Source organism: Paenibacillus sp. J31R30, assembly GCF_059692115.1.
In genome coordinates this window covers 57672-115342 of record NZ_JCAUAV010000015.1, presented here as the reverse complement: position 1 = coordinate 115342, position 57671 = coordinate 57672, and the positions used below count along the sequence as shown (strand labels likewise).

The window sequence follows — 57671 nt, the reverse complement described above, 5'->3', positions numbered from 1 at the left end:
CCCAAAGACTGAAAGCATAACGCTTATTTCTCGATCAGATGTTTCAGATCCTGCGTTAACCCGCTCAATTGACGGATGCTGTCCACAATATCCTGTACGCGGTGCTGCTGAACTTCAGCGCTAGCCAATACTTCCTGAACGGAAGCTGCCGACTCTTCTGTGATCGCTGCAACGGACGTCATCTCTTCTGCGACACGCTGTGAGGAGACTTGCAGTTGTTGATTCATGCGTTGCAGATGCTCTGCTTGCGCCATGACTTCCACTGTATTCGTGTTGATAACCTCGAACAATTGGTTCACGCTATCTGTCGATTTCTTACCTGATTCTACGGCTGTAATCCCAACGGCAACCTTCTCAACAGCTGTCACGACTTTCGCCTGAATCGAGCCGAGGATTTCCGAAATATCAGTCGATGCGATGTGTGCATTTTGCGCCAGCTTCCGAATTTCATTCGCCACAACGGAGAAGCCCTTCCCGTGCTCGCCTGCACGAGCAGCCTCAATCGAAGCATTCAACGACAATAAATTCGTCTGATTCGCGATCTCGGCAATGGTGGAAACAATGTTCCCAATTTTCACGCTCTCTTCATTCACTTCATTCATAATGTCGGAGGTCTCAGTGACGATGACGGTTATATCATTGATTTTGAGCGACAAATCTTCCATCTGAGTCTTGCCCTCGTTCGTCATTCTCGCCGTATCCCGCGACCTGCTGCTCATCGTATTCGATGCCGCAGTGGTCTGTTCAACCGTCTCATTCACATTCTGAATGGCTGATGTAATATCGTTAATGCTGGACGCTTGTGACTCAATACCGATTGTAATTTCCTGAAAAGCAGCAACCACTTCCTCCGTAATTCTACCTGTCACAGCAGCATTCTCTTGCAAGTTTCCACTTGATGTACCAAGCACTTCTGTCGTCGTACGCACGCCTGAGAGTACTTCATCTGTTTTCGACCGAGACAGTTCGGATTCTTTTGCGCTTTTGGCAACATTCGTTAGCATTCTTGTACCGATTTGACCTTGACCGATGAGTGTCATGATCGTGAGCAAATAAAAAGCATTCACCCCGATCGGATCCACCGCTGGAGTTAGCGTTGTTATGTAAAAATTCATATTGATAAGACCCAGCACACCATTCAGCACAAGCGGCTTATAATCCATATATAAAGAAATGAGGGCTAGACTTAGGTACAGAATAAATAGACCAAATAACGAAGCACTATTCGACATGAAAAAATAGGAAATCGCGCTAAGCCCGACCGCAATAACATACTTCGTATACGGAATCGCAATCTTCTTCCACGTTAAAATCGTGCATAAAATGGCAATCGGTACGCCAACCGAAGAAAGGGTTATCATCATAGATACAGATGTATACGCAGCCGCGACCCCAAGTGCAAGACACGCCCATAAAAGCTTAACCATTAAGCCATTTCTTCTGTTTAATTCGAGCAGTTGCTCAGACATCGTTACTCCTCCTATTGCTTTCTACAAATTCAGACATTTTCCAACACTATTCCACAAAGAGGTCCCAAAATCCTCTATTTGAGCTGCCGAAATCTGGTTCATAATAGAAGTTGACTTCTACCCTATATAAAAACTACAATTTGTAGTGTCTTCATTATTTTCTCAATTAAGAAAGCTTATCTAGGAAGGATCATTCCACCATACAGGAAGGGACTGAAACGATGACAATGTTGCTTTATATCGGACTAGCCATGCTGATTGCAGCGATTATTGGCTATGTGCTGGCAGCAAGAATGAACAAAGATAATACCTCTCGGTTGAAAAAAGCCGAAAAGCAAGCCCTGAAAAAGAAGCATAAAACCTGGCTCCTTATTTCACACGCCCTACTCATTATCGCTATTGGCAGTGTAGGTACTTCACTCATTCAAAGCTCCGCCGGTAAGTATAGTCTAGACAAGCTTAATTTCCACGCACCTATTAAGGTCACAACAGATAAGGACTTTGGACGGGATCACAAGGATGGCACTTTAATGTACGAGATGAAAATACCTACCTCAGGCACACACAGCCCTCACGATCTGAAGTTTGGCTTCTATAAGGAGAGACCGGGTTATGAGAAGCTTGTCCACAATCTGGAGCACGGCGATATCATCATCCATTACCATCCCGACGCACCGAAAGAGCTGCTCGATCAAATCGAATATATGACTCATTTCGTGACCGCTGGTGCTGGCGTTCTCGCTGTACCTAACCCAGATGTACCTGCAGATCAAGAAGTTGTCGTGACCGCTTGGACGAAAACCATGGCGCTTGCTAAATACGATGAAGCCAGCGTGGGTACATTTATTTACGACTATATCAACAAAGGTCCTGAACAAATCCCTGCTAACGTGCGACTCGGCGGCGGAACGATGTAGTTATTTGCGGATCGCTTCACGATCTGAAACTAGCTCGGTAGGCACTAAACCCGTAATTCGGCGGAAGACACGGTAAAAATAAGAAGGGTCGTTATAGCCGATAAATTCGGCTATTTCGGTTACGGTCAGTGCGGAATGACGCAGCATATAGACGGCTGTTTTGATCCTCGTGACGTGCACGAAATCACTGATGGTCTGACCTGTGACCTGGCGAAAAAGAGACGCCGCATAATTCGGAGATCGGCTGATGCAGGCGCCTAGCTCATCCTTGGTTACATGCTCGCGGTAATGATTCTGGATATACCCCTTCATTTGCTCTACGAGAAGTGCGGTTGCCGAGGTCGTGGCAGCTTGATCCCACTCTCGCTGGAGATACACAAACAGCTCTTGCAGATGCGCTTCACATAGCGCCATGTAATAGGGCTGTTTGTCTTGCCATCCGCGATAGATCAGTCGCAGCCTATCCGCGATAATGTCAAATTTGCCTGTCTGACGAAAGGTATGGGACGATTGCTGGAACAGCGGGAAAATGTCAGCAGCTGCTTGTGCATCTATATGGAGCACAAATTTTTCATGAATTTTTGTAGGCACACTTCGACCATAATAGGGGATAGCTCTCGGAATGAGCAGCCATTGCCCCTTCTCAAGCATTTGTTTTTTCTCGTTGATCCAGTACACACAGCGGCCATAGATCACGAAAATAAGTGTCCAATCAGGGCGCTTATTGGATTGTTCCTCGTTCCATGTGCTGCTTTTATCATAGTGGAAGCCTGTTAGCTGCATGGGATCATCGCCACCTCATTACAATACTATATTACACTCATCATACTATAGTTCATAGAAACTTACATCAATAAGGCATATAATGAAGCCAACTAATCTCTTACATGCGAAAGGAAGTCCTTCACGATGCGTAAAACGAAAATCATTTGTACGATGGGTCCCGCGTGCGACTCCGTTCCTACTCTGAAAGAATTAATTCGCGCTGGTATGAGCGTTGCCAGATTAAATATGGCTCACGGTGATCTCGATGAGCATCGCGGTCGTATTCAGCGTGTGCGCCAAGCTGCGCAAGAAATGGGTGTTATTATCCCGATTCTCATGGATATCAAAGGGCCTGAAATCCGCATCGGTCAATTGAAAGATGCTTCTTATGACTTGCAAATAGGCGATCGCATCGTCTTGACGACCGAACAAATTATCGGCGACTCCAGCCGCGTATCCGTGAACTACCCAGGCTTGCCGCAAGATGTAAAGCCGGGCAATCTCGTGTTAATCGACGACGGCTCCATCGAGCTGCGCGTTGAAATGATCGACGGTACAGAGGTTACTTGTACGGTTTTGAACCCTGCTCAGTTGAAGCAGCGCAAAGGCGTTAACTTGCCTGGTGTTCGTACTTCCTTGCCGGGTGTGACTGAGCGCGATGTGATGCACATCAAATTCGGCGTTGAAGAGAACATTTCGATCGTCGCGATGTCCTTCGTTCGTAACGGCAATGATGTTCGCGAAGTTCGTGCTCTTCTGGAGCAGCACGGCGCTGGCTTGACACCGATTATCTCCAAAATCGAAAACGAAGAAGGCATGACGAACTTTGCTTCCATCTTGGAAGCTTCCGATGGCATCATGGTTGCACGTGGTGACCTTGGGGTTGAAATTCCGACAGAGGAAGTTCCGATCGCACAAAAAGATATGATTCGCGCTTGTAACTTAGCTGGCAAGCCCGTTATCACAGCTACGCAAATGCTGGATTCCATGCAGCGCAACCCGCGTCCTACACGCGCTGAAGTGAGCGACGTGGCGAATGCCGTACTTGACGGAAGTGACGTAGTCATGCTTTCCGGCGAGACAGCCGCAGGCAAGTATCCGATCGAGTCCGTGACGATGATGGCGACCATCGCTGAACGTGTTGAGCAAACGATGGATCACAGCTCCATCGTGAATGCACAGCTTCAATCCAACAACGAAATCACTGAGGTGTTGTGCCAAGCGGTAGTATCCTCCGCGAACAAGCTGCATGCAGCGGCGATTCTAACACCAACCGAGACGGGCTTCACGGCGCGGATGATCGCGAAATATCGCCCAGAAGCACCGATTATCGCGGTAACGAACAGCCTGCACGCGATCAGCCAATTGAGCATGGTGCAGGGCGTAATCCCTGTTCTTGGCGAGTTCTGCGAATCGACAGACGCGATGATTCGCTCTGCGATCAACCAAGCGGAGACGCTTGGTTATGTGAAAAAAGGCGACCTCACCGTCGTCTCCGCCGGTATTCCGGTTGGGAAGTCAGGTACGACCAACCTGTTGAAGGTTGAGCGCGTTTAGATGGAAAACCTCCATAATTCCGGCCGTTTTGGCTTGCGAAACGAAATAGTGGGAGAAACTCCCTTTAATTTCGAGTAATCGCTAGGAAATCGGTGAAATGCGGAGAAATAGATGGGCATATACTTGATAGCCTCCCTTCCACTCTTGTCCTGTGGAATGGGAGGCTTTTTGTCATGCTGGCACCAAGTTGAAATTCGTGAGAAAGCTAGCTAGAAAAAAGGGTACACTAGAGTAACACTTTACTATCGAGTAACGGAGGCTGCACGTGATTATTCGACTTGGATTCGTATCCACCGCAATGGCGATTTTCAACAACACACCTAGCTCGACGTTCACGTACAAGCTTTTCTCGGAGCGGCCGCGCGAGGAGGCCATGCAGCGTGCCATTGACATTGGCCGCAAAAACCTCCAAGCCACACAGCGCATTCTCTATTACAATGCGGCTCATGGCATTCGGTTGTTTCGGCTGTCATCCGCGCTGATTCCGCTGGCCACCCATCCGGATGTGCGGATCGATGTAGCCGCGGAATACGCGGATGAGCTGCGCAAGCTCGGTGACTTCGCGAAGGAGCACGACATCCGGCTTAGCATGCATCCGAATCAATTCACGCTGCTCAACGGAAGCGATAAGGTGGTCGATGCCGCCATCGACGATTTGAATTACCACGCTGCCATCTTAGATGGCATGGGATTGGACGAGACCGCCATCATTAACATCCACGTTGGCGGTGTGTACGGCGATAAGGCCGCTGCGACGCAGAAGCTGCTCGACAATGCACCGAAGGTGCCCGAGCATGCGATGCGGCGGCTTACATTCGAGAACGATGACAAAACGTACACGCTCGAGGAAACGCTCGCCGTGAGCCAGCAACTGCAGCGGCCGTGCATGCTGGATTTGCACCATGACTGGTGCAATCCCTCATCTGTATCCCCCATCGAGCTGCTTCCCCAGATCGTCCAGACATGGGGCGACCTTCCGATGAAGATCCACGTCTCCTCGCCCAAAAGCGAGAAGGAATTTCGCTCGCACGCTGACTACATCGAGCCAGAGATGCTGACAGCTTTTCTGAAAAGCTGCAAAGAGATCGACCTCCCTCGCATCGACGTCATGATTGAAGCGAAGGTGAAGGATTTGGCGCTGTTCCGTTTAGCCGAGCAGCTTGGCAAGATCCGCGGCGTTAAGCGGCTGGAGGGTGGGGTTTTGAGTTGGTGAATGCTAGTACTGTTAGTCAGGTTCGCACAACACTAGGCTCCATTCACCAGGTAAATGTTAGGCCTGCTGTTCAAAATGAAACGCGAAATGCAACCTTCGCTCCAAATCGTCCGTTAGGCGTACCCTCATATCCAACGCATAGTACACCTTTTCTTGCCCAAAATGGTTCAAGGACGGCAGCGGCTCCACGACCGGCTCCATCAACGTTTCGTCATAGTTCAATACAAGTTTGAATGCAGCACCCACAAGCTCGACCCGACCGGCTCCAGCAACCACAGGCTGCACTTGGCAAACGAAACGCTCGGTTAACGCAGCGCCGGCTCGTTCTGAGAACACATATTGATCCTCCAGCTCCAACCTAGGCAGTCCGTCGTTTTTTCGCCAAGTCCAGCTTCGCTCCAGCTTCAGCAGCCCCGGGATTTCATAGGCATCCTGCAGCTCTACGACGAACCGGTCATAGTCGGTAGTAATCTCGGCCTGTCGTACGATTGCCTTATAAGCTGCACCAGCCTGTTGGCTAACTCCATCCATAATAGGGACGGAGTGCCCCAGCGCACTGTTGCAAATAAAGGAATACCTCGTAGCGGGCGCGAAGTACGGCTTCGTATATAACCCAGCTCCGATATCAGCCAGGAACGTCTCTTGCCCAGCTAGGACGATGAAATGCCCGACATCGTTATGATTATGGGGCTCGTCGTTATAACCGCCTTTGGCGGCAAAGCTGAACTTCCCTTCCTCCTTCTCGACCCGCGACACTATCCATTGCGCATCCGCTAGATATATCGTCTCCTCCTTCCATCCTTCCCCCTGCGTCCTCGGCTCGTACCAAATCATATTGCGAAACGCAGGCGCCCATCGGCCGCAATGATCGTACACCGCCTTATCCTGAAACGTATATTCTGGGAGCAGCACTTCCGGAAACCGCCGCGCCATTTCATGGGTCAGCCCGATGTACACATCCCATTCCTCGGGCGAATCGGAAAAATTAACGATCTTGCGACCATGAAGGAAGCAGTTCTGCTGAAATAAGGCTACCTGCTTCACCTTAGGAACAGCGAGTAAATCTACCGCCCCGTCAGTTCTCCGGTAGAGAAGCTCTGCGAAATACGTATAGAAACCGAACCCATACCCCCAATACATATATCCTTCCAAGCAAGCCCCGTCTTCTCCATAGCCTTCCAGGAACAAATTGACCGTTGGCAGCGCTTTGTTCAATACGAGAGCCAATTCCTGCTTATCCTCTATTAAGTAGATGGCTGCCGCACCGATCGAACCGGCACACACCGCCGCCCAGTTATTGCGCACATGCTCCCAGAAGTAATCGTTCACTAGAAAAGGTGTAAACACGCGGCGGTACACTTCTCTATATACACGATCGCGTATGGTTTCCGGCCAACTATGCCCCGTCAGCATCATCACCTCAGCCAGTGCGAAAGCAGTCTCCGCAGCGAACAGATCAATCCCGATTCCTGGGTCCTGCACATATTGCTCATGCACGGAATATCGATCCGTACTGAGTCCAGGCGGGCTGTCAAAACTGACTGGTACGCACCAGGAAAATTCTCCGCAAATGGCCCACACCGTATCCAAAAGTCCGTCTCGGTAATCGGAGCGTTCAGGCATGAGCCAGCTCAACAAGCCAAATGTCGTTAGTCGTTGTCTCCTGGAGAAAAAGACGGGCTCATATGTTTTGCGGAAGCCATCCTCCCAAACTCGGCGGAATAGCGTCCAGGGCAATTCAATAATAGGCTGCTCGAGAAATCGTTCTCCATCCGCAGCCAATCGTTCAAGAATCGGCTGGAATACGGGCTCCGACATTATTCGACTGCGTACGGCTTCCCGATCTTCCCGAAAGAGCCAATTGCTGATTCCGGGGCTGCCGTCGGCTAGCTGCTCGTAAATGGAATTGTGAATCATAGTCTCCACTGCCTCCCTGTTAAGTAAACTACTTGAACTAACGGTATTCACCCTCAAGTATAGTGCAGTGGTTAGGACCCCTCTATCGGGGGACGTGACTAGATTCTTGTTTTTATGACTTACCTTTGTCAATAAAATAATAAAGAACCGTTCTGATCATCTCAGACGCGGTTCTTTGTCGTGGTATCGGTGGGGGAATTCGCCGAATGTTCGTTTCTCACATGCCGCAAGGCATTAATTTCGCCGCCGATAATAATAATGAGCGCAGAGATGTAGAACCAGGTCATCAACACGATGACCCCGCCGATACTGCCGTACGTCGCGCTATAGTTCGTGAAGCTGTTGACATAGAAGGAGAAGCCCAGCGACGTACCTTGCCAACCGGTAGCAGCAAATAATGCGCCTGGGAGTACACTTTTACACGTTAAGCAGGTATTGGGGGCGATGTAGTAGATCCCGATGAAAACGACGAAAATGATGATAAAGTTAATAATCCACCTCAGATGGTTCCACAACTCAATATGTGCTGTCGCGATATGAACATGCTCCGCCGTCCAATCCCCAATCCTATGGCCAAATACGCTGAGCAGCAGCGCCGATACGATCACTACTAGCATGCCTAACGTAAGCATAACGGCTAGGAAGCGAGAATGGATGAAGCTTTTACGCGCGGGCAGTCCGTACGCTTTATTCACGGAACGCACAATCGCATTCATTGCCGCACTAGCACTGACTAAGGCCAAGATTAATCCGAAGGAGAGCGTTCCGCCTCTTTTGACATTGAGCAGATTACTAAGCGTTTCCTCGAGCCAGCCCGCTACGGCACCTGGAATATACTCACGGATTAAACCAATCACATCGTCTGACGAGAACGGTAAGTACCCTAATAGACTCATCACAAACAGCAGCAGCGGAAATATAGAGAGCAGAAAGTAGTACGCGCACTCAGCGGCGAGACCCGTGGCATCGTGTTCGTTAAACTGTTTCCACAGCAATTTAGCGTAAGATTTAACCATACGTCTATGTTTCCTTTCACACGGCTATATTTGTGGTATAATCGATGGTTCAGTCATTCAAAAGTATGTAAGAAACATTGTTATGAAACAGGTGGTCGACACATGAATCCCATGCCTATGTATACAACGCCGTTAGGCTTTAAACCAACTACTGAGCGCCCCATACCACATGCCAAAATGGCGCTTCTTACAAATAGCAGAGAGCTCGTACCCGATACCGATCCAGATCGTTACTTTTTCCGTGATCTAGAGGATCACGGCATCTTGCTGAATGAAGCTCAAATCAAGGCCGTCAGACATTTCAAAGGCCCTCTGCTCACGCTGGCTGGCGCAGGTTCGGGGAAAACGACCGTACTTGTGTGCCGAGTCGCTTACTTGCTCCGTGTCCATCAGGTACAAGCTGCGAATCTGCTTCTTATTACGTTTTCGAAAAAAGCCGCCGAAGAAATGCGCGAACGTCTCACAACGATGCCTGGTCTTCATTCCAGTATGGCTAACGTGATGCAGGTGCGAACGTTTCATGCTTTTTGCCTGCGATTACTGCGCATGAACGGACTTCAGCAGGAGATTCTGAGTGATGGGCGCTTTCAGCAAATCGTTTTTAAGCGAATCATGCTTAGTATGGGCTTACAGGATACGTATCAGCCTGAAGTGCTCATTTCATTGCTTTCCTCCTATAAAATGCAGCTCATCGAGGTCGAAGATCTCCCAGAAGGCACGGAAGAGGAACAAGAAGTAAAGAAGATTTTCTTACAGTATGAACAGTGGAAAATGGAGCAGCTGAAGATTGATTTCGATGATATTTTGATCAAAGCGTACCAGCTCTTACTCCATAATCCCGATATTCTACGCTCGATGCAACGGAAATTTACGTACATCAGCGTCGATGAATTTCAGGATACAAATACGGTGCAGTATGAAATTATTAAAATGATTGCGGCTGCCCACCAGAATTTAATGGTTGTGGGTGACGATGACCAGACCATTTATTCGTTTAACGGGGCGAGAAATGAATTTATTTTGCAATTCCATGAACAGTACCCTACCGCAACAACCGTCACGCTGGATATCAACTATCGGTCAACGTCGAGTATTGTTGGTTTGGGGAATGCGATTATTAAGCATAATGTGCAGCGTAAATCCAAAACACTCCTAGCCACAAAAGAAAGTACCCAAACACCGCATTATGTGAAACCAGCAAACAGCGACGACGAGGCGGATTGGCTGATCAACGACCTTCGGCTCAAGGTTGCTGAAGGCGGCTGCCAGTATGGAGATTTTGCGATTTTGTATCGGACGGCGAGCAACAGTCGGGCCATTATCGAGCAACTCATCCTGCATAACCTCCCTTTCGTAGATTATGGCACTAGTGATTCCTTCTACGAGCAGTGGATGGTGAAGCCGATTATTGATCATTTGCGAATTGCGCATGAGCGGCGGAATTTCGAAGCCATCGAAGGTGTCCTCCCCTCATTATATATTGGACGAGACCAAGGCATGCGTATTATTCAAGATCAAGAAGCGATTCAGGCGAAAAAGTGGCCCTTAATCCACCTGCTTGGGCTTCCGCAGCTGAAGGATTTTCAGAAAGACAAGCTGAAAGCCCGCATTCGTCTGATCAAATCTCTGGTAGAGATGACGCCGCTGGCTGCGATTCAGGCAATTCGCAAGGACTTCTACGATACTTTCTTGGAGACGAACAAGCGCAGCAAGCTCACGCAGCATCGCGAGATGCTGAAAGAAACGCTGGACGAGCTGGAGTCCTCTGCCAAACGTTTCAATACGGTGGAGCAATTTCTTTATTTTATCCATGAAGTGGCGGAAAAACGCACGGAAATGGGTCGGCTGCCAAAAGAGCAATTCGCTGATAAAATCTCGCTCATGACGATTCATAAATCGAAGGGGCTGGAGTTCCCGATCGTGTACCTGCTCTGTGCGATTGAGGGCAATATGCCGCATAGCTCGGCACTGGATGCTAGCCATTTGGACGATGTTAAAATGGCGGGCGTTGATGCGCGGAATAAGTCCGGGGCCGCGCTGGAGGAAGAGCGGCGACTGGCTTACGTCGCCGTGACACGGGCAAAAGGCGAGCTGCTGATCAGCTCGCCGGCGTTTTATCGCGGGAAGAAGGCAGAGCCTTCCCGCTTCCTGCTGTCCGCGTTCCCTGGCGCGGACGCCGTTGTGACCAGCCGCAGCAAGCCGGCTGGCGGGTTTGGCTCGGCCGCTGGCGTAGCTGCGGCCGGAGGGCGTTCAGCCACCGGCGGAGCCGTGGCTGGAGCTGGAGCTGCGACCGCGACCGAGCGGGTCGCGGCATGGTTGTGCAGCGCGACCGGCTGCAAGGCCTGGTCGCGGATCTCTTCGCCGCAGGAGGCACGACTCGCGGCGAAGGCGTGCCCGCTCTGCGGCGCGGGCATGGTCAAGGGCAGCCGCGAGATCGCGCTGGCGCGGCGGTAACGAACGGAACCACGGGGCGCTATACTGAAGATTTCGCCCCATAAAATCAAACAAGAGGAACGTGAGTACACTATTAGGTTGTTTTTAGCCATTTTTCGGCTTAAAACAGTTAAATAGCGTATCTACGTTCCTCTTCTTGCTAATTTCAACGGTTTCCGCTGAAATAGCGCCCCTACGTTCCTTTTTCGTTCACTTCAAGGTGATCAGCCTCTTATACTAACTCCCGCAATGCACTTAATGCCGCATCATAATTCGGATGTTCCTTCATTTCCGTCAAATACTCCACATAACGAACCGTGTCATTCGCATCTACAATGAAAATCGCACGTTGGTCCAACTGAATTTCTTTAATCAGCACGCCGTAAGCTTGGCCGAATGAGCGATTTTTGTAGTCAGACAAGGTGACCACTTTATCAATGCCCGCAGCGCCGCAGAAACGGCTTTGAGCAAACGGTAGATCCACGGAGATCGTTAAGATCACAACATCATCGCCGAGTTTATCGGCTTCCACATTGAAGCGGCGCGTCTGAGCGTCGCAAGTTCCCGTATCCACGGAAGGGACAACGGAGATAAGCTTTATTTTGCCAGCATAATCAGCCAAGCTTACTTCCGTCATCAGATCCTTATTTACTCTAAAATCGGGCGCTTGATCCCCTACTTTGATTTCCGGCCCCAGCAAAGTGATTGGGTTTCCTCCAAGTGTAGCTACTCCTGAGCGTTCTTGTACGTTTGTTTGTGTCATTTGATAATCCTCCTATTTAGGTTATAACTTGCTGATAACGCAACGGCTGTTCCTGCGAACAGCGTTATGCCGTTACTAGCACACTTTCTAGGGAAATAGAATGATAGCATAACGCTATTGCTAAAGTCTTAACGCGGGTTTATTTTTCACCCCACCTTAAACCCCTGCAATAACAGCCTTCAACTTCTCTTTACTCTGCAGCCCAACCAGCTGATCCACCACTTGCCCATCTTTGAAAACAAGTAAAGTTGGAATGCTCATCACGTTATACTTTGCAGCGGACTCTGGGTTATCGTCGACGTTGATTTTGACAATTTTGGCGGTGTCACCGACTTCAGCAGAGAGTTCATCTAGAATCGGAGCAATCATTTTACAAGGGCCGCACCATGGCGCCCAGAAATCGACGAGGACGGTACCAGTCCCAGTTTCATTTTGAAAAGCAGCATCGGAAATGTGATTAACGGACATAGCTCATTCCTCCTTGAAGTGTTTGTTCTTCTTGCTCTTGTGAAGCATGCTCCGAGATAAAGCGTTCGGCATCAAGTGCTGCCATACAACCACTGCCTGCTGACGTAATCGCTTGACGGTAGATACGATCCTGCACATCGCCGCAGGCGAACACGCCTGGTATCGACGTTTGTGATGTGCCCGGAATCACCTGCAAATAACCGAGTTCATCGGTTGGCAGCTGCCCACCCAAGAAGCCCGTGTTCGGGGTATGCCCGATCGCGAGGAAAATCCCATCCGCCTCTAGCAGCTCCTCTTCGCCTGTTACGTTGTTCTGGACTTTCAGTCCTGTCACACCCAGCGGCCCCGCAACCACTTCAAGCGGTGTACGATTGAGGCTCCATACCACTTTGCTATTGCCGCGAGCATGGTCCTGCATGATTTTTGAAGCTTTGAGTTCGTCTCTACGATGGACTACACGCACTTCTGACGCGAATCTTGTCAGGAATTGTGCCTCTTCCATTGCCGTGTCGCCGCCGCCGATGACGATGATTTTTTTGTTCCGGAAGAAGAATCCGTCGCAGGTTGCGCAAGTACTAACACCTTTGCCGATATTGTCCGCTTCACCAGGAATCCCTAATTTCTTAGCTGTTGCACCTGTCGAAATAATGACTGAGTCTGCGGTCAATCGTCCGCCGTCCTCGAGAAATAATGTAAATGGACGTTTGGAGAAATCCACCTCTTTTACACGTCCTGACTGAATCTCAGCCCCGAAGCGCAGCGCCTGTTTCCGCATGTTGTCCATTAACTCAGGTCCTGTGATCCCATCCGGGAAACCTGGGAAGTTATCTACCTCTGTTGTCGTGGTCAACTGACCACCTGGCTGTATCCCTTCAATAACAAGCGGCGACATGTTGGCCCTCGCTAAGTAAATGGCAGCTGTTAATCCCGCGGGGCCTGTTCCGATAATAATCGCTTTATGATGCATAGGAATTCCTCCTTTTTCGGTGCGGTTATGCATGATGTCATTTTTACATTTTACACAATTTAATTTGCAACAACCTTTATGAACAAATCATATCAATCGTAACTAATTTTGTCAACAATTAAATTGCACACAATTTAATTTGTCGTACCAAACACGTATTAAGCTGATCTTCAGCTTACGCTCATACTCTCTTCAGCTTGGACAGGCATAATGGGTTACAGAACGAGTACGGCACAAACAGCCACATCACGAGAGGAAGAATTTACATGAATTCAAAAAATAATCGCACATGGGTATGGACATCATCCGTACTTTTGGTCAGCTTGATCGCTTATGTCTCCGTATTTCCACCTGTTTCTAAAAATAACGATGCCAAAGCCGTTGCCAAAGTCAACGGGATTGAAATAAGCACGACCAAGCTATATGACGCATTGGTAGCTAGCGGCGGGGCGCAAACACTAGACTCCATGATCACAGAAGAGCTTATCGGCCAAGAAGCCAAAAAAGCTGGAGTTCAAGTAACAGATACAGATATTACGAATGAGATCCAAACAATTAAAGCCACATATGGTTCTGAAGACGAGTTTAACCAGGCACTTAGCAGCTATGGCATGACAGTGGACGATTTGAAGAAAAACATGCAATCCCAAGTGATGCTCAAAAAGATTTTGGAACCACAAGTTACCATCACTGACGATGAAATCAAGAAGTATTATGATGAGAATTTAGAATCGTTAAAAACACCTGCACAGGTTAAGGCTTCTCATATTTCCGTAGCAACAGAAGCTGAGGCTAATGCTATTCTTGCGAAGCTGAAAAGCGGCGGGGATTTCGCAGCTCTTGCTAAAGAAAGCTCCACGGATACAGCGACAAAAGACAAAGGCGGAGATCTTGGCTATATCTCAGCAGGACAAGTAGATCCAGCTATGGAAGCCGCGGCGTTCGCTTTGGAGACAGGCAGCTTAAGCTCAGCCGTACAAACGGCTACAGGTTACGATGTTATTAAAGTAACGGATCGTAAAGCTGCTTCAACACCAACACTTGCGGACAAAACCGCAACGATCAAGCAAAGCCTAGTGGATCAGAAGATCTCAACGCTTTCCCAGACCTGGTTGGAACAGAAAAAATCAGAAGCGAAGATCGAAAATAATTTAGCGGATATCGCTAAAAAAACAACCTAACTATAAAGGACCGTCCCACAAGGTATCATTACCTTAAAGGACGGTCCTTTTCTCTGTGATTTAAGGTGTACGAAGCTTCATCTCATCCAGACTCTTGAATTGATACCCTTGCGCACGGGCAGCATCAATGATTCTGCCAAGCGCTTCCGTATTATCACTGGATACGGAATGCAGCAGGATGACAGCACCTGGATGCAGCTGGGCCATCACGTTTTTGTAGGCATATTCCCAGCCCTTCTGCTGCTTAGGCTCCCAGTCGCGATACGCAACGGACCAGAATACATTCGTGTAGTTAAGCCCTTGGCTGACAGCCAGCGAACGGTCACTGAATATGCCCCGCGGCGCTCGCAGATAGTGCATTTCCTTTTGCCCAGTTACCGCGGCGACCTCATCTTTCACTTGGTTGAGCTCTTTCTGAATGCGTTCCGCTGGAATTTGACTCATATCGGGGTGGCTCCATGAGTGGTTACCGATCAGATGTCCCTCCGCCGTCATACGCTTTAACAGCTCCGGTTCTGTCCGAATATAATGGCCCGTCACAAAAAATATGGCCGGTACCTGCTTCTCTTTTAGCACATCCAGAATTCGACCTGTGTAGCCTTGTTCATACCCGTTATCGAAGGTTAAGTACAATTCCTTTTGCGACTGATCGCCTGTAAAAACTGCCCCATGCTGCTTCAACAGACCCTTGAAGCCCTCTTGATCGATGGATGGCGGCTGACCATTGACGCTCTTTTTGAATCCAAAATGATACGCTCCATCCGCAGACACCATGGTCACTTGCCCCGCCAATAGAGCCAGAGAAAGCAGTAGAATTCGCAAGATTTTCACGTGGATATCATTCACTCCTTGCTTGGTATGATGAGTTGTGGTGAGTTACTGCCAACTTGGACTGTTACTAATATGCCACACCACGGCAGGAGATTATGTGTAACTCGCCTCGGTTCAACTCACATTAAATTATTTCTCACCCGAATTCTGTGATATCCTCCCATTCCACTTGGCTTTCATCTGAATACAATAGAGTACATGATCTGTAGGGGTGGAGATTTCGATTCGTAGACGTGATACTAAACCAATCAAAGAAGATTTACTGCATATCCTGAAGCTATCGTCCGAGGAAGACATTTATACAGCACAACATAATGGATTTTCACTAGCCGATATCGCGAGAGCTAATCAGGTTGATGTACAGAAGGTCATTGAACTCCAATTAGCGGAGCTAACGGAGCAGCTTCAGTCGCGCCTTTTCAATGGCAGCATCACACCCGAGCAATATTTAGCCCAACGTGCTGAGCTGCCAGAAATCATTATTAAAAGTGTCTATGCTATGTGAGCGCGGCACCCCTCATGGGGTGTTTTTTTTAGGTGTGATAGCTTGTTGCCGCCCAATTTTTGTGTCAATATCTAAGTACACCGCTTCGAGAGGACTGCATGCTTTGTGAATTTCCATCAAATGATCCTGCTTGTCCCGCTAATTGACCATATTCAGATGGGTTCTTCCGCATTAGCAGTCACAAGCGCACTTGGAAAATACCAGCTGGTGATTGTCCGCCAAGGTCATCTCACCCTACACTTCGCCGGCCATGAACCTATTATTTGCTCGCAAGCGTATGCTTGTCATCCCGATCAAGGTGATTACACTATTCAAGTACCGAAAACCAAAGTCGTCGATTACGTAATCATTACATATACCATGCTGCCTGAGGATCATGCCTGGACCTTGCAGGGGCACCTCACAACGTTAAGTGAAATTAAAATTCACTACATGCTTGATGAAATTATCCGGCGCACACAGGACCTTGATCCTTTGACTGCCTGGGAAGACACGACTCATATCATGCGAATGAGAATGATGCTGGAACGTATACTGTTTATCTATATCCACGAATCCGATTTGACCCAGGAGAAGAAGTCAGCCACGGAATCGATCGAAGGCACAATCTCCTATATCAACGAGCATTATATGCTCGAGCTTACGCTGCCAATGTTGGCTAGACGTGCGGGAATGAGCGTGGGGTATTTCACTGTTTTATTTAAAAAGCTGACCGGGACGACGCTGATGAGCTATTTATATGCGTTGCGTATTGAGAAAGCGAAGACCATGTTTCTGCAAACGGATCTGCTTGCCAAAGAGATCGCCAACCGCGTTGGCTTCATCGATTACTTCCATTTCAGCAAGGTTTTCAAGAAAAAAACAGGCTATACGCCTTCCGAATTTGTCACCGCCCACCCCAAAATCTAAAAATAAGACATGTTCAATCTGCATATTGGACATGTCTTATTCATCCATTATTCGTTATTATACTCATTGAGAATAATAATCATTGTCACGGAGGAATTCTAAGATGAAATCCCTATTTACCCGTATTAGCCTTATCGCACTGATCAGCGTTTTTGCACTAAGCCTCGCCGCTTGTGGCAAAACGACGAATACCGAATCAGCTGCAACAACGACCCCAGCGGCTGCTAGCCCTGCCTCTGCTGTCAAAGCAGACGGAAAGATCACCGTTCAAGATGCGGTAGGCACGGTTGAATTGCCTAAAAAGCCTGAACGCATCGTGGCCATGGAATTTGGCTTCACAGATATCCTTGTCTCACTTGGCGTACAGCCGATTGGTGTTGCGGACGATAGCTCCCCAGACCTTTTGATGGACTCCGTAAAAGCCTTATTGAAAACTTACACATCCGTAGGATCACGCTACGAGCCTAACATTGAACTGATCTCTTCTCTTAAACCTGATCTGATTATCGTTGACATTAACAAACATAAGGCTGCTATCCCGCAGCTCAAAGGTATTGCACCCGTCCTTGTGCTAGATGATTTCCAAGCTGATTACAATCAAATGCTGAAAAACGTAGGCATTATCGCACAAGCGGTTGGCAAAGTTGAAGAAGGCAAGAAACGCCTTGCTGAGCACCAAACAAAAGTTGAAGCGATGAAAAAGAAGCTAGCCGCATCGAACCTTAGCGTTCTCCCTGCGGTTGTGAATCCAAAAGGCTTCTTCGCACACTCGGATCATGCTTACAGCGGCTCCTTCCTCTCGATGCTTGGCTACACTGATCCTGTTAAAAATGCGACAGCTTATCCACAGATTACCCTGGAACAATTGGTTGAGGCGAATCCAAAAGTCCTATTCGTGATGCCGACAGAGAAAGTAACGATCGTGCAAGAATGGGAAAAGAACCCGCTATGGCAGAAAATCGATGCTGTTGCTAACAAAAAAGTATACACAGTTGAGAGACGTGACTGGTCCTTATCCCGTGGTATGATTGGGTCCGAGAAAATCCTCGACGATATCGTGAAGAATTTGGGGCAGTAATTCTATGAATCATCCGATTAACCTTGAGAAGCAGAGCCGTAAATGGCCTCTGCTCTTCCTGTTTTCTGCGAGTATAGCAGCCATGCTAATTGGGATTATTGCTAGTTTAAAATGGGGCCAATCCCCCGTGTCATGGCACACGTTGTACGAAGCTGTGACCTATCAAGGCAGTGATAAGGCTCATCTCTATATCCAAACGCTCCGCTTACCGCGTGCCATCATGGCTTGCATCGTGGGGATGCAGCTTGGGCTCGCTGGGCTGCTGACCCAGCTCACAACCAAAAACCCGCTGGCCTCGCCTCACATATTCGGCATCAATGCGGGAGCTGCTTTGGCGGTTGTGGTTGGACTTGTGTTGCTGCCGCATTTCGGCAATATGGGGTTGATTGCTTTTGCCTTCGTCGGCGCAGCACTAGGTGCTCTGCTGGTCTGGTCGCTCGCGGGAACGGGAAGCAAGCAATACGTCTATATTGCGCTTGCTGGTATTACGATCCACTTCCTGATGGCGTCTTTGACGGAAGGACTTATTATTCTCAATCAGCATGCGACGGACAGCATGATTTTCTGGTTGGTTGGCTCTCTAAGTCAAGCTGCTTGGACTGAAGTGCGCGTGATTCTTCCGTTTTTTATCGGGGGCATGCTGCTGTTTGGGTTCATGCTGCCTTCCTTTAAGCTGCTGCTTGTGGATGATGAGATTGCGACGGGACTTGGCCAACGCATCACATTGGTGCGCGGCATCAGTGTGTTGCTCGTGATTGTACTGGCTAGCTCCGCGGTAGCCCTATGCGGCCCGATTGGCTTCGTCTGCCTGATCGTGCCGCATATTGCGCGCGCTTTGGTTGGTACGAACTTGGTCGTACTCGGACCATTGACGGCTTTACTGGGTGGGATTCTGTTGCTGTATGCCGATTTCTTCAGCCGTTTTATTGCTTTTCCCTTTGAGTCACCTGTTGGAATTGTAACCTCCCTGATTGGTGCACCCTTCTTCATTTACTTGGCATTAAAGCAAGGGAGGGCACGCGGATGACACTGAAAGCATTGCGGATCCCCCTTGTTTCGTTGATCATTGCTTTCGTACTGATGATCGTCTTAGCCATCATCTATGCGCATGTTGGCGCGGTTCGCATTCCTTATCGCGATGTATGGGCGGGTCTTACGGATGCGAAGCATCCTTCGTATTTTATCGTGCACCAACTGCGTTTGCCTCGTATTCTGGTTGCTATTCTTGCAGGGTTTGGACTGGCGGTTGGCGGCGTGATCCTCCAGAGCGTCATTCGCAATCCGCTCGCGAGCCCCGATGTTATCGGGATTACCAAAGGGGCTGGCTTTATGGCGGCGGGGGTCATTTTCTTGTTTCCTAAGCTGCCTAGCTATTACTTACCGATTGCTGCGTTCGTCGGCGCATTCACTGCTTTCCTTCTGCTGTTATTATTAAGCCACCGTTTAACCTTGCGTCCTTCCCATCTTGCCCTTGTGGGCATTGCGATTGGGACGATTTTTCAGGCTGGCATCCAGTATTTGATTGTGCGCCATCCGAGCGACATCAATGCGGCGCTGCTTTGGCTGTCCGGCAGCCTCTGGAACCGCAGCTGGAGCAACGTGTACAGCCTGCTCCCATGGATTGCCGTGCTGCTGCCGATCGTGTGGGCGAACTTCGCCAAGCTGAACGTGTTTCAGCTTGGCGAAGAGATGACCGCCTCGCTCGGCGTTCACATTGCACGGCAGCGCTTCTGGCTGCTGCTGCTCGCAGTGGCGCTAGCCGGCATCTCCGTGTCGGCTGTCGGGGCGATCGGCTTCATCGGCCTGATCGCGCCTCATATTGCGCGGAGCCTCGTCGGCGGCCGGCATCAGTGGTTGATCCCGCTCGCCGCCTTGATCGGCGCGGATCTCATGCTGCTCGGCGACTTAGTCGGCCGTGTCATTATTCTCCCACGGGAGGTCCCCGTGGGGGTCATGACAGCGGTCATCGGAACGCCGTACTTTATTTATTTGCTGCGCCGCGAGCGGAGGCGGCGGTAACAAAGGCATTAGCTGTATAACCTACAGTTAATTTTAGCGAAACAGATAGGTTTTTAGGACTCCATCAAAATCGTGAAATACGGCAGAATTAGATGGAGTAAATCCAGTTAGTTGCTGAGCTCGGGGGAGAGTGATTCAGGTTCGGGTTCGGGTCGCCTCTGCGCGAGAACGGCCAATACTGCCCAATGTGATACTATGAACACTATCCCATTGGCTCAGGAAATGGATTTACTCTTGCTGACCTGAGCGAAAGGGATAGTGGCGATAGGTACTGTTTAGGGCTTAATTGGGAGCCCAGCCCCCAATCCCAATCCAAAAAGGATGCCAACCCGTACCACGGTTGGCATCCTTTTTTCCACGCTAGATCATACCTCGCAATCGATCCGCTATGACACGCATCATACTGCGCAGCACATCGATGTTCTGGAAGCAGAAGCTCAGCATCAGATCTCGATGCAGCTGTAGCAGAACAGTTGGCTCCTTCGCCGTGCAATCCGCCGAGCGAGGACCGCTGTCGATGATCGCCATTTCGCCGAAGAAGGCCCCTTCTCGGAGCGTCGCGAACTCTTCGCTGCCACGATGGACGCGGATACTGCCCTCGACGATTCCATACATGGTATCTCCGAAGTCACCCGCGCGACAGATCGCCTCGCCAGGCTCGTAGGCAACCTCCTCAACCATTTGAGCCAGCCAAATGAAGTCATTCGGTCCCAGATGGGCAAAGAGGTCGATCTTCTGCAGCACGAGGATCCGCCGTAAAATGATTTCGTCCCTCGTCAGATTCTTAGTACTCAGAGGCTCCTGCAGCGTCCCTGCGGCAGCCTCTGCCAAGGCAAGTCCAACCTCCGACTGTGCCACTTCAAGCTTATCTCCCGCTTGCTCCACCACGGAAGCGGAGGTCTGCCCTGTCCCTTGACCTCGCTCCAGCTCGGAACGCAGTCTGCGGGAAAGCAGCTTCATCATTTCAACAGCAATGCTTGTCTGATCGAACATCATATCGTAGAACACAGATGAGTCCAAACGCCACAGCACCATATTTGCTTCCGCATTAATCGTTGCTGTACGCGCGCTGTTCGTCAGTATGGCCATCTCTCCAAAGCAATCGCCGAGATTCAGTTCTCCAAGAAGCTGATTCTTGCGATACACGCCAGCTCGACCTTCATCTACCAGCATAAGGGAATCCCCTGGATCTCCCTCTTTAATGATGGTATTTCCTAGTTCAACGACCATTTTATGCAGTCGCTTCGCAATGACAGACAGGTCTCTACTCGTGAGTCCCTGGAACAATGAAACACGACGAAGCAGCTGCACCCGATGCATCAGATCCGCGAGTTCGATGTTCACCGCCCCAGCTGATTTTCGAAGTGTATGATACTGGATCGTTTGGGTCAGCCAATCGTCCCCTTGCTCTGCCAACCAGCTCAAATGCAGATTCAGTTCTGCCTTGCTTACTGATACCTTGGCAAGCTTCCGCGAGCCTGCCATGAATTTAGCCATTTCCGTACGCAAAGCCCCTTGCAGCGTCTGATCGATAACCTCCTCTGCATTGGCCTGCTGACGTGAGTCGCCCTCCGACCAATCCAGATATACCGCCTGCATCGTTTGCCCATCATGTATGAGCGCCAGCAATAAAAACACACGCCGAGTAATCGCTGTGCGAATCTCACCAATGATCTTCTCTATATCCGCATAGTCTTCTACGCCAATGATGCATGCACCATGCTCAGCGAACTGTGCATAGAGCTGCAACTCTTGGAAAATATAGGCCTCCACTTTCCGGCTATCGGGCTGAGGCAATTGCTTACTCATGCGTTGCAACGACTCCAGCATACGGTCACGCAATGCATAGCCGGCTTGCTCATAACAAGCAAACAGCATGTCCATCGCACGTTGTGTACCTATACGTTCAAACACAGCAGGTACATACAAGCTGATTTCACGATCCTCCAAGTAGGGCTCCAGCTGCGGCAGCACATCCTCTTCGTCATACGCTGCAAGTGCGTCAATGGCGTATCGCCGGGTTTTGCTATCTTTTAGCATACCAATAATCGGTACAAGTAATGGTGGCACGTGAAGGATCGCGGCTGACTCTAACGCACGAATTCGAACTTGCGGGCTATTATCTTGCAAAAGCGAAATGAGCGGCTTGTAGAAGTTTTTCACACGGATCTGTCCGAATAGCGCAGCCATGGCGATCCGTTCCTCTTCGTGTCCGCTCTCCATCATCGCTTTGAGCTTCCCAACCGCGCGGAACATGCCCTCTATGCTGTAATATTTGACTAACCCCGCGATAGCTGCTGCTTGAACCTCAACCGCTTGATCTTCCAAATGCATCGTAATCTCATCTACATACTCTTCTTTCGCATAGGCTGATAGAGCAATGATCGCTTTCGCTCTAACTTGTACATGTTCGGATGCTATCAGGGGCTGCAGGATGGGTTCGAATCCTTCTGGCACCTTCATCTCTACATACGCCAAGGCTTCTAAGCGAATTTCCGGTATGGGATGATACAGTAAACTGTCCAAATGCGGTGTGAGGTCGAATGAACTTGTCTCTTTCAAAAGTCCGAACGCATATAGCGCTTGCTGCTTGTCCGAGCCGTTCAAAGCGTCGATCAAGATTTGTCGAGTAACGGAATCCATGAGGTTAAGCTCGACCTTTTGCAGGTCGTCGCCGCCTGTTTTGAGATTCGATAAGAGCGTTGTTAAGTAAGCTTTCTTTACCTTGATGCCCGCAAAAATCCCCACAACGAGCAAAACGAGCACAATATAACTCAGCTTCTCTGGGGCTACGAATCGGGTAACGAGGAGAAGACAAATCGCCGCCAGTCCTTTGGCGCCATTTCGAACAATCCCGTCCAAAAAGCCTTTCGCTTTATTCCGCCACTCCGGAGGAACAGGGAACATCACCAATTGGCTCACTGAGGAGTAAATCGTGTCCCCGACGACCTTATCGCTTCCTTTGACAACAACCGCCATAGCAAGGATCGGCAGCACTAGAATACCTAGACTCCCTGCAAAGAGGGCTATCGGGAAAATCAACAGCGCCGTCATCACACCGAAGCGCGTAATCACACGCCCTGATACGAACAATTGCACACAGAGGGCAATCAACCCAGAGAAGCCGTAGAAGCTTCCCATGAAGCCGGCTAATGCCTCATTTTGCAAGGTGCCGCGCAGAATGACCTTGAACTGATAATCGATTAAAGTTAGCGAGACAACTAGCGCAGCCGCCAATATCGCCACATATTTGAGATGCGGGACGCTCGCGAAGAGGCCGCCTTTTTGCTGGACAGATGACGGCCTTGATGCTGCTTTGCGCACCTGTGCCGGCTTCGGATCACCGCTGTCTTTGGTCATCCCCAAGATGACAAACACGGCGACAAGCCCGAGTATTTGCAGACCAGCATACACATAGATTAAATTCGCCGTCCCTACGAGCGGAACCAGAACTTTTAGACCGAAGCCGCTTAAAATCCCGCCCATAATTCCCCCGCTGCCAACGAGCCCGATCATCTGCTTCGCTTTCCGCTGGTCCATTACCGATGTAGCAAACTGCCAGAAACAGACGATCATCAGAAAATTGAACACATCATAGCCGATATAAATGACAGGAAATACCCATCGCAGCTCCATCCCCACACCGAATCTTGAGATCAGCACGAAAGTTGAAATCAATGGAATCATCAGCTTTAGGAGAGTTTCAAGCCGTACCTTGGGAGAGAAACGTTGGAACAAGACGCCTGCCGTAATCATCACTAGTGCCTGCGGCAAATACATCAAGGACAAATAGGAATTGTCGAATCGACTGAGGAAGAGGGTATCCGCCGCCGTTCGCCCAATTGTTGAAGCAGACACCACAAAGAACAAGTAGGCAAATAACAGAAATACCTTCCTGTATTCCTTCTTATCCTCGGTGAATTTATCTAAAAAAGATTGATACCTCTTACTAATACTGATGCTCACACGACACCTCATTTTTCAAATCAAACCATCAGATTCTATCCTAAAATTGTACCAGAAGTCCTAGTAAAAAATAACTACTTTATCTACAATTTGTCGTCAGAACGCACAAAAAAAGACATCATCCGCAGATGTGTCTTCCTCTAGTAGACATCTGTTATATTCTAAAATTGTCGCCTCGCCAGCTGCGAATCGCTTTCTTAATCGCATCCGGGGCCATCCGCTCCGCTGCTGCCTTTTTACATAGTGCAGGAAATTCCTCATCTGATGCAAAACGCAACGCTGTAATTTGACTCATCGTCAGCTTCTTATCCAATAGCTTCTGGGTCAGCACGAAGTGCCGAAGGTTCTCTTCTGCTCGAATCGCTCTGTCCTGTGCCTTAATCGGGTAGGAACGGATCAGCAAGAAGATCACAACCACAATCACAGCCAAGAGTACAAACATGATCGCAGGCAGTACCTGATCGTCGCCCTTTAAGGCGCTAACTAGCTGCATGATGGATAGCACCACTAAGCCTAGCGCTAACAATGAAAAAATGTAATGAAACAACGGATGCATACGCCGATGATTAACATAATTTTGAACCTTCATCTACTTATTTCCCCACAATCTCAGTAATCTCTCTCTCTAATAAGAGATAACGATGTACACTTCTCATGATGGGCACCTTCGTTAGATTGTTTTTATCCACGTATTGCTTCATTTGATCTTTCGAGAGACCCAAAATTTTACCCGCTTCCATCACCGTCAGGACAACTTCGTTGCTTGTCGCGTTGAATGTTGTCTTCACCTTTTGATTCCAGTCTTCAAATGATTGCATGTATTCGCACCCTTCTCATTCCGATCTCTCTATTATAGCACGAAAACACCTGCATCACCCAATTACCTTCATCTGCCATCTAGGACTCCTCTTCGCTCATAAGAGCCAGCAGTGCTTTCGGCAACGCAAATTGCTGATTGCTGATCATAATCTGATTCAAGGCATCCTCAGCAATATCCGCCTGTTCTTCCTTAATCAAGCCGATCTCCGCATGCAGCCGCTCCATCTGTGAATCGAGTGCCGCAGCGGAAGCTGCTGCTTGCTTCAACTCCTCTAAGAGACGAGCAGGTACAGCTTGGTTGCCTTCACTAAATTTATAAAATATCTTATGCTCCAAACTCGCCCAACAGTCCATGGCAATCGTACGAATTTGAACTTCCATACAGACGCGCTCTTCGCGGTCTGACATATGTACAGGCACTTCAATCAGCAAATGCAAGCTTTGGTACCCATTCGGCTTCGGATTTTTGATGTAGTCTTTTTCGCTCAAAATATGAAGATCATTCTGGTTTCTCAGCATCTTAGAGATGACATAGATATCGGAGACGAATGAGCACGTTATCCGCAGGCCGGCAATGTCCTTCACGCTGCCCTTAATGCCTTCGAAAGAGAGCTCACCGCCTTTGCGCATCAGCTTTTGAAAAATACTTTCCGGCGATTTCAACCGAGACTTCGTGTGTTCAATCGGGTTATATTCATGCAGCATCTCGAATTCTTGGACGAGGATATCAATCCTAGTCTCCATTTCATCCAGCGCAAACTTATAGGTCATCATGAAGCGAGTAATGTCGTGCTTAAACTTCTTCAAGTCATTCATTGAAAGCTGATTGCTGATCATATTCATACCGAATTCCATCCTTTGGTCATGGTTATTTTCCCATTCCTTGCTAGTTTAAATCATCGAGATCACTCGAAGCAAATGCAGCGATGAGAAAAGACACCCCTAGGGTGTCTTTCGTGTCTGTTGTATGAATTAGTGCATTTTATACGTGTTAATCACGTCTTGTAAGTCTTGAGCGATGCTTGCAAGCATCTGGGAAGATGAGGTGACTTCCTGTGAGGAAGCTAATTGTTCCTCGGTGGCTCCGGCCACATTTTGCGAGAGCTCTGACGTTTTCTTCGCTACGTGCTCCATGTTCGTGACCGTTGCTGAAACTTGCTGCGAGCTTGCTGCCATTTGCTGCGCTGCCGCTGCTGTCTCTTGAATTTTGGAAGCCACTTCTTCGGCTGAACGAACGATTGCTTGGAAGCTTTGCTCCGTCCGATCGACGGATTGGAGTCCTTTGTGTACCTCAGCGAGCCCGGCATCCATGGCTTTGACTGCCTCTTGCGTGTCCTGCTGGATATTGGTGACCACGCCTCTGATCGCGCCAACCGACTCTCCCGTTTGCGTAGCTAGCTTGCGAACCTCTTCTGCGACAACCGCGAAACCTTTGCCAGCATCACCGGCACGCGCCGCTTCAATCGCCGCATTCAAGGCGAGCAGGTTCGTCTGGGTCGCGATCTCGCCGATCATTTGCGAGACCTTCCCGATGTTCTGCGAGTGCTCAGCCAGTTGGTGAATCGTTTGATTCGCCTGTGTAACCGCGCTGCTTAAGGCGTTCATGCTCATCGTCACATGGTGAACGTCCGCTTGGCCGTTACGCGCCTGCTCGGATGCGTTGATCGACAGGTACGACACGTCTGACGTTGTCTCGGCAATGCGCTGTACGCCAACCGCAATCTCGTCCATCGCACGGGCACACTCCTGCGCGTTCATGCGCTGTGTTTCCGCTTCCGCGGCAATCGTTTGAATGTCGACCGCGACATGCTGGGAAGCTTCACTATTTTGCTCCGAGCTGGCAAATAACTGCTCCGAAGAGGAAGCTACCGCGGTGGAGGATTCCTGCATACGGCTCATAACCTCGCGCATCTGACGCGTCATACCATTCACCGCTGTAACAAGGACACCGATCTCATCTTGGTTGCTGAAGCGGAGCTCGGAGACGGTTAGATCTCCTTCTGCCATGCGATCCAGCACCTTCGATGCCGCAATAACAGGTCTCGTAATGTTTCGAATCATGATCCAACTAATCGCAATGGATAACAGCACTGCGCCAATCAGCAAAATAATCGCACTAACAATACTGCTGCGATACAACGAGGCGTTCTCCGCAACACTTTCATTCGCACCTTGCTGGTTGAGGGTAACCATCATGCGACTAATCGTTTGTACGCTATTGTAACTCTGGGTTAGCTCCTCATATAATCGGTCCAGTTCTTGCTTATCTGGTGCTTTGGTGTATTTGAGGTAATCGCTTTTTAGCGTGCCCCAACGCTCCTGAATCATGTTGAAATTTTTCGTATCTTCACCGCTGGTGAGCGTATCTTTGTAGCTTTCAAGCGCTCTATCGCCTTTGATCATTGTCGCTTCAATGTCACGTGTTAATTCCAGCTTCATTGCAGCATCTTTCGGGCTATGGATACCAGAGAGATCCTTCGCAAAATGCTCCGTCAAATAACTAAACTCTTGAATCAGCTGCGTTCCCATCATCCAGTGCTGAGCAATATCCGTGATATCCTGCTTCATATTCTTCATTCTTACCAAATCGGTAAGACCCAAAATCCCCATAAACAGCAATACCACCGCAAAGGAACCGATTAGCTTTTGTCTCAAATTCATTTTCAATCTCGTATTGCTAAACCATCTGACTACATTCCCTGCCAATTTCATGTATATCCTCCGAAAAATTCATTTTATGAGAGCGACTTTCGATCCCAGTTTACCTTATCGGAAAAGTATGAGGAGAATTCAATAGAAAATATTAACCATGTGTTAATTTTCTTAATAGATTTCTCGGGATGGACACAAAGGTGTCATATCCGTCGGGCCGGCACTTCCTCCTCCCCTCCCGCCAAAGATGACCATAAAGCCCATTCTTTTTCTCAAAGGTTGTACATAGAAATGGTAGAAGACACCCCCGAAAGGATGTGCTTTCCTACTATGGTGATGCAACACCTGCTGTCAAACCAAATGGAGCTCTTCTTGCAATATGGACTAGCCATCTTTTGGACAATCACTTATATCCTCATCATTATCCAAGGATTCAAGGATCGCGCCTGCGGCATGCCGCTGCCAGCTATTTGCGCTAATATCACGTGGGAGTTTCTGTTCGCGTTCGTGATGCCTTTTCACCCGCTGCAGATGATCATTTCGCTGGTTTGGTTCTTGCTGGACTGTGTCATTCTGTTCCAAGCCGTCTACTATGCAAACCGTCAATTTCCGCCACGCCTACTCTTGCCCGCGATTTTCTCCTTACTTGTTATTTCTCTGCTGCTACATGTGGGGATGGTTGTCGAGTTTCATGATCCAGAGGGGAAATACACCGCTTTTGGCATCAATCTGATGATGTCGGTTCTGTTTATCCAGCTGCCTTTCAAGCAAGGCCTCAAAGGACAGACAATCTACATCGCCTACTACAAAATGATCGGCACCTTGTGCGCATCTGTGCTCTGCTACTCGTTGTTCCCGGACTCTTTCCTTCTTACGATTATGTGCGTGTTAGTGACCATTGCGGATGTTGTTTATATTGTGATCGTTCATCGGGCGGTGGGTTTGGCGAGGAGGGGTGACCAGCCTCAGAGCACAGCCCATAGCAAAAAAAGACACCCCTAAATAAGGTGTCTTTTCTTTCCTATGCCTATGGCAAAATCGGCAGCTTCACATGGCTCGGATACGCCTCCGAGTGATAGATCTTCTGCGTCACCACAACCGGCTGCGGATCCGCATACGGATTCAAGCCGGTATTGGTGTTCGGGAACGCGATCATTTTACTGGACGAAGTCACAGTGAAACGTAAGCGGTGTCCTCGCGGGAAGGTGTGCGCGATATTTTGCATAAAAATCGCAAACTTCTCGACCTTCCCTGGCGTGAGCAGCTCCGGCGCATCCAAGCCGTTGCGATACTTCGCGCGCACGATATAGTTGGACAGCTTGATGGAGTTCCCCTTCGGGTCCACATCGCTTAAGGTCACAACCCAGTCCGTGTCGACGCCGCTGCTCGACGCGTACAGCTCACAAGACAGCTCGCCCGCCACAGTCACATCGTCCGCCAAAGTCTCGCTCGTATACACAAGGATGTCGCTGCGCAGCTCATGCTTCCGCATATTCTCCGGCTCACGCTCGCCGCTGTCCGCCACGGGCTCCTCCGGATTGTACACGTACGAATCCGCTTCGCTTTCCCCATGCGCCTGCGTCCCCAGTGTCAGCATGCCATCCCCTAGGCTGGAGTTGGCTCGCCCGGCGCTGCCCAAATACCACTTCGTCGCCGTCGCCTCGCTCGGCGTCCAATCATCCGAGGTCCGCCACTCGTTCGTGCCGACCACGTAATAACTAGCCCGTGGCTCCTGCTCGATGCCATTGGCGATGCCCTTCAAGAAGCGGTCGAACCAGCGCAGCACGTTCACATCGTAGTTATACACAACGGCATCGTTGCCGAAGCTCGTGTCGAGCAGATCCCGTGCACGATTCGGGCCGTGTTCCCACGGTCCGAGCCAGATTTTGCGGTTCGGCACATCGTGCTTGGTGAGCATCCGCCATGTCTCTGACACGCCCGCACTGTCGCCATCATACCAGCCCGAGATGACGAACATCGGCGCTTTCACATGCTCTCCGCGCTCACTATACGTGCAGTCGCGCCAGAAATCATCGTAATCCGGATGCTCGCTCCACAGATCCCACGGACCCGAGGCCCGACCGATCATCTGCTGCGGAATCTCGCGAATCGGTCTCGCATCAACGGCCTTCTCGGGGCTCACGGTTTTGCCCGCGAAAATATCAAAATCCGTCCGCGTCCCCACCGACTGCGCCAACGTCCAGCACAGCAAAGGCCAAGAGCACACGGTGCCGCCCTTGCGCACCGTATCCACGAACGGCGATCCGACGTTCACTTCGTTCACGACGGCCTTCAAGTTCGGGTGCCCGCTAGTCGCTGCGGCTGTTACGACGTAGCCGAGGTAGGACGCGCCCCACATGCCAACATTGCCGTCGGACCAGTCCTGCGCGACGATCCAATCGATCGTATCCGCGCTATCGTCGCGCTCATAAAAGAACGGCACGAGTTCGCCTTCTGAGTCGGCGCGTCCGCGAACGTCCTGGTTGACAACGGCGTAGCCTTTTTTTGCCCACCTCTTGAAAAATGTCTTCCGCATATTGCGGTCATAGCACGTGCGGATCAGAATCGTCGGCAGCTTAGTTCCTGGCGCTACACCTTCCGGCAGATAGACATCCGTCGCCAAACGAACGCCATCGCGCATCGGAATCAAGTCCGTTCCGAGGTCATTCACCCCATATCGCGCCTCCGAAAGCAGCGGATCTGCATATTCCACAAGCGGTGTCACAGCTTCATAACCATCGACAACCAACACTTCCATGCCATAGCGGTTCGGTGCCACAAGCGCCACGATACATCCATCAACCGTCACGATATCAAGCGCCGTATCCTTACGTAGAGCCCATACTTGCGCAACGACCTCTCTGCCCGCTACTTCACCCGTGTACTGGATATGCTTCTTATACAGCTCACCGTTCCCCAACGTAACGGCATCACCCTGCCACTCAGCACCAGCATAATGCGACTGATTCACACTAATTTTGTGCAAAGGAAGAATAAAGCCTGCCTGCTCCGCCAGCACATTTTCCTGCATTTGCGTCCGCCGACGCGGATCGACTTTGGCATGCATAATTGCGTTCTCCGTAAAACGAATCGTACCCTCATACACACCCGCCGCATACAGCTTGTAACTGCTCGTCCATCGCTCTCTCGTCATCTCTGCCATCTCCTATCCGCACACCGCTTCAAACACGCGCAGCCAGTTTCCGCCCATCATTTTGCGAACATCCTCATCGGAGTAACCTCTTGCCACTAAACCACGGGTAAAATTTATAAAATAGCTATATTTCTCAAGCCCCTTCACCGTTTCCGTCGAGGGTCCATCCCCTTTGGCAAACCCAATGCGAGGCGCAATATGCTCTTTAAAATACACCAACGACCACGCCACATCACTCATTGGCCAGTCTGTACCAATTCCGACATGGTCCACGCCGACCAGTCGGACGAGATAGTCCATATGATCGAGCACATGCTCAATCGTCGTATCATTCGGATCCCCGTGGACGAACCACGGCATTGCAAACACGCCAATTACGCCGCCGGTTGCGGCAATGGCCTTAAACTCCTCATCGCTTTTGCAGCGCTTATGCGGGTAGATCTTCTCCACCCCCGTGTGCGACGCAATCACTGGCGCTGTAGAAAGCCGACACGCGTCCAGCGTCGTTTGTTTCCCACAATGGCTCGTATCGACAATGATGCCTAGCTCGTTCATTTTAGCAATGAAACGCGTACCGAACTTGCTCACGCCGCCGTTCGCCTCTTCCATACAACCGGAAGCAATGTAATTCTGATTGTTATACGTAAGCTGCAGCACTCTCAGCCCAAAATTGTACATCGCTTCGAGCAGCTCCAGATTTTTGCCTAAGCCGTCTGTTTCCTGTGCGGTCACAATGCCCGCCTTCAAGCCGCTAGCCTTCGCTGCGCGAATCTGCTCCGCTGTCACAGCCTTCACAAGCCAATCGTTCGCATCAAATTGACGCTGAATGTCGCCCATGCTGATCAGGATTTTCTCGATGCTGGACACGTCCAGCTGACGATTCCCTGCCGTGATACCGGAACGGTACCACTCGTCTTTGAACTCGGAGATCTCTCCGCGCGCCGCCATGTCATGAATGATTTTGCTCGGCATCGCGCTGTATGTCCATGAATCCTCTTTATAAGGCTCACACGCCTCCCGAATGCTCTCGGAAATATCCTCTGGAATAGCCTTAGGGGACAGCGGTCCCTGGAACAAAAGATCAATAATAATCGAGCTCTCATGCAGTTCCCGTGCATGTGCCTCTTGCTCTGGTGTAAGGTTGAATGGATAAAGTCCTTCTGTCGAATTCATCGATGCTCACTCCTAGAAGTCAATGTGGGTTCCTCTGTGCGTGCGAATTGCTTCTTTGTAAATATAAGTTGCCGCTGCCAGATCCTCGCAAGCAAGCCCTAATGATTTGAATAATGTGATAGACGTGGCGGAGCGTCTTCCTTCTTTCGCGCCTACCAACAGCTCACCAATTTCAGCTAAAATATGATCTTCACTAATAGCTCCCTCCTGCAGAGGGATCAGGTAATCGCCCGCTTCGTTCACAGCGGACTCTGTGCGGTCCACGAACAGCTCGGCTCGGCGCACCAGCTCGGTATCGAGCTCGCGATCCTTCGCTCGGCAGGCGCCGACGGCGTTCACATGCGCGCCTGCCTTGAGCCAAGCCCCCTGCACGATCGGCGTCGTCGACGCCGTCACTGTGCAGATGATACCCGCCTCCGCAACAGCCTCCTGTGCGGATGATGCACTCGAGACAAGGACAGCCGGATAACGGCTTGCTGTCTCTGCTCGGAGCTTCTCGGCATGGGCCGGATTCGGCCCCCATACCTTGATCTTCGTGATCGGGCGCACGAGCAGCATCGCCTCGATGTGCGTGCGGGCTTGCTCGCCCGTGCCGATCACGGCAAGGGTTGCGGCCTCGGGCTTAGCCAGCAACTTCGTTGCTGCTGCGCTGACCGCAGCTGTTCGGATGGCCGTGATTCGGGTGCCATCGACAATCGCTTCCAATTGACCGTTGGTCGAATTGAACAGTGAAACAAAGCCTTGATGCGAAGGGAAGCCATTGCCATGATTACCAGGAAAAACGGTGATCACCTTGGCGCCAACCTTCTCATCTCTTTTTAAATACGTCGGCATCAGTCCCATCACATTGCCGCCTTGCAGCGGAACAACGGATCGTAACGTTTGTACAGCTTGTCCATTCACCAAATCGGCGAGGACCGCTTCCATAATCTCGATGCAAGCTGGCATCGCAAGCAGTTCTTGCACTTCTGTTGACTTGATCACTAGAATGGGACATCACCTGCTTATATGTAGTTTTTAACATTATAGCAAAGTCAGAGGGCTTGGGGGAGTCTCGGGATAGACGAGAGCCCTGATAAAGCAAAAAAAGCACCCTAGGGTGCCCTTTTGAGATAAACTATTTTACCCAGCACTAACTTTGCGGTACTTGAGGAAGCTGCCAATCCGCCATACACAGATGTACAAATACGCCATGACCATCGTCAATACGGCGAATTCCGAAGGATCCAAGCCTTTGAAATACTGGGATAAGATCAAACGGACCGCAATGACGGCAACGATCACATATTTGAAATTGGGATTAGGCTTCGCATAAACCAAACCATCCTCACGCTTTTCATACCCGGTATGGTACAACATAATACTGCCAAGCCCTACACCGAGCACGCCTGCACAAAGTAGTTCCCAAAGAGCTGGGATATGGAAGGGTTGGTTCGGGATATGGGTCAGCGAGTTAAGGCTAAGTCCGAACACAATGAGGAGCAGGAAGACTGGAATCAGCATGCCTCTTCCTTTGTTCCGAATCGGCTTCGCTTTGCCTCGCGTTCTTAGCCAAATGACTAAAATAATAACGACAGCACCAATTCCATAACCGATGAGTGTTTCAGCATTCATATCGTAGTGCTCCTTTCACTGACTAGTCGTACGAAAATTATACGGTCACTCGTCAGAATTTACCTCCGTCTTGAGACCGACACGAATCACTTGGATGAAAAAGCACCCCGTTGGGTGCCTGTTTTTCGGCTGTATGTAGCTTAACTTTTCCAGACTAGGATCGAAACATTTGCTTTACTAACTCTTTATTACGCTGTTTGAATGCTTGATTATGCGAAGAGACCATTGCGAACTTCTCTGCTGTAGGCTGGACGTACTGTTTGGCTTTATTCACCGCATTCGCCGCATCTTGGAACGCTCCCGCAATCAGATGGACTTTGCCTGGATGATGAAGAATGTCACCAGCTGCATATAGTCCCGGCACAGAGGATTCACTGTTCGCGTTACCAGCGATATAGTAATTTTCTGCTCGTTCGATCTCGATTTCACTGTTTTCAAGCAAGGTCGTGTCACGATCATAGCCATGGTTGATAATCACTTCATCCACCTGAAATGAGGTTACTTCACCTGTTTCATGGTTCGTTAACTCCACGCGTTCAATGGATGCGTCCTCACCAGAAGCAAAAAGCTTCGTAATCGAAGTGTTCAAGTAACACGCCACGGAGCTGTTCTGAAGCTGTTTCACTTGGGCTTCGTGTCCTGTCAGCTGATCTTTGCGATAGCTCAGGATGACTTGCTTCGCAAAAGGCTCCAGTTCATTGGACCAATCCACAGCCGAGTTGCCGCCGCCCGAGATGACGACAGTCTTGTTCTTGAAGCGCTCCAGCGACTTCACCGTGTAGTTCAAATTCGACACTTCGTAGCGCTCTGCGCCTTCGATCTCCAGCTTTTTCGGATTAAGGATGCCGGAGCCGACAGCGACGATTACGGTTTTGGAGTAGTGAAGCTGCCCCGATGTCGTACGCAGGACGAAGATATCTTCTTCATTTTTAGCGATAGCTTCCACCTTCTCATTCAAAACAACCTCTGGACTGAACGTAAGTCCTTGCTCAACAAGCTGCGTGATCAACTTCGCCCCTGGAGTCGGCGTGATGCCTCCTACGTCCCAGATCATTTTTTCGGGATACACATGTATTTTTCCGCCTAGCTGCGGTTGGAATTCAATAATTTTGGTCTTCATTTCACGAAGTCCACTATAGAAAGCCGAGTAAAGCCCTGCAGGGCCCCCACCAATAACCGTTACATCAAACAATTCTTTCTGTTCCATGCTTATTCACTCCTTGCTCACCAATTGCGATTGAGAATCATTATTAATGAATGATACTGCGTTTTGATGATTTTATCAACTTAAAAAATGCTGAACGCGCTGCGATGGCATCCTCTAGCGGAACGTCGTTCCGCTTCACCTAGAAGTCGCCGCCTCGCCAGCCCACAGTTCGCCCGGAGCAAATGCTAGCGGATCGTCGTTCCACTCCTCACGGAACCGCCACCCTATTGGGCAATCTCCGCCAAAAAAAGGGACCCTCCAGACCATGCCTCTCTTGTATGCAGCTGTGAAGGCTGCAAAAGTGCAAATAGGAAACCTTTTCTAGCGGCTAGACCGCTCGATCTAAAATACGTGCAAATAGGCAACTATTTCCGCCGCCACGCCTCTTCTGAGCACCTTTTCGCTCCAAAAGGTTGCACTTTCGCACTTATTTCCCTCCATTTCGCTGTTTCCCCCGAAAATAAGTGCCTTGTAGCATCTTTGACCACTTACGCGGTCACTTCAACCCCTTCCCTGATTGCACCTGAACAACCGTCCAATCTCGCTCTTCACCAGCCATGGATACAGCACCGACCTCATGCAGCAAAATGCCTGACTGCCTCACTTGCGAACCTTCACATCCCCTTGAGACATCTGATGATTGGCTTCTACCCAGGCGATGACTTCCGCCAACGAATAAGGGGTAAGCGAAGCTTACCCCAAAACATATAAATTCTTTTCTTCCCAACAAAAAAAACGCCTGAGCACCAACGGTGCCCAAACGTTTCTGCAACTCTCCTACACAGGGATCCGCACACGAAACGTGCTGCCCACACCCAGCTGGCTCTCCACATGAATGTGCCCATGCGCCGCATCCACGAGATTCTTCGCGATCGCAAGACCAAGTCCATGGCCGCCAACCTGACGCGTTCTTGCCTTGTCCTGCCGGTAGAATCGGTCAAAGACACGCGGAAGCGCCTCGGGCGCGATTCCCATACCGTTATCCCTCACGTCGACTGTAAGAGAGCGGACGCCTTTCTCCATCTTGTCGGCAAGCGTGATATGCACGTCTCCACCATCCAGCGTATATTTGATCGCATTGTCGATGAGAATCACCAGCAGCTGCGTCAATTTGCCCCGATCCCAATCCACCTTCAGCTCGTCTGATGCATGCACCTTCAGCGTCATGCCCTTAGCCTGCGCAGCAGGCTGCAGCTTCGTAATGACACTTTCGGCGGCTGCCTTCACCTGAAACACAGAGCGCTCCAGCACGAACTCGTCGCTATCCGAACGCGCCAATTGCAGCAGCTCGCTGGTTAGCCTCGTGATGGCGTTCACCTCGTCTTTCATACCCTGCAGCACGTTATTCATGAAGGAATTCGCTTCACACTCCGCCTCGAGCTGAAGCGCCTCAATCGAGGTAAGCATCACGCTCAGGGGGGTACGCAGCTCGTGCGAAGCATCGGCAACGAATTCGCGTTGACGCTCATACGCTTTGGCAATCGGAATAATCGCTCTACGCGCCATCCGATGACTGAACCATAGCGCAAGCACAAAAAAGAGCAGCGCCATGCCTAGCATCAGGATGAGCAATAAGCGAAAAAGCTGATGCTGGAAAGTGACCTCTTTCCCCACATATAAGGTGCCAATCAACTGCCCTTTCTTCTTGAGCTCCCGATTGGTCACCAAAAAACGAGCATCCTTCCCGATCTGCGGTCGTCCTTGGACATCAGCCGAGGGTTGGTCGAACGTCTGCAAAGTCGCTTGCTGAGTCTGCTCTCCCTTGAACTGGCCCTTCGCGATTAAAGCCATCATCTGCTCTCGCAACTCCGGCTGCGTCTCATCACCTAATTGCACATTGCCCGTATCGGAAATGAGGTAATAGAACGATTGATCCGCACTAATGGAGAAAGCTTCCTCGACAGATTTAGGAGGCAGTCGCTTCGGATTGGTATCCCCATCCACCCATTTCTGCAAAACCTGCAGCTCACTATTCGTCAACTTTGTTAAATGGGACCGCTGATCATTCCAGATGAACACATACAGCAAGGCATATACAATGACAACGAATAGCCCGAGAAAAATCATCAACACACCGCTATATTGCAGCGTTAGCTTATTGCGAGTCTGGTCAAATAAATTCCCCTCATATAGACGCTTGTTCAGCCAGCTCTGGTTACGCTTCAATTTTATACCCTACACCTCTCACGCTCTGAATGAGCTCCCGGGCATCGGAAGACTCCAGCTTCTTACGGATTAACTTGACGATCGCGTCGATCGATTTTAAATTTACGTCAGCATCTAAGCCCCATACTTTATCCAAAATAACTTCACGCGTTAACGTCATCCCCTTGTTCTGCAGCAAGATGTCCAAAATCTGAAACTCGCGCGGGGACAATTGAATCTCTTGGCCGCCCTGCCGAACCAGCTGATTCGTCCGCTGCAGCTCCAACTCTCCCATTCGCACAACATCATCCTGCAAAGGAGCAAAGCTTCTGCGCATCAAAGCCCGCAAGCGTGCCAACAGCTCATCCATTTCAAAAGGCTTCACCAGATAATCATCCGCTCCCGCATCGAGTCCTTCCACACGATCCCGTAAGGCGTCTTTGGCCGTCAGCATGAGAATGGCCCCTCGGTACCCAGCCTGGCGCAGCTTGGCACAGGTCTCACGACCATCCCCACCGGGCATCATCCAATCCAGAATGACCACATCATAGCTAGAGGCCATGGCATAGTCGAAGGCATCGTTCCCCGTGCGCACCCAATCGACGCTGCAGCCGGTCTTTTTTTTCAGCATATAGGTCGTTAGCTCGCCCAATTTCACATCGTCCTCCGCTAATAATAGCTTCATCCTATCCGCCCCTTCTCTCGTTCACACTATTACTAGTAAGTATAATCTATTGCTTTTGGGCTTTCACCGTAATTTCACCAAGTGGGGTTAAGATAGGTCTCAAGGAACAACAAAACTTAGAAAACGAAGGGAAGATCCCCATGAACACAAAAACAAAAATCATCCTCGCAAGCGCATTAACCGTTGTATTAGCAGGAAGCGGCGTTATGACTTTAGGCGCTGACAGCAAGGCATTTGCTGCACCAGAAACCGAGCAAACCACAACAACACCAGCACAGAATAAACCTGGCAAACCGAAACCAAGACAAGGTGAAGCTGGCAAGCCCGGAGGTCCTCGCGCAAATGGGGGGCAAACACCCCCTTCCAACCATGACGGTATCGATTGTCCTGACCATGCAGAGTCAACGCTACCAATGACTCCTGGCGGTTCTGCCCCAACGGGTGAAGCAACCGGCGGAATCACGAATCCATCCACCTATTCGGTTGTGATTTCGGGTGGACTCACTACGGTTCCTCAGGACAAAGGCCGGCCTGTCGTGCTGATTGCTGCCGCTCTCGGCGTACCGACAGAGGTTTTCAGAGAAGCTTTTAGCGGTGTGACACCCTCTGGCTTAGACAGCTCACCGAGTCAAGAACTGGCGCAACGAAACAAAGCCGCTTTAATGAAGGTGCTTGGGCCTTATGGCATCACCAACGATCGCTTGGATGAGGTTTCTAATTTCTACCGCTACAACGGAAATAAAACGGCAACTTGGCAAAAAACGTCTGCAACCGCAACAGCTATCGTGACCGATGGTGTAGTGACGGGTGTGACGATTAACAACCCAGGTGCTGGCTACTCCTCCACGCCGACAATTACGATTACAGGACCTACTGGCACTGTAACGGCCAAAGCTGTAGTAACTTACACGCAAGATTTTACAACCAATGGAAGCATTACCTCGATTACCCTCGATTAATATAGGAAGGAGCCTGCCACGGTTATTCTGCGGCACGCTCTTTGTTGCGTTAACATTTGCCACAACTGGAACCAATCGTCCACTTAACTGCCTTGTTTCCGCACGAAGATTGGTAGTATGATAGGGGGATACTTATATTAACCAGAGGTAAATTAAACAATGAAGATTCGAGATTGGGACATTAATTTAAAAATCCGCCTCGGCGGAGAAACCGCTTTTAACGTTATTTTTTGGGCATTCTTTCCGTTTTTAGCCATCTATTTTGCCAATTCGTTCGGTAAAGGATGGACGGGTATTCTTCTGATCTTGTCGCAGGCGCTTTCTGTTTGCGGCAATTTATTAGGCGGCTACTGTGCGGACCGCTTCGGGCGGAAACGGATGATGGTTATCGCGGCATTGGGACAAGCGCTTGGTTACGGCATCTTCGCAGTCTCCGCTTCTCCATGGATCGCCATGCCAAGTATCAGCTTCATGGGCTTCAGCTTGGCTAGCTTTTTCGGCTCCTTGTACTGGCCAGCCAGTCAGGCTATGGTCGCGGATGTCGTGGATGAAGAGCATCGTGCCAGTGTGTTTGCCATCTTCTATACAACTGCCAATATGGCTGTCGTTGTAGGGCCATTACTCGGCTCCCTCCTCTATAAGGACAATCCTTATCTCGTGCTGATCGCGGCTTCTGTGGTTTGTGTGTTACTGGCGCTTATGATGTCACGGCGCTTACACGAGACACTGCCCAAGCAGCTAGCCGATCGTCATCGCTCACAAGCGGATACACCTTGGTACCAAGCCATTGCCGCGCAGCTTCGCGATTACAAAATCATTGCAACGGACCGCGTGTTCCTGCTGTTCGTCATCGCGGGGGTGCTGCTTTCACAGACCTTCATGCAGCTGGACTTGCTTTTTCCTGTATTCTTGGAAGAAACCATGCCGTTAACGACAATCTTCTCCTACAACGACTGGGATCTCCAGCTAACAGGTAAGCAGCTCTTCGGCTTGATCGTCTCCGAAAATGGTCTATTCGTAGCCCTCTTTACCGTCATCGTGACCAAATGGATGCTGGCTTACCGCGATCGCTATGTGTTCATCGGCGGGGCCCTGTTCTATGCGTTGGGAATGGTGATGTTCTGCCAGATGTCTACCTTCTGGGGATTGACCATCGCGATAGCCGTCTTCACGCTTGCCGAGCTCATGTCCGCAGGACCACAGCAAGCCTTTGTGTCCCGATTGGCGCCAGACCATATCCGCGGTCAATATTTTGCAGCCTCTAGCTTACGCTACACACTCGGACGCACGATAGCCCCGTTATCTATCCCGATTAGCTCTTGGATCGGCTTTACGTGGACGTTCATCTTGTTAGCGGCACTTGCTGTTCTGTCAGCAGCCATCTACAACATGATGTTTAATCAGTATGATAAGCAGACTGCGGCGCAGTAGGATCGGAATAAGTACGTGGATCGCCACATCCTAGGCTCACTCTCCAACTTTGTAAATTCATTGAAGAAATCCATCTAAACCAAATAGCACTCTAAGGCTTCTGCCTCAGAGTGCTATTTTCGATGAATCGGCAACGAATACTACTCACAAGCAACGCCATCATGATCCCCATCCAGCTTCGCGCTGTAACCGGGCTCACCCTTTTTAATACTATACGCCCCCGCCGCATTAGCCTCTTTGCAGGAGTTGTAGGTCACGGATGACTTCGGCTGCGACGTAGTTACGGGTTTCGGTGTAGCCGTTATGGATAACTTCGGAGATGCCGCAGCATTCCCCTTCACCACACCTTCATGATACCCATCCTCTTGTGCATAATTTTCTACGCTCCAGATGTTCACCCCTTTTTGCTGGGCTTTCTTCTGAATCGCTCGAAATTGATCGACATATTTCACATTCGGCGGGTAAATATACGCCACGCGGGCGTAGCCATTTTCGAGCAGCAGCTCGTTGAACATGTTATCTCCAATGTATAAATAGCACAGCAATCTGCCGTATTTGTCCCGCTCCGATACATCCAACTCCAGCTGGACGTCTTTGCCTGTCAGCATCGTTTTGGCATAGTTCGATGCTTCCAATGCAAAAGGCTGAACCGGCTTTTCTGGATCTACACTTTCCGGCGTGTCCACTAGGAGTAGACGAATCGTTTCTTCTTTAACTTTGCCGCCTTCGGTGAATGACACTTTCATCGTGTCTCCGTCGACGACGCGGACCACTTTAGCGGGGATGCGCTTGCCGTCCTGGTTGGCCGGTGACGTTGACCCTGATGAGTGGCTAACCTTTGCTGCAGGCGTAGCTGCCCCAATATTCTCTACTTGGGAAGCACTGCAAGCCGTTGCCAGCAGGATAAGTACACTGACTCCAGCAGCTATGATCTGTCTTTTCGCTTTTGTATAGATGAGATCAGTTAGCATTGATACAACCTCCATGTGATGCTGTTTCTATCTGTCTATGAAAGTATATCAGACTTCAGACTAGGATAAATTCAATTAACATAAAAAGACACCCTTGTAGGTGTCCATTTATGGAAACGTGCCTTCCTATACTTATATTCTACCTGATCGCACCATACGCTCTCTATTGTAACCGTGCGCCTCTTTGGCAATGCTTCTTACCTGATTGAAATCGTTAGCAAGCAATGCATCATAGATCGATTGATTAATTTTATTTGCGGAATAGTGCGGCTCATGAGGCGTAACGATATAGTTAATTGTTGCATAGAGGACCATCTTATTAATATAGAGATCCACGACCTTCGTCATGCTGGCATTACTTAAAAAGCCTATCATCCCGCACATAAATTGCATGCTATATTTCACATATAAGTAATAGGCCTTCTGCTCTGTTGCCTCATATTGCAGATCCAGATATTCTTTGAGCTTTTTAAAATCGGGCCTATCCCCTTGTTGTTCCATTTGATCCACAGCATACATTTGAAAGGCATACATGACTTCCATCATGTCCATGGCTTCCTTCATTGAAGGCTCCTTAACTAGAATCCCTCGATTTTTCAGAGAAACAACCAATCCCTCATGCTCCAGCTGTGCGATAGCCCCTCTAACTGGTGTTCGACTCATGTTCAACGCGTCTGCAAGCTCATTCTCGGATAATAAACTGCCTGGCATGTACTCACCCTGCATAATTTGTGTATGAATAAACTCGTATGCGGTTTGTATCAATGATTTTGAAGCCATTTCGGTTGTCCCTCACTCTAAGAAAATGGAATTTGTCTAGTAAGTCTAGCACGGATTTTAGGCCGCGTGAAGGCATTCCAGCTACAATTCAACATTTACAAAACGTTCATTTCACGAAGATATTCTTCGAATACTCCTAGGGTAGAATTCAACTTGTATACAACTTGCACGTTAAATTAGGAGGGTATCATGAAGAAGACAATTTTATTAATGCTTACTGCACTAACTTTCATTTCACTACTAGCAGGATGCAGTACATCAACCAGTTCGCCTAAAAAATTCGTCATTGCCTATCTACCACAGGAAAGTGATGAGAAACGAACAGAGATTAATAAAGACTTCGAAAACAAACTTTCTGAGAAATTGGGTATTCCAGTAGAATCCTATAAAGCTACAAGCTATAACGCTGCTATTGAAGCCATCAAAAATAATAAAGCCGACTACGCATTGTTCGGTCCATTCTCTTACATAGTGGCTGTTGATCGCGCTAAGGTAGAACCTATTGCCGAACTTACGATGCCAAGTATGGTTGGCAAACCAGCTTCTGTCATCATCGTTCCCAAGAATTCTCCTGCCAAAACCCTCGCAGATTTGAAAGGGAAAACCTTCGGATTCGTTGATCCCGTATCCACAACTGGCCATTTATTGCCGAAATCCATGTTCGTGAAGCAATTAGGTATTACACCGCAAGATCTAGAAAAGGGCTTTTTCAAAGAAGTTTCTTTCGCAGGTGGTCATGACAAAGCGGTTCTAGGGGTAGTAAGAGGTCAATACGATGCTGCAGCAACTTCAGCTATGATTCCTGCAACCCTTGAAAGCAAAGGAATTATCGAGAAAGACTCCTACCGTGTTATTGCTGAATCCGAATCTTTACCAGGAACAGCGATCGGTATCCGCGGCACGATTTCACCAGAAATCAAAGCTAAAGTGAAAGAATTCCTTTTAAGCTATAACAATCCAGATTACTTCCTAAACGCTATCGGATCTAAAGACGCTAAGTTTATTGAAGCGAATGACAAGAACTATGACAAGATTCGTGAAACAGCCAAATCACTGAACCTTAGCCCAGAAGATTTGCTTAAGTAATCGTAAGACATCTAGCAGCTGGAAAAGGAGAAGTACCTGCCATGCATCCTGACATTATGCTGAAGCAAAAGAAGGTCAAGCGACGTTTGTCGCTTTTCCTCTTTGCTGCTGCCCTTATATTTTCCGTCTGGTATATCAAGTTTGATTTGTTGGAATTCCTATTGGGCATTCCCCTCTTTATCCGATTTCTGTTTGTTGATTTCATGCCGCCCAATGCATCTGATGTGTCCAAATATGTACAGCCGATCCTAGATACGCTGGCCTTTGGGGTGGTTGCCACATTTATCTCGTCTGCCATCGCCATTATCTTAGCCTTCTTGATGGCTAACAATACGACGCCTCATCCCATCCTGAGATATGTCCTGCGGGGTATTGTCTCCTTTTTCAGAAACGTCCCGTTCCTGGTATGGACTTCTTTCTTAGTTATCCTCTTCGGGGTAGGCGCATTACCGGGCATATTCTCACTCATCCTGTTCGGCGTTGCCTTCCTTTCTCGTGTATACGCAGAGGCCATAGAAGAAATCGATAAGCATGCCGTAGAAGCACTTGATGCCTCAGGTGCTACGTATTTCCAGAAATTAAAACACGCCGTCCTTCCACAGTTTATGCCCGGCTATATTTCCTGGACATTGTTCATGTTCGAAATTACCATTCGCGCATCAGCCGTAATTGGACTTGTAGGCGGAGGCGGTATCGGCAGCGAAATTAAGCTCACGATGGATCTGTTCCAATACAGTAAGACCGCTACCGTGATCACGATTCTGATCCTCATGATTTTGGCTGTTGAGTTCCTGACGCAGCGAATAAGGGAGCGATTGATTTAACATGAAGACCGCCATAGCCCATAAGTCTACACAGCGTAAACAACAGTATTTTTTCTTAGGTATGCTCGTCCTGTTCATTCCTTGTTTGTTCTATCTAGACCTGAGTTATACGCAATTTCTAGACGGGGCCCAGCGAATTCCAAACATTATGCAAAAGTTCATGCAAATTTCCTTCGGCGAGCTGCCGATGCTTCTTGCAGAGCTGCTAACTTCCGTGATTATCGCGTTTCTCTGCGTGGTCATAAGTGTGATTATTTCACTCTTGCTCGCATTCGTGATGGCGGATATTACAAGACCTAATCGGTATGTTTCCATGGTGCTGCGTACATTTGTCGTTATTATTCGAACAATTCCTACAACCGTATGGGTTCTACTTTCTGTCGCCAGTATGGGGTTTGGACCAATGGCAGGTGTGCTCGGGCTCATTTTCCCAACCGTATCCTACCTGATTAAAGTATTTGCCGCCCAGATTGACGAGTCAGGTAAAGATATCGTGGAAGCGATTCGGGCAACTGGCGGAACTTGGTGGCATGTCGTATTTAATGGCGTTCTTCCTAGCCTCCTAACCGCATTCGTCGCTTTAATCGCTTTTAATTTTGAAATGACTGTCGCTGAAACCGTCATTCTAGGTATGGTTGGCGCTGGCGGTATCGGGGTGCTATTACAGGAGTATATCGGCTTCTATGACTTTGCCCCACTAGGTATGGGTATTCTGGTCGTATTTATTACCTTATTCTTGCTCGAAATGACAACGAATCAGGTTCGCATCCGCCTAGTTGGAAGAAAACGCTAAGCCGAAAAGGAGATCACATGTATGTCGACGCTATTAACGATTCGAAACTTGAAAAAGAAATATAACAGTTCTACGACTGCTTTAGATATAACCGATTTGCAAGTAAAGGAAAAAGAATTCATTGCTGTCATCGGACCCAGCGGTGCAGGAAAATCCACCTTACTTCGCTCAATTAATCGTTTAGTCGAGCCAACAGAAGGTCAAATTGATTTCCTTGGATATCGCGTTGATCAAGCGGGTGCCAAAGATCTGCGCAAAGTTCGCTCCCAGATCGGTATGATATTCCAACATTACAATCTGGTTGAACGCCTTAGCGTACTGGAGAATGTCCTACATGGCCGCTTAGGGTATATGAGCTCATTGGCCGGTGTATTTAACCGCTACAGTGAAGCCGACAAACAAGAGGCGATTGCCCTGCTTCATAAGGTAGGTTTGGAAACCGAAGTGTATAAACGTGCTGATGAGCTTTCCGGTGGACAAAGGCAGCGTGTCGGCGTCTGCAGAGCGCTTGCGCAGAAGCCAAAGCTTATATTAGCAGATGAACCTATAGCCTCCCTTGATCCGCGCTCATCAGCGGTTGTCATGGATGCCATTCATCGCAATTGCACGGAGCAAGGAATCGCTTGCCTAGTAAACCTCCATCAGGTTGAGGTGGCTAAGCAGTATGCGAGTCGAATTATCGGCATCAAAGGCGGCAAGCTCGTTTTCGACGGACCGCCTTCGGCCCTGACAGACTACCATACCTCCCTTATTTATGAAGGTAAAGAGAGCGAAATGTTTCATCAACCCCAAGAACGTATGTATGCCTAAACAACTTAACTATTAAACTACTAAACGAGGAGCAACTCCTATGACCATTCAAATCGCTAACTATCCCGATAACCGTGTTCTTCCCTTTGAAGGCGTATTAAATTTCCGCGATATGGGCGGCTACGAAACTGTTGATGGCAGAAAAGTGAAATACGGCATGATCTTCCGCGCAGCTGAGCTGACAGGGATGACAGAGCAGGACTTCGCCTTGTTCCAATCTCTAGGGATCAAAACGATTTTCGACTATCGCACAGATACCGAAGCCGAGCAAAAGCCAGACCCAGCCATTCCAGGCGTAACGAATATTCGTATCTCCGCTATGAAGCAGGACATTCCAGCTGACATGCGTGAGCTTATGCGTCAGGGCCATTTCAAGAGCATGACGCCTGATTTCCTAGCGAACATGTACGTGGAGATGACGATCAGCAACGCATCCTTTCAGAAGCTCATGCACACGATGATGAACCCAGACAATATGGGTATTCTCCATCATTGCGCAGGCGGACGAGATCGTACTGGCGTCGGCGGTGCTATCATTCTGCTTGCTCTGGGCGTGCCAGAGGAAACGATCATCGAGGACTACTTGATTTCGAACACGACTCTTAAACCTATGAATGACAAAATGAGAGATCAACTCTCCGAATTCATGCCACAGGAAGACGTGGAACTAATTATTGCGAATATGGAGCTTCGTCGCGAATTCATGGAAGCCGTATTCACGGCTATTCATGAGAAATACGGCAGTGTGGCTGCATTCCTTGAGCAGGAATTCGGCATGACAGATGAGAAGCGTATCGCGTTTCAGGCTTCTTGCTTAGAGTAGATGAACGAGAAAAAGCACCTCTCTTGGGTGCTTTTTTCATTCGCTCATAGAATCACATCATATTTCACATAGATCTGGTGACGAATACTGGCTCTTAGACTATCTAGTATGTGCATTCTTTCGGATTCCATTTCTAGAAACTCAAAATTTTGTATATTGTTCAAAGCTTCTAGACGCTCTTTCGCCATCCAAATTTCTTCTACGTGTCTGCGCGTTTTTACTTTTAATCTGCTGGCCATTGTAATCATCTCTCCATCTCCCATGTCTACTTGTCATTTGTTGTTGCTGTTGTGACAAGCATACAATCGAGATGTGTCAAGATCTTACACGAATAATCAGTGAACATTCCGTGGAACAAATCTAACTTGAATGAATGAAAAAAGCACCCCTAAGGGTGCTTTTTTCATTCGTTCAACATCCTACGGTGTGCCTCCACGATAAGACAGCGCCAAATCCAGCACATGCGCCGCTTCGTCATAGGAGCCGATATCAACCTTCCGATTGCCATCAAAATCAGCGACGACACCACGCCTGCCTTGGCCTTGTGCCCAGGGACCAAACTCGTTGTCCAGCGGCTGGAAGCGGTTCTCCCCCTCATATTGGAACACTCGCCAAATGCCTGTCTCCGCCGTATAGGCGATCAAATCGCTTCGTCCGTCACCATTCGTATCGCCGACTAGCAGCTGGTCGTTATCCCCAAAGGAAACACCCTTTGTCGCCTCGAGCTTCCCAAACATTCCGTCCCCTTGGTGATTCAAAATGGCTACTTGCTTCTCCTTGCGGGAGACACAAAGAATATCATCCGCTGCTGGATCCTTGAATTTGGCTGTAAAAAACTCCGTATCCAGCGGGAGCGACAAGTCTAATTCTGTATAGTCCAACTGCTGATTACGCAAGTGGGCTAGTACAAGACCATTCTCTCCTCTAGCCATTAAGCCGGTGCCTGCGGTAGTACGCAGCGCTCGCAGGGAGCTTAAGCCTACAGGTAATAAACCGATGGACTTCACTGGTAAAAACTGCTGCTTATCCGCTAAAGCTACACGGACATTTCCCGTTTCGGCGTTATAGGCGAGCAGATCTTGCTTTCCATCGCCATTGGCATCGACGAGCAGGAGGGTTTCTTCCGCGGTAAACGCTTCTCGCAACCAAACTTGAGAAGCTTCCTGCTGCCGATTCCTCGGCGCAGCGTAATTCCCTGGAATTACAACAACGCGATGCAGCTGTCGCAAGACCACATCCGCGTGTCCGCGACCTGTGACATCGCCTAGCATCACATTAGGCAGCTTTGTTCCTGGAGGCAGCGTAACACGGTGCGCAGGAGTGAACGGAACGACATCGTGCAATGACATCCAGCGATAGTCCAACTTCTTGAAGCCCGAAATCAATTTATGGAGAAAGGAAACCGTCTCCCCTTCTTTATATTGATAGACGGGTACGCCGTCTCTCTCTACCGGTTTGCCATCCCCGTCAACGACAGGCTCCAGATGGGCAAACTCCAAGAAAGGATGAAAATAAAAGGAGGCTAGCTCATCATCTGATGCAGCCTTTTGCAACATCTGATCAACCGAATTCGCATCGCTTATGTAGCGATAGGGCGCGGGAATATAGACAGAGCCCAAACTATCTTGGCCGAACGTATTAACCGTATCATAGGTATTGATATCGTCGCGGGCATTTTTGGCATAGAGATCTGGTTGATACATAAGACCGACAAAGGAGCGGAACACGCCCTGCTGCTCACGCGTATCTTTGTAGTGCGGAGACTCCCAGAACGCTGGATGCAAATCAGCCCTAGCAAAAGCCGCTAAGCTCTCTTTGATCCGCTCCGCCGCATAGGAGATTTCCTGCGTTTCTGGAGCCCCTTTGATATTGAATTCAGAACCTGTTCCTGAATTATGCTCACCATCGGAACGATATGTCTCTCCATACTGATGACGGTATCCGTGCATCCCCAATACACCGCCATGCTGCTCAGCCTGTTGGAGAAGCTTAATAAATGCGCTTACAACCTCGTCCGGATTAGGGTCGTCAATCCCTTTCTCCTTCCATACACCGTCCGCTTGCAGACTCATCCTTCTCGGAATCACAGCGACATGAAATGGCACATGCTCCGACTCCACATATTCCATCACCGCTCGCAATTTACCGAGACCTTCCAGGGTGTTGTAATCACCGCCAAGCCCGACATCTTCCAGACGGATCATCACGTGACGTTTATCCCTATTAGGGGAAATATTCGACTCTGTATTCGTAGGGATATAAGCGGCCAGCCCAACGGCTGCGATAACGCCACCAACGATGCCTATTCCAATTTGCTGCCACAATTTACGTTTCACGCTAGACTGCTCCCCCATTTATGTAAAACGTAGATTATCTCTATGATTTCGACATTTTCCTCTAAATTATATATGAATCTATGGCGTCTTACTAGAAGAGTTTGAACTAAGGTTAAAAAGGAATAACGCTAGGCACAGCAGCATTGGAATCGCTTCCAAAATATTCAAACTATGCAGTACACGGATGCCATTCCGACTCTCTATTGAAATGTCTTAGGGACACTAGATACGTTATTCTGCTTACCTGATGAACGAAGCCTGATTTACCTTAGCGACTTACAAGTCCGTTAGCGCTAGAGGTCCAGCTGTACGTCTGCAAGCTTCTTTATTTTCTGAATTGTAAATGTAATCTTTACGTTGGGATAATACGCCATTAACATGGGTACTCTATGATAGAGATATCTTATTGTGACGGAGGCATCTGAATATGACAGCAAAAGTCGGTCTCGTATTTTTCTGTATATTTTCCCTATCGGTTCTAGGTGTTGCTGCAAAAGAGAGTCAGCCCGAAAAGCTTTCGGAGAAACGCACAGATACGCACATTGTTCGTCCGTATTCACCTGCACTGTATAACTCCACGGAACAATTTGAATACGAATTTGAATGGCAAAATGGGAAGATTGTTGCGAATCCTCAGTAAAAGGCTATGCCGGATTATCTCCCTACATATATGAGAAAAAGCACCCGCGAGGGTGCTTTTTGTTTATTTCATTGACCATCCTTCTTACTCACGCTATACCTCTTCCCCCACTCCCCCATGCTCTCTAGGATCGGAATAAAACTTCTTCCTGCATCCGTAAGCGAATACTCCACCTTGGGAGGCACCTCTTGGTACACTTTTCGATGAACCATCTGATCCTTCTCTAACTCTCGTAGTTGCGCGGTTAATATGCCTTTGGATACACCTGGTACTAAACGTTGAAGCTCGCCAAATCTCCTTGTCTCCCTTAAATGCCAAAGTATAATGATTTTCCATTTGCCTGCAATCACATTCTGAGTTGCTGTAACAGGGCAGACTTCGATTTGTTCCACTGGAATTTCACCCTGAAACGACGTTCGGGACATACGCATTCCCTCTCTTTCTCTATGGTTCTATTTTTGTGACTAGGTCACATTATAATGACTACTTACATTTTTATATCTACTATAATAATATATGACTATAGTTAAATTTCCAACTAGAATATTCGTTTATAAATAGGAGGACATCTATTATGTCAAAAATCGTAATTACCGCAGCAACGGGTGAATTAGGCAAATTGGTGGTTCAGCACTTACTGACCAAGGTTCCGGCAAGCGAGCTTGCTGTTAGCGTTCGAAACGTGGAGAAAGCATCCGACTTTGCTGAGTTAGGCATTGAAGTTCGCCACGGGGATTTCGATGATCCTGCATCGATGGAAAAGGCTTTTGCAGGTGCATCCAAGCTATTGTTGATTTCTTCACCGCAAGATGAATCCATCAGCCGCGTTCGCAAGCACGTAAGTGCCATTGAAGCAGCTAAAAAAGCTGGCGTGAAGCATATCGTTTACACGAGCTTTGCTTATGCGGATGTAGATGCTTTCGCTCCTCTGGCTAATGTACATCTAGCAACTGAATATGCGCTGAAAACGTCAGAAATTCCGACGACAATCCTGCGAAATACCTGGTATCAGGAACTGTACATTCATCCAGGCTTGCAAGCTAATACGGAAAGTGGCCATCTGATAAATTCAGCAGGTACTGGGAAAATTAATACAGCCACACGCAACGATTTAGCCTTAGCAGCCGCAACTGTCCTTGCAGAAGATGGACATCAAGACCAAGTCTATGAGTTAGCATCTTCCGAATCTTGGAGCTATAATGAATTAGCAGACATATTAACACAGGTTTCAGGCAAAAAAGTAACTTACCAATCCGTCTCCGACGCCGACTCCTATGCAGGCATGCTTCAGGCTGGACTTCCTGAAGGACTTGTGCAGTTCTTAGTTGCCATCGATAGCAAAATGGCCGCTGGAACTGAAGGGCGTACTTCCAATGATCTTGAGAGACTTATCGGGAAAAAGCCGACTTCCATCCAAGAAAGTATTGCGCTATTATTCAATAAATAATCGTTTTATCAATTTAACATTGAGGTGAATCTTATGATGCAAGTAGAAATATGGTCGGACTTCGCTTGTCCGTTCTGTTTTATTGGTAAGCGCCGCTTCGAGCAAGCACTAGCGGACTTTGCACATCGTGATCAAGTCGAAGTGATCTATCGCAGCTTCGAGCTAGATCGTCATGCACCGAAACATGTTCCACATGATGTGTACGATATGCTCTCTTCCCGTTACGGCATGAGCCGTCAGGAAGCCATTAACATGAATGAGAAAATGCGTCAGCAAGCCGTTAGCGAAGGTATCGACTTTCAATTCAGCGGCATCGTGTTGACGAACACATTCGATGCTCATCGTCTGCGGCTATTTGCCGAGAAGCATGGCAAGGGTGCCGCGATCTCGGAGTTGCTGTTCCTTGCTTATTTCAGCGAGTCCAAGAACATAAGCGATCCTAACATCCTTGCAAACATGGCAGAAACAGTAGGGCTTAATCGGGAAGAAGCCCTGTCCGTGCTCGCGAGTGATCAGTACGCCGAGCAGGTGCGCGCCGAGGAAGAAGATGGCAGCCGCCTTGGTATCCGCGGCGTTCCGTTCTATATCATTAACCAGAAACACACGTTGTCCGGAGCTCAGCCAAGCGGCGTTTACCTGAACGCTATGCAGCAGCTATGGGATGCCCAGCAACCGCCGCAGACTGCTGCCCCGGCAAGTGACGAAGCTTGTTTAGACGGCACTTGCGCCGTTCCAGACAAGCCATAACAATGATCAAGATACAAGCTTGAACACGCACGGATACAAAGAAGAAGCACCCTCGCGGGTGCTTCTTCTACATTATTCTACTTGCTGCTGCTTTTATAATTTCGCTGCAACCAGATTGTTCTTACCTTTTCTATCCGATTTCAAAGCGTACATCTCTTGCTCCGCCACATAAAGCAAATCATCCAGTGTTCGCGCTTCGATGGGATACATAGCCGTACCAATTGAAACGGAAATCTCTAAATGAAAGTCTCTCGAAGCTGCCATTAATTCGTTCTGGATATGGCTAATCATCAGCTCTCTTTTACACGTATCCGAAGAAGTCGACAAGATCAGAAATTCGTCCCCAGCCCAACGAGCAGCGATATCCTTCTTTTGTAAGTGAAGCATTAATACATTGGCAATCCGTTGCAGGACCTGATCACCAACTTTATGCCCACGGGAGTCGTTAATTAATTTGAAATTATCCACATCGATAAAATATAAAATCAATTTCTCCTGTTTCCGGTCTACTGAAGTGATGAGCTTAGGAAAAATATCCAGAATAAATCTCCTATTATAAAGTGTCGTCAGATTATCTTTCTCCGAAAGAAACTTCAATCTATCATACTGCGTACCCAGCACCCAGCTTGCAAATAAAATAATAATACCAAACAAAGGGAATTGAAGAAAGGGAACGTTATAATAAAGCGTACCATAAGTTCTCAAAGCTACGATCATGACTACAACGAACGATATAATAACGATTCTTCCTGAATAGTTCATCCCAAATCACCATCATCCAAATTGTGTCTATGTACGTCTATAGTGACACACTTGTTCCATATATTTCAAGGAATATTTGGTTCGCAGATGCGCACAGGTTTTCTTCGTTGACAGCACACTTTGATATGTGTACGATAGCCAAGGAAATATTCTACATATAAGGGGTTTGCAGTCATGAGGAACAACTGGAAAGGATTTGTGTTAGGGGTTATTACCACCTTTCTCTTAATGGGGACTACCGTTGCTTATGCAGCAAGTGGAACACAAATTGGAACTAGACGTGACTGGCGTTCAGGTTTTACGTATCAATTTCAACTCCAATCGCAAGGGTCTCATTAATTTGATTGTTGCCGATCCGACGGTTATTCCGGCGACTCAGGCCTCCGCTTCAGCCACTTCTCCATCAACCAACGTTCAATCCGACATCATTATCGCAGAACGTAACAAGAATGCAGAATACGTTGTGTTGAAAAATCGTGGCAGTAAGACAATCGATTTGAAGGACTGGCGTGTCTTAAGCGTTAACGGCAAGCAGGCCTTTACCTTCCAGCAAAGCTTTAACTTAGGCCCAGACTCGTATGTCATGCTGCTAAGTGGCGATGAAGGTAAGACCTTCGAGACTACGGGGATTGATAGCACCAGCTTCCGAACTTTCTCGCGCAGTGTGCTTTGGACGCCTCTAGACATATGGAACAATACAGAGCTTGACGCAGCTGAGCTCTATAACCCTTCCGGTACCAAAGTGAGTGAGTACATTAATTAATAGAAGACCTTCATCTATACGTAAGTACAAATCATAAATCAAAGGAGTCCTTCCTATGTCGACAGTGATCGGTACGAAAGAAAATCCATGGCAATTAAAAACGCCGCCACAGACCTCCGAATATGAAATGTATAAAGACGAAAAAGACGGCAAGGCCATCCTTGTTTGTACGGTAGGCAAAACCGTTTTGCATTACGACTACAGCTGTATTGATGACCTTAGTGCGATGCTTAAGCAGCATGGCGATTGGATCGAGTTAGGCAGCGCTGATGAGCAAAAGCCAGCCAAAGAAGGCACGGTTGAGGCTTGGGGACGTTCTCCAGAAAACCCAATTGGCGGTTGGTACGGCTTGAAGAAAGGCTTCCGTGGCAGATTCGGCGTGTATGTCCCCCCATTAATGGAGGCACTCGGTCTTGCGGAAGTCGAGCACAATCCAAGGAACAATCGGATGCGAGCATTATAAGTAGTGGTAATAAACGCGTAACAAAATAGACCTCCTTGCCCAATTAAGGGCAAGTGAGGTCTATTTCGTTTGCTTATACAGGGTGTGAAGCTAGTCCCCGGATGAATCCTTATTTAGCTGCCTGAGTAGCTGCATTTTTCTGAGTGAGCGAGATTTGCCCAGCATGAATACCAGTGTGATACATCAATCGGCCGACGGCTTCAAGCGGTGTGGATGCTCCGATGCGGGATTCCACGCTCTTCTGCCATGCTTCCTCTGGAAGTTCACGCATCGCTGCAATAAGGTGCTCGTTCGAAGCGGTCAGTATATCCACCAATTCTTGCAAATTCGTGAAGGACGGCTTGTCCCCATCAGCTTTACGATTCTCCGGCATGCTCTTCCCAAAGAACCATTCCGCAAACATAAACTCTACTTCCGCGTTATGATACAGCAAAGCGCCAATCGTTGAGGAACCCACCTGCAAGCTCAAATCCTGCTCTGGCAATGCCTTCACCGTTTTGTGAAACCGTTCTTGAATCGCTTGCCAGATCGGCAGTACTGTCGTAAAAGTCATACGAGCTGATCTCCTTTGCTTCCATAAATTTCGATAGACAATTCGCTATTTAGTGGCTGCATCTTTCTTTTTATCCACAACAACATGAATGAATTTATTCGCTTCAACATCTAGATCGAATGCCATACCGAAACCAACGACATAACGACCTTGTAAAGGAGTCATCTCGAACAACGAGAAATCTAGTCCGCGCAGTAAATCTACCATTTTAACGCCATGATCCGCATTAAATAACTCGAAAATATCCTCATGTCCATCGTTACCGATGTTCACAGAAGTACAGCTCCAACGCACGCGCTCTGTTGCGAACTTGTTATTCGTTTCGGATTCGTCAGCAAGAAGCAGCACATCGACAAAGTCGTTGTTTTCCATATAGCGATAATGATCAGCAATCTGGCTGATATAGATATACAATTTACCATCTTTTTTAACGAAAGGTGCGTAGCTGATAAATGGCTTGCCTTCTTCGTCAATTAAGCTCAAAATCAAGTTTTTGCGCTTTGCAATAAACTGCAAATAATTTTCCTTATTTTTCTCAACATCGACCGGTCTCTGCATATTGATTCCTCCAATTAAATGGTTGTTATTTTACGGTACTTAATAGATGAATACGAGGCTTCTGTTCCGCCTTAGCGTAATTCACTTCCGCATCCATTCGGTACACTTGCCTGATCATGTCTGTCGTCATCACTTCACGCGGTGTGCCGCTCATCGCTTTCTCACCTTCTTGCACAACAACGATACTATCACTATAACAGGAGGCTTGATTGAGGTCATGTAAAACCATAACGACTGTCATCCCCATGGACTGATTCAGCTCTCGAACGAGTTCTAGCACTTCATGCTGATGAGAAATATCCAGATACGTTGTCGGTTCGTCTAGCAGCAAAATCTGTGGACGCTGTGCCAGCGCCATCGCAATCCAGGCCCGCTGCGATTCACCACCGGACAAAGAAGAAACCGTTCGATCCTTATAGGGAAGCAGCTTCGTTTTCTCCAACGCCCACTCGACGATCGACATATCCTCTTGATCTAATTTCTCGAACCATTTTTTGTGTGGATATCTGCCGTACGAGACCAGATCAACCACTGTCATATCGCTGGGTGCCTGATTTTTCTGACTAAGTATACACATCTTGCGTGCTGCTTGTTTGGAGCTTAATGACTTGATATTCACGCCATCAAGCGTGACCGTTCCCGCATGATAGGGAATCAGCCGAGATACGGCTTTGAGTAGTGTGGATTTGCCCGAACCATTCGGTCCGATAATCGACAATACCTCACCTTGCTTGACAGAGAAGGAGAAGTTTTGAATAACGCTCTTCTGTTCATAGCGGATCGAAATCCCATCGACTGTCAACATATTAGAACGATCTCCTTCTCATCAAGTATAGAAAATAAGGTGCGCCAATAACAGCCATGAGAATACCTGCGGGTATATCTAGTGGCGAGAACAAGGTGCGTCCGCCCGTATCGGCTAGCAACAAGACAAGCGCTCCTAGTCCCATGCTCATTGGCAATTGATATTTATAATCGGAGCCAACCAAGAGTCTGGCCATATGCGGAATGACGAGTCCTACAAACCCAATCATCCCAATGGCAGCTACGGAAACAGCCGACAAGAAAACGGCCAAAAGGGACAAAAGGATACGAATTCGGTTCGTATTCTCACCCAGATTAGACGCGACTTGGTCGCCCAGCCGGATAATATTAGCTTTGCGGATGGCGAACATCGATAGAATCCAACCAACAATCGCGTAAGGATAGATCATGTTTAATGCATTATTACCTTTTGCAGCGAGACTGCCATTAAGCCATTGGACCGCCGAAGGGAGTCTATCACTGTACATGATTGTCAAATATCCGATTACTCCTCCGCACAATGCATTCACCGCAACGCCAGAAAGAATAATCGTTATCGGAGTAATACCGCTCCGTCTCCAAGCGAGTGAGTACACAATGCCAGCAGCAATTACGCCACCTACGAATGCAGCAATTGGGATAAATTGCGTATACGTCGGTGCTGCGAGCATGATAACGAGTACACACGCTGCGGCACCGCTAGTAACGCCTGTTAAGCCAGGATCTGCAAGCGGGTTGCCCATGACAGCCTGCAAGAGGGCACCTGAGATGGCAATATTGGCGCCAATAATCAATGCCAGCAAAACTCGAGGCAATCGAATATCCCAAATGATCGTAGCATTCATGGCTTTGGACGGAGAGCCCATAAGCGTTTTTATTATTTCTGGTATTGAGATCGATACACTGCCTAGACCAATCGCAATGATGGCGACAATCGCTACAAGTATGAACGTCAAGATAACAATCGACTGGTTTCGAGTTCTGCTTATCACTGTGTAACTCCTCAGGTTATTGATAGAAGTAGTTGGAGATTTGAGTTAACGCTTTATCTACATTGGTAATGGACGTTACACCAAAGATGCTGTAATCCAAGATTTGAATCTTGTCATTCTTATAAGCGGAAAGTTGCTTCCAGGTGCTATTTTTTTCTACTTCTTTCTTGAACTTATCTACCGTTGCACCATGATCGCCAGAGGCTAGAACAAGTACAATGTCCGGATCAATAGCAACAACCTGCTCCATGTTAATTGCGGAATATGTTGCTGTCACTTTCAACGCAGAAGTAGCAATGTTATCGGCATTTACCTTCTTCGCAAGACTTCCCAAATACGACTTTTCACTCATCACCATGAAAGAATCTGCTGTTCCGATCACTAGCATAACCTTCGGTGCTTTCTTGCCTTTTGATTGCTTAATCAAATTGTTTTCTTGATCTAGAATCTTCGTCAGTATTTTATTCATTTCATCGGTCTTCTTAAAATAAGTACCTAACACTTTAAAGCTTAGTTTCAAATCTTCGAATGAATCTGTACGCAAGTAGGCTTTATCCAGCTTGATACCAGCCAAATTTTTGTCCAATGTGCTTTTGAGTGATTCCGCTCCAAGCAGCAGGTCGGATTCCAAGCTAGTTACGACCTCTAGATCCGGTTGCATAGGTGAGCCAATGCGTTTAATTCCGTCAAAAGCAGCAGGAAGTGGATTCGTAGAAGTCGGTACGCCTACAGGTGTAATGCCAAGTAGGTGAAGCATTTCTGCTAAAGGTACGGATGTTGTTACAATACGCGTCGGCACCTTCGCTGGGAATTGGCTTAGCGCTTGCGTAACTGCTGCCGGGTCAACCCCATCATTCGTCAAGCTATATACTTTGTCTGCATCAGCAGCATTTTTCTGAGCATCTGGACTAGCTGTAGCCGTAGCGGTACTAGCTGGAGTTGCTGTAGCTGCGCTCGTCGATGAAGCTTCCTTCGTTTGTGACGAACACGCTGTCATTACTAATAAACCTGTCAGTAGTAGAAATGCAACAAACCTTTTCAAAATCAAAACCTCCTGATGTATGTATAATGTAATTGATTGTAATAATCATTATCAATAAAAATGATAATCATTATCAGCTGAATACTATCATACTATCATCCTACTTTCAATGATAAAGATTTTTACTAGGGTCATAGAGAGCATCACGTCTACTCTACCCAGCAAGGTTTCCCCTCACATTGAACATCTTTGAAATCCGTAATCGAAGATCGTATAGTCATTTTTATTCCGTTTTATGGTAAAGTAGGTGTAATCAACATTTTTCTTCCAAATATCCAAAACTTCTAACATTCAGATGAGGTTCAAAATGGGTCTATACTTAGATTTGAAAACCATGCTGCTGACGCTAGTCATCGGGCACCTGTTCACCGCTGTGTTCATTATCGCCTATTGGCGTCAACATAAGAACGAAAGTGCAATCAGGTACTTTTTCTATGCAAAATGCATGCAAACCATGGCGTGGCTGATTTTAATTCTGCGTGGGGGGCTGTCGGATACGCTTACCGTATCCCTTGTGAACTCGTTACTTTTTATCGGTTTCGCGTTTGAAACCATCTCCGTACTGAAAGTTCAGAATACCCTGAGCAAGCTGACACGCAGCATGTATATTGCTCTGACAATCACCAATATTGTCGGCTTTCATGGCATCCTTCTTTTTCACAAC

General features: G+C 48.4%; 56 protein-coding genes (1 of these 56 only partly in view). 24 read left to right on the top strand and 32 right to left on the bottom strand.

Annotated elements, in window-relative coordinates; all coding sequences use genetic code 11:
- Positions 1-23: 23 nt before the first annotated feature.
- Positions 24-1469, bottom strand: coding sequence for a methyl-accepting chemotaxis protein (locus AC58QO_RS29770; RefSeq protein ID WP_497271990.1), 1446 nt, complete (start codon positions 1467-1469; stop codon positions 24-26).
- Positions 1470-1690: 221 nt separating this feature from the next.
- Here AC58QO_RS29770 and AC58QO_RS29765 point away from each other — a divergent pair, with 221 nt between their 5' ends.
- Positions 1691-2386, top strand: coding sequence for a DUF3105 domain-containing protein (locus tag AC58QO_RS29765; RefSeq protein ID WP_497271988.1), 696 nt, complete (start codon positions 1691-1693; stop codon positions 2384-2386).
- Here the strand turns inward: AC58QO_RS29765 and AC58QO_RS29760 are convergent, their stop codons facing one another.
- A complete protein-coding gene (locus AC58QO_RS29760; protein WP_497271986.1) occupies positions 2387-3169 on the bottom strand; it encodes a helix-turn-helix transcriptional regulator in 783 nt (260 codons plus the stop codon).
- Between the two features lie 126 nt (positions 3170-3295).
- Between AC58QO_RS29760 and pyk the strand changes: the two genes are divergently transcribed.
- The gene (pyk, locus tag AC58QO_RS29755; RefSeq protein ID WP_497271984.1) at positions 3296-4708 is read left to right on the top strand and encodes a pyruvate kinase; all 1413 of its coding nucleotides are present in this window, start codon (positions 3296-3298) and stop codon (positions 4706-4708) included.
- Between the two features lie 265 nt (positions 4709-4973).
- Positions 4974-5921, top strand: a complete 948-nt coding sequence (gene uvsE / locus AC58QO_RS29750) for a UV DNA damage repair endonuclease UvsE (RefSeq protein ID WP_497271982.1) — start codon at positions 4974-4976, stop codon at positions 5919-5921.
- A 57-nt stretch (positions 5922-5978) separates the two neighbouring features.
- Here uvsE and AC58QO_RS29745 read toward each other — a convergent pair whose 3' ends face one another.
- Together AC58QO_RS29745 and AC58QO_RS29740 are read right to left on the bottom strand one after the other, a co-directional pair.
- Positions 5979-7838: a heparinase II/III family protein gene (locus tag AC58QO_RS29745; RefSeq protein ID WP_497271980.1), complete on the bottom strand. Its 1860-nt coding sequence runs from the start codon at positions 7836-7838 to the stop codon at positions 5979-5981.
- Between the two features lie 161 nt (positions 7839-7999).
- Positions 8000-8854, bottom strand: a complete 855-nt coding sequence (locus AC58QO_RS29740) for a YihY/virulence factor BrkB family protein (protein WP_497271978.1) — start codon at positions 8852-8854, stop codon at positions 8000-8002.
- A gap of 102 nt (positions 8855-8956) precedes the next feature.
- Here AC58QO_RS29740 and AC58QO_RS29735 point away from each other — a divergent pair, with 102 nt between their 5' ends.
- Positions 8957-11308, top strand: coding sequence for a UvrD-helicase domain-containing protein (locus AC58QO_RS29735; protein WP_497271976.1), 2352 nt, complete (start codon positions 8957-8959; stop codon positions 11306-11308).
- A gap of 211 nt (positions 11309-11519) precedes the next feature.
- Here AC58QO_RS29735 and tpx read toward each other — a convergent pair whose 3' ends face one another.
- From tpx to trxB, 3 genes are all read right to left on the bottom strand, one after another.
- The gene (gene tpx / locus AC58QO_RS29730; RefSeq protein WP_497271974.1) at positions 11520-12050 is read right to left on the bottom strand and encodes a thiol peroxidase; all 531 of its coding nucleotides are present in this window, start codon (positions 12048-12050) and stop codon (positions 11520-11522) included.
- Between the two features lie 156 nt (positions 12051-12206).
- Entirely contained in the window at positions 12207-12518 is a 312-nt protein-coding gene (gene trxA / locus AC58QO_RS29725) for a thioredoxin (RefSeq protein WP_497271972.1), read from the bottom strand.
- Positions 12508-13485 (bottom strand): thioredoxin-disulfide reductase, encoded by a 978-nt coding sequence (gene trxB, locus AC58QO_RS29720; RefSeq protein ID WP_497271970.1) that lies wholly within the window; start codon positions 13483-13485, stop codon positions 12508-12510. Before trxB ends, trxA begins: the two co-directional genes overlap by 11 nt.
- Before the next feature lie 266 nt (positions 13486-13751).
- Between trxB and AC58QO_RS29715 the strand changes: the two genes are divergently transcribed.
- Positions 13752-14666: a peptidyl-prolyl cis-trans isomerase gene (locus AC58QO_RS29715; RefSeq protein ID WP_497271968.1), complete on the top strand. Its 915-nt coding sequence runs from the start codon at positions 13752-13754 to the stop codon at positions 14664-14666.
- Between the two features lie 60 nt (positions 14667-14726).
- Here the strand turns inward: AC58QO_RS29715 and pdaA are convergent, their stop codons facing one another.
- Positions 14727-15440, bottom strand: a complete 714-nt coding sequence (gene pdaA / locus AC58QO_RS29710) for a delta-lactam-biosynthetic de-N-acetylase (RefSeq protein ID WP_497272036.1) — start codon at positions 15438-15440, stop codon at positions 14727-14729.
- Positions 15441-15708: 268 nt separating this feature from the next.
- Between pdaA and AC58QO_RS29705 the strand changes: the two genes are divergently transcribed.
- The 5 genes from AC58QO_RS29705 to AC58QO_RS29685 all read left to right on the top strand — a co-directional run bounded on the left by AC58QO_RS29705 (position 15709) and on the right by AC58QO_RS29685 (position 20008).
- Positions 15709-16002, top strand: a complete 294-nt coding sequence (locus tag AC58QO_RS29705; RefSeq protein WP_497271966.1) for a hypothetical protein — start codon at positions 15709-15711, stop codon at positions 16000-16002.
- Positions 16003-16107: 105 nt separating this feature from the next.
- Positions 16108-16911, top strand: coding sequence for a helix-turn-helix transcriptional regulator (locus tag AC58QO_RS29700; protein WP_497271964.1), 804 nt, complete (start codon positions 16108-16110; stop codon positions 16909-16911).
- 103 nt (positions 16912-17014) lie between these two features.
- Positions 17015-17989, top strand: coding sequence for an ABC transporter substrate-binding protein (locus tag AC58QO_RS29695; protein WP_497271962.1), 975 nt, complete (start codon positions 17015-17017; stop codon positions 17987-17989).
- 4 nt (positions 17990-17993) lie between these two features.
- Entirely contained in the window at positions 17994-19016 is a 1023-nt protein-coding gene (locus tag AC58QO_RS29690) for a FecCD family ABC transporter permease (RefSeq protein ID WP_497271960.1), read from the top strand.
- A complete protein-coding gene (locus tag AC58QO_RS29685; RefSeq protein ID WP_497271958.1) occupies positions 19013-20008 on the top strand; it encodes a FecCD family ABC transporter permease in 996 nt (331 codons plus the stop codon). The genes AC58QO_RS29690 and AC58QO_RS29685 overlap by 4 nt, the downstream gene beginning before the upstream one ends.
- Before the next feature lie 360 nt (positions 20009-20368).
- On the opposite strand, the gene AC58QO_RS29680 is transcribed toward AC58QO_RS29685, so the two are convergent.
- The 5 genes from AC58QO_RS29680 to AC58QO_RS29660 all read right to left on the bottom strand — a co-directional run bounded on the left by AC58QO_RS29680 (position 20369) and on the right by AC58QO_RS29660 (position 27505).
- Positions 20369-23974: an Npt1/Npt2 family nucleotide transporter gene (locus AC58QO_RS29680; RefSeq protein ID WP_497271956.1), complete on the bottom strand. Its 3606-nt coding sequence runs from the start codon at positions 23972-23974 to the stop codon at positions 20369-20371.
- Positions 23975-24128: 154 nt separating this feature from the next.
- Positions 24129-24563 (bottom strand): DUF6526 family protein, encoded by a 435-nt coding sequence (locus AC58QO_RS29675; RefSeq protein WP_497271954.1) that lies wholly within the window; start codon positions 24561-24563, stop codon positions 24129-24131.
- Between the two features lie 4 nt (positions 24564-24567).
- Positions 24568-24792, bottom strand: a complete 225-nt coding sequence (locus tag AC58QO_RS29670; RefSeq protein WP_028555525.1) for a hypothetical protein — start codon at positions 24790-24792, stop codon at positions 24568-24570.
- Positions 24793-24871: 79 nt separating this feature from the next.
- A complete protein-coding gene (locus tag AC58QO_RS29665; RefSeq protein WP_497271952.1) occupies positions 24872-25636 on the bottom strand; it encodes a GTP pyrophosphokinase in 765 nt (254 codons plus the stop codon).
- Between the two features lie 129 nt (positions 25637-25765).
- Positions 25766-27505 (bottom strand): methyl-accepting chemotaxis protein, encoded by a 1740-nt coding sequence (locus AC58QO_RS29660; protein ID WP_497271950.1) that lies wholly within the window; start codon positions 27503-27505, stop codon positions 25766-25768.
- Positions 27506-27775: 270 nt separating this feature from the next.
- Here AC58QO_RS29660 and AC58QO_RS29655 point away from each other — a divergent pair, with 270 nt between their 5' ends.
- The gene (locus AC58QO_RS29655; protein WP_497271948.1) at positions 27776-28447 is read left to right on the top strand and encodes a transmembrane-type terpene cyclase; all 672 of its coding nucleotides are present in this window, start codon (positions 27776-27778) and stop codon (positions 28445-28447) included.
- 25 nt (positions 28448-28472) lie between these two features.
- Here AC58QO_RS29655 and AC58QO_RS29650 read toward each other — a convergent pair whose 3' ends face one another.
- The 8 genes from AC58QO_RS29650 to AC58QO_RS29615 form a co-directional block, all read right to left on the bottom strand.
- Positions 28473-30599: a CocE/NonD family hydrolase gene (locus tag AC58QO_RS29650; RefSeq protein WP_497271946.1), complete on the bottom strand. Its 2127-nt coding sequence runs from the start codon at positions 30597-30599 to the stop codon at positions 28473-28475.
- 12 nt (positions 30600-30611) lie between these two features.
- The gene (locus AC58QO_RS29645; RefSeq protein WP_497271944.1) at positions 30612-31772 is read right to left on the bottom strand and encodes a dipeptidase; all 1161 of its coding nucleotides are present in this window, start codon (positions 31770-31772) and stop codon (positions 30612-30614) included.
- Between the two features lie 12 nt (positions 31773-31784).
- Entirely contained in the window at positions 31785-32756 is a 972-nt protein-coding gene (locus tag AC58QO_RS29640) for an ornithine cyclodeaminase family protein (protein WP_497271942.1), read from the bottom strand.
- Positions 32757-32894: 138 nt separating this feature from the next.
- Positions 32895-33386 carry a CcdC protein domain-containing protein gene (locus AC58QO_RS29635; RefSeq protein WP_497271940.1) on the bottom strand — a complete coding sequence of 164 codons (492 nt, stop codon included), beginning with the start codon at positions 33384-33386 and terminating at the stop codon, positions 32895-32897.
- Between the two features lie 154 nt (positions 33387-33540).
- On the bottom strand, positions 33541-34593 hold the full coding sequence (locus AC58QO_RS29630) for an NAD(P)/FAD-dependent oxidoreductase (RefSeq protein ID WP_497271938.1): 1053 nt from the start codon (positions 34591-34593) through the stop codon (positions 33541-33543).
- A gap of 496 nt (positions 34594-35089) precedes the next feature.
- Positions 35090-35365: a hypothetical protein gene (locus AC58QO_RS29625; RefSeq protein ID WP_497271936.1), complete on the bottom strand. Its 276-nt coding sequence runs from the start codon at positions 35363-35365 to the stop codon at positions 35090-35092.
- A 5-nt stretch (positions 35366-35370) separates the two neighbouring features.
- Entirely contained in the window at positions 35371-36759 is a 1389-nt protein-coding gene (locus AC58QO_RS29620) for a sensor histidine kinase (RefSeq protein ID WP_497271934.1), read from the bottom strand.
- Complete coding sequence (locus AC58QO_RS29615) at positions 36749-37423, bottom strand: response regulator transcription factor (RefSeq protein ID WP_497271932.1); 675 nt, start codon at positions 37421-37423, stop codon at positions 36749-36751. The genes AC58QO_RS29620 and AC58QO_RS29615 overlap by 11 nt, the downstream gene beginning before the upstream one ends.
- A gap of 140 nt (positions 37424-37563) precedes the next feature.
- Between AC58QO_RS29615 and AC58QO_RS29610 the strand changes: the two genes are divergently transcribed.
- The gene (locus tag AC58QO_RS29610; RefSeq protein ID WP_497271930.1) at positions 37564-38382 is read left to right on the top strand and encodes a hypothetical protein; all 819 of its coding nucleotides are present in this window, start codon (positions 37564-37566) and stop codon (positions 38380-38382) included.
- A 159-nt stretch (positions 38383-38541) separates the two neighbouring features.
- Complete coding sequence (locus AC58QO_RS29605; protein ID WP_497271928.1) at positions 38542-39813, top strand: MDR family MFS transporter; 1272 nt, start codon at positions 38542-38544, stop codon at positions 39811-39813.
- Between the two features lie 140 nt (positions 39814-39953).
- Here the strand turns inward: AC58QO_RS29605 and AC58QO_RS29600 are convergent, their stop codons facing one another.
- The gene (locus AC58QO_RS29600) at positions 39954-40784 is read right to left on the bottom strand and encodes a thermonuclease family protein (RefSeq protein WP_497271926.1); all 831 of its coding nucleotides are present in this window, start codon (positions 40782-40784) and stop codon (positions 39954-39956) included.
- 132 nt (positions 40785-40916) lie between these two features.
- Positions 40917-41564: a GntR family transcriptional regulator gene (locus AC58QO_RS29595; RefSeq protein ID WP_497271924.1), complete on the bottom strand. Its 648-nt coding sequence runs from the start codon at positions 41562-41564 to the stop codon at positions 40917-40919.
- Positions 41565-41753: 189 nt separating this feature from the next.
- Here AC58QO_RS29595 and AC58QO_RS29590 point away from each other — a divergent pair, with 189 nt between their 5' ends.
- The 5 genes from AC58QO_RS29590 to AC58QO_RS29570 are packed head-to-tail and all read left to right on the top strand — an operon-like array spanning position 41754 to position 45900.
- Positions 41754-42650: a phosphate/phosphite/phosphonate ABC transporter substrate-binding protein gene (locus AC58QO_RS29590; protein WP_497271922.1), complete on the top strand. Its 897-nt coding sequence runs from the start codon at positions 41754-41756 to the stop codon at positions 42648-42650.
- A gap of 41 nt (positions 42651-42691) precedes the next feature.
- A complete protein-coding gene (gene phnE / locus AC58QO_RS29585; protein ID WP_497271920.1) occupies positions 42692-43474 on the top strand; it encodes a phosphonate ABC transporter, permease protein PhnE in 783 nt (260 codons plus the stop codon).
- Position 43475: 1 nt separating this feature from the next.
- Positions 43476-44267, top strand: coding sequence for a PhnE/PtxC family ABC transporter permease (locus AC58QO_RS29580; RefSeq protein WP_497271918.1), 792 nt, complete (start codon positions 43476-43478; stop codon positions 44265-44267).
- Positions 44268-44288: 21 nt separating this feature from the next.
- Positions 44289-45077: a phosphonate ABC transporter ATP-binding protein gene (gene phnC / locus AC58QO_RS29575; RefSeq protein ID WP_497271917.1), complete on the top strand. Its 789-nt coding sequence runs from the start codon at positions 44289-44291 to the stop codon at positions 45075-45077.
- A 40-nt stretch (positions 45078-45117) separates the two neighbouring features.
- A complete protein-coding gene (locus tag AC58QO_RS29570) occupies positions 45118-45900 on the top strand; it encodes a tyrosine-protein phosphatase (RefSeq protein WP_497271915.1) in 783 nt (260 codons plus the stop codon).
- A 44-nt stretch (positions 45901-45944) separates the two neighbouring features.
- Here AC58QO_RS29570 and AC58QO_RS29565 read toward each other — a convergent pair whose 3' ends face one another.
- The gene (locus AC58QO_RS29565; RefSeq protein ID WP_497271913.1) at positions 45945-46148 is read right to left on the bottom strand and encodes a hypothetical protein; all 204 of its coding nucleotides are present in this window, start codon (positions 46146-46148) and stop codon (positions 45945-45947) included.
- A gap of 171 nt (positions 46149-46319) precedes the next feature.
- The gene (locus AC58QO_RS29560; RefSeq protein WP_497271911.1) at positions 46320-48236 is read right to left on the bottom strand and encodes a DUF2334 domain-containing protein; all 1917 of its coding nucleotides are present in this window, start codon (positions 48234-48236) and stop codon (positions 46320-46322) included.
- A gap of 427 nt (positions 48237-48663) precedes the next feature.
- Between AC58QO_RS29560 and AC58QO_RS29555 the strand changes: the two genes are divergently transcribed.
- Positions 48664-48876, top strand: a complete 213-nt coding sequence (locus tag AC58QO_RS29555; RefSeq protein ID WP_497271909.1) for a hypothetical protein — start codon at positions 48664-48666, stop codon at positions 48874-48876.
- Between the two features lie 68 nt (positions 48877-48944).
- On the opposite strand, the gene AC58QO_RS29550 is transcribed toward AC58QO_RS29555, so the two are convergent.
- Positions 48945-49301: a winged helix-turn-helix transcriptional regulator gene (locus AC58QO_RS29550; RefSeq protein ID WP_497271907.1), complete on the bottom strand. Its 357-nt coding sequence runs from the start codon at positions 49299-49301 to the stop codon at positions 48945-48947.
- A gap of 149 nt (positions 49302-49450) precedes the next feature.
- On the opposite strand from AC58QO_RS29550, the gene AC58QO_RS29545 reads away from it, so the two are divergent.
- A complete protein-coding gene (locus AC58QO_RS29545) occupies positions 49451-50323 on the top strand; it encodes an SDR family oxidoreductase (RefSeq protein WP_497271905.1) in 873 nt (290 codons plus the stop codon).
- 33 nt (positions 50324-50356) lie between these two features.
- Positions 50357-51070 carry a DsbA family oxidoreductase gene (locus AC58QO_RS29540; RefSeq protein WP_497271903.1) on the top strand — a complete coding sequence of 238 codons (714 nt, stop codon included), beginning with the start codon at positions 50357-50359 and terminating at the stop codon, positions 51068-51070.
- Between the two features lie 93 nt (positions 51071-51163).
- On the opposite strand, the gene AC58QO_RS29535 is transcribed toward AC58QO_RS29540, so the two are convergent.
- Positions 51164-51832, bottom strand: a complete 669-nt coding sequence (locus AC58QO_RS29535) for a GGDEF domain-containing protein (RefSeq protein ID WP_497271901.1) — start codon at positions 51830-51832, stop codon at positions 51164-51166.
- Between the two features lie 247 nt (positions 51833-52079).
- Between AC58QO_RS29535 and AC58QO_RS29530 the strand changes: the two genes are divergently transcribed.
- Positions 52080-52595, top strand: coding sequence for a lamin tail domain-containing protein (locus AC58QO_RS29530; RefSeq protein WP_497271899.1), 516 nt, complete (start codon positions 52080-52082; stop codon positions 52593-52595).
- 55 nt (positions 52596-52650) lie between these two features.
- Entirely contained in the window at positions 52651-53058 is a 408-nt protein-coding gene (locus tag AC58QO_RS29525) for a DUF6855 family protein (protein WP_497271897.1), read from the top strand.
- Between the two features lie 109 nt (positions 53059-53167).
- Here the strand turns inward: AC58QO_RS29525 and AC58QO_RS29520 are convergent, their stop codons facing one another.
- From AC58QO_RS29520 to AC58QO_RS29500, 5 genes are read right to left on the bottom strand one after another with little or no spacing between them, the layout of a single operon-like run.
- The gene (locus AC58QO_RS29520; RefSeq protein WP_497271895.1) at positions 53168-53611 is read right to left on the bottom strand and encodes a DinB family protein; all 444 of its coding nucleotides are present in this window, start codon (positions 53609-53611) and stop codon (positions 53168-53170) included.
- 45 nt (positions 53612-53656) lie between these two features.
- A complete protein-coding gene (locus AC58QO_RS29515; RefSeq protein ID WP_497271893.1) occupies positions 53657-54169 on the bottom strand; it encodes a HugZ family pyridoxamine 5'-phosphate oxidase in 513 nt (170 codons plus the stop codon).
- 25 nt (positions 54170-54194) lie between these two features.
- Entirely contained in the window at positions 54195-54974 is a 780-nt protein-coding gene (locus AC58QO_RS29510; protein ID WP_497271891.1) for an ABC transporter ATP-binding protein, read from the bottom strand.
- Position 54975: 1 nt separating this feature from the next.
- Positions 54976-55965 carry a FecCD family ABC transporter permease gene (locus tag AC58QO_RS29505; RefSeq protein WP_497271889.1) on the bottom strand — a complete coding sequence of 330 codons (990 nt, stop codon included), beginning with the start codon at positions 55963-55965 and terminating at the stop codon, positions 54976-54978.
- 16 nt (positions 55966-55981) lie between these two features.
- The gene (locus AC58QO_RS29500) at positions 55982-57007 is read right to left on the bottom strand and encodes an ABC transporter substrate-binding protein (RefSeq protein WP_497271887.1); all 1026 of its coding nucleotides are present in this window, start codon (positions 57005-57007) and stop codon (positions 55982-55984) included.
- A 307-nt stretch (positions 57008-57314) separates the two neighbouring features.
- Between AC58QO_RS29500 and AC58QO_RS29495 the strand changes: the two genes are divergently transcribed.
- Positions 57315-57671, top strand: partial view of a GGDEF domain-containing protein gene (locus tag AC58QO_RS29495; RefSeq protein ID WP_497271885.1) — the 5' end (the start) only. The gene runs 825 nt beyond the window's last position; 357 of the gene's 1182 nt are visible here — the first part of the coding sequence; the start codon lies at positions 57315-57317; its stop codon lies beyond the right edge, outside the window.

Excerpts from the sequence above, each read along its gene's own strand:
- AC58QO_RS29675 (WP_497271954.1), bottom strand. The coding sequence starts at position 24,563 with ATGAAGGTTCAAAATTATGTTAATCATCGGCGTATGCATCCGTTGTTT.
- AC58QO_RS29690 (WP_497271960.1), top strand. The coding sequence starts at position 17,994 with ATGAATCATCCGATTAACCTTGAGAAGCAGAGCCGTAAATGGCCTCTG.
- AC58QO_RS29615 (WP_497271932.1), bottom strand. The coding sequence starts at position 37,423 with ATGAAGCTATTATTAGCGGAGGACGATGTGAAATTGGGCGAGCTAACG.
- pdaA (WP_497272036.1), bottom strand. The coding sequence starts at position 15,440 with ATGGTGTCTGCGGATGGAGCGTATCATTTTGGATTCAAAAAGAGCGTC.
- phnC (WP_497271917.1), top strand. The coding sequence starts at position 44,289 with ATGTCGACGCTATTAACGATTCGAAACTTGAAAAAGAAATATAACAGT.
- AC58QO_RS29530 (WP_497271899.1), top strand. The coding sequence starts at position 52,080 with ATGCAGCAAGTGGAACACAAATTGGAACTAGACGTGACTGGCGTTCAG.
- AC58QO_RS29760 (WP_497271986.1), bottom strand. The coding sequence starts at position 3,169 with ATGCAGCTAACAGGCTTCCACTATGATAAAAGCAGCACATGGAACGAG.
- AC58QO_RS29535 (WP_497271901.1), bottom strand. The coding sequence starts at position 51,832 with ATGAACTATTCAGGAAGAATCGTTATTATATCGTTCGTTGTAGTCATG.
- AC58QO_RS29660 (WP_497271950.1), bottom strand. The coding sequence starts at position 27,505 with ATGAAATTGGCAGGGAATGTAGTCAGATGGTTTAGCAATACGAGATTG.
- pyk (WP_497271984.1), top strand. The coding sequence starts at position 3,296 with ATGCGTAAAACGAAAATCATTTGTACGATGGGTCCCGCGTGCGACTCC.
- phnE (WP_497271920.1), top strand. The coding sequence starts at position 42,692 with ATGCATCCTGACATTATGCTGAAGCAAAAGAAGGTCAAGCGACGTTTG.
- AC58QO_RS29650 (WP_497271946.1), bottom strand. The coding sequence starts at position 30,599 with ATGACGAGAGAGCGATGGACGAGCAGTTACAAGCTGTATGCGGCGGGT.
- AC58QO_RS29665 (WP_497271952.1), bottom strand. The coding sequence starts at position 25,636 with ATGAATATGATCAGCAATCAGCTTTCAATGAATGACTTGAAGAAGTTT.
- AC58QO_RS29510 (WP_497271891.1), bottom strand. The coding sequence starts at position 54,974 with ATGTTGACAGTCGATGGGATTTCGATCCGCTATGAACAGAAGAGCGTT.
- AC58QO_RS29695 (WP_497271962.1), top strand. The coding sequence starts at position 17,015 with ATGAAATCCCTATTTACCCGTATTAGCCTTATCGCACTGATCAGCGTT.
- AC58QO_RS29540 (WP_497271903.1), top strand. The coding sequence starts at position 50,357 with ATGATGCAAGTAGAAATATGGTCGGACTTCGCTTGTCCGTTCTGTTTT.
- AC58QO_RS29670 (WP_028555525.1), bottom strand. The coding sequence starts at position 24,792 with ATGCAATCATTTGAAGACTGGAATCAAAAGGTGAAGACAACATTCAAC.
- AC58QO_RS29605 (WP_497271928.1), top strand. The coding sequence starts at position 38,542 with ATGAAGATTCGAGATTGGGACATTAATTTAAAAATCCGCCTCGGCGGA.
- AC58QO_RS29525 (WP_497271897.1), top strand. The coding sequence starts at position 52,651 with ATGTCGACAGTGATCGGTACGAAAGAAAATCCATGGCAATTAAAAACG.
- AC58QO_RS29545 (WP_497271905.1), top strand. The coding sequence starts at position 49,451 with ATGTCAAAAATCGTAATTACCGCAGCAACGGGTGAATTAGGCAAATTG.
- AC58QO_RS29570 (WP_497271915.1), top strand. The coding sequence starts at position 45,118 with ATGACCATTCAAATCGCTAACTATCCCGATAACCGTGTTCTTCCCTTT.
- AC58QO_RS29590 (WP_497271922.1), top strand. The coding sequence starts at position 41,754 with ATGAAGAAGACAATTTTATTAATGCTTACTGCACTAACTTTCATTTCA.
- AC58QO_RS29635 (WP_497271940.1), bottom strand. The coding sequence starts at position 33,386 with ATGAATGCTGAAACACTCATCGGTTATGGAATTGGTGCTGTCGTTATT.
- AC58QO_RS29765 (WP_497271988.1), top strand. The coding sequence starts at position 1,691 with ATGACAATGTTGCTTTATATCGGACTAGCCATGCTGATTGCAGCGATT.
- AC58QO_RS29580 (WP_497271918.1), top strand. The coding sequence starts at position 43,476 with ATGAAGACCGCCATAGCCCATAAGTCTACACAGCGTAAACAACAGTAT.
- AC58QO_RS29515 (WP_497271893.1), bottom strand. The coding sequence starts at position 54,169 with ATGCAGAGACCGGTCGATGTTGAGAAAAATAAGGAAAATTATTTGCAG.
- AC58QO_RS29745 (WP_497271980.1), bottom strand. The coding sequence starts at position 7,838 with ATGATTCACAATTCCATTTACGAGCAGCTAGCCGACGGCAGCCCCGGA.
- trxA (WP_497271972.1), bottom strand. The coding sequence starts at position 12,518 with ATGTCCGTTAATCACATTTCCGATGCTGCTTTTCAAAATGAAACTGGG.
- AC58QO_RS29645 (WP_497271944.1), bottom strand. The coding sequence starts at position 31,772 with ATGAATTCGACAGAAGGACTTTATCCATTCAACCTTACACCAGAGCAA.
- AC58QO_RS29610 (WP_497271930.1), top strand. The coding sequence starts at position 37,564 with ATGAACACAAAAACAAAAATCATCCTCGCAAGCGCATTAACCGTTGTA.
- AC58QO_RS29685 (WP_497271958.1), top strand. The coding sequence starts at position 19,013 with ATGACACTGAAAGCATTGCGGATCCCCCTTGTTTCGTTGATCATTGCT.
- AC58QO_RS29600 (WP_497271926.1), bottom strand. The coding sequence starts at position 40,784 with ATGCTAACTGATCTCATCTATACAAAAGCGAAAAGACAGATCATAGCT.
- AC58QO_RS29520 (WP_497271895.1), bottom strand. The coding sequence starts at position 53,611 with ATGACTTTTACGACAGTACTGCCGATCTGGCAAGCGATTCAAGAACGG.
- tpx (WP_497271974.1), bottom strand. The coding sequence starts at position 12,050 with ATGACACAAACAAACGTACAAGAACGCTCAGGAGTAGCTACACTTGGA.
- AC58QO_RS29735 (WP_497271976.1), top strand. The coding sequence starts at position 8,957 with ATGAATCCCATGCCTATGTATACAACGCCGTTAGGCTTTAAACCAACT.
- AC58QO_RS29595 (WP_497271924.1), bottom strand. The coding sequence starts at position 41,564 with ATGGCTTCAAAATCATTGATACAAACCGCATACGAGTTTATTCATACA.
- AC58QO_RS29555 (WP_497271909.1), top strand. The coding sequence starts at position 48,664 with ATGACAGCAAAAGTCGGTCTCGTATTTTTCTGTATATTTTCCCTATCG.
- trxB (WP_497271970.1), bottom strand. The coding sequence starts at position 13,485 with ATGCATCATAAAGCGATTATTATCGGAACAGGCCCCGCGGGATTAACA.
- AC58QO_RS29565 (WP_497271913.1), bottom strand. The coding sequence starts at position 46,148 with ATGATTACAATGGCCAGCAGATTAAAAGTAAAAACGCGCAGACACGTA.
- AC58QO_RS29630 (WP_497271938.1), bottom strand. The coding sequence starts at position 34,593 with ATGGAACAGAAAGAATTGTTTGATGTAACGGTTATTGGTGGGGGCCCT.
- AC58QO_RS29715 (WP_497271968.1), top strand. The coding sequence starts at position 13,752 with ATGAATTCAAAAAATAATCGCACATGGGTATGGACATCATCCGTACTT.
- AC58QO_RS29655 (WP_497271948.1), top strand. The coding sequence starts at position 27,776 with ATGGTGATGCAACACCTGCTGTCAAACCAAATGGAGCTCTTCTTGCAA.
- AC58QO_RS29550 (WP_497271907.1), bottom strand. The coding sequence starts at position 49,301 with ATGTCCCGAACGTCGTTTCAGGGTGAAATTCCAGTGGAACAAATCGAA.
- AC58QO_RS29740 (WP_497271978.1), bottom strand. The coding sequence starts at position 8,854 with ATGGTTAAATCTTACGCTAAATTGCTGTGGAAACAGTTTAACGAACAC.
- AC58QO_RS29770 (WP_497271990.1), bottom strand. The coding sequence starts at position 1,469 with ATGTCTGAGCAACTGCTCGAATTAAACAGAAGAAATGGCTTAATGGTT.